General features: G+C 56.6%; 58 protein-coding genes (2 of these 58 only partly in view). 37 read left to right on the top strand and 21 right to left on the bottom strand.

Going from position 1 to position 56269, the window contains the following annotated elements; genetic code table 11:
* Both mreC and WC600_00540 read right to left on the bottom strand, forming a co-directional pair.
* On the bottom strand, nt 1-593 hold the 5' portion of the coding sequence (gene mreC, locus WC600_00545) for a rod shape-determining protein MreC (protein MFA4901211.1). Its footprint begins 241 nt before the window's first position; only the first 593 of its 834 coding nucleotides appear in the window; it begins with the start codon at nt 591-593; its stop codon lies beyond the left edge, outside the window.
* A gap of 11 nt (nt 594-604) precedes the next feature.
* Entirely contained in the window at nt 605-1642 is a 1038-nt protein-coding gene (locus WC600_00540; GenBank protein MFA4901210.1) for a rod shape-determining protein, read from the bottom strand.
* 417 nt (nt 1643-2059) lie between these two features.
* Here WC600_00540 and rpmH point away from each other — a divergent pair, with 417 nt between their 5' ends.
* The 10 genes from rpmH to WC600_00490 all read left to right on the top strand — a co-directional run bounded on the left by rpmH (nt 2060) and on the right by WC600_00490 (nt 11675).
* Nucleotides 2060-2197 (top strand): 50S ribosomal protein L34, encoded by a 138-nt coding sequence (gene rpmH, locus WC600_00535; GenBank protein ID MFA4901209.1) that lies wholly within the window; start codon nt 2060-2062, stop codon nt 2195-2197.
* Nucleotides 2198-2239: 42 nt separating this feature from the next.
* Nucleotides 2240-2623: a ribonuclease P protein component gene (gene rnpA, locus WC600_00530; GenBank protein ID MFA4901208.1), complete on the top strand. Its 384-nt coding sequence runs from the start codon at nt 2240-2242 to the stop codon at nt 2621-2623.
* Nucleotides 2620-2829 carry a membrane protein insertion efficiency factor YidD gene (gene yidD / locus WC600_00525; GenBank protein ID MFA4901207.1) on the top strand — a complete coding sequence of 70 codons (210 nt, stop codon included), beginning with the start codon at nt 2620-2622 and terminating at the stop codon, nt 2827-2829. Before rnpA ends, yidD begins: the two co-directional genes overlap by 4 nt.
* A gap of 10 nt (nt 2830-2839) precedes the next feature.
* Nucleotides 2840-4531 (top strand): membrane protein insertase YidC, encoded by a 1692-nt coding sequence (gene yidC, locus WC600_00520; protein ID MFA4901206.1) that lies wholly within the window; start codon nt 2840-2842, stop codon nt 4529-4531.
* Between the two features lie 18 nt (nt 4532-4549).
* Nucleotides 4550-5215, top strand: coding sequence for an RNA-binding cell elongation regulator Jag/EloR (jag, locus tag WC600_00515; GenBank protein MFA4901205.1), 666 nt, complete (start codon nt 4550-4552; stop codon nt 5213-5215).
* On the top strand, nt 5212-6606 hold the full coding sequence (mnmE, locus tag WC600_00510) for a tRNA uridine-5-carboxymethylaminomethyl(34) synthesis GTPase MnmE (protein MFA4901204.1): 1395 nt from the start codon (nt 5212-5214) through the stop codon (nt 6604-6606). The genes jag and mnmE overlap by 4 nt, the downstream gene beginning before the upstream one ends.
* Nucleotides 6607-6877: 271 nt before the next feature.
* The gene (gene rsmG / locus WC600_00505) at nt 6878-7582 is read left to right on the top strand and encodes a 16S rRNA (guanine(527)-N(7))-methyltransferase RsmG (GenBank protein ID MFA4901203.1); all 705 of its coding nucleotides are present in this window, start codon (nt 6878-6880) and stop codon (nt 7580-7582) included.
* A gap of 198 nt (nt 7583-7780) precedes the next feature.
* Nucleotides 7781-9370 carry an MBOAT family O-acyltransferase gene (locus WC600_00500; protein ID MFA4901202.1) on the top strand — a complete coding sequence of 530 codons (1590 nt, stop codon included), beginning with the start codon at nt 7781-7783 and terminating at the stop codon, nt 9368-9370.
* The gene (locus WC600_00495) at nt 9370-10446 is read left to right on the top strand and encodes a hypothetical protein (GenBank protein ID MFA4901201.1); all 1077 of its coding nucleotides are present in this window, start codon (nt 9370-9372) and stop codon (nt 10444-10446) included. Before WC600_00500 ends, WC600_00495 begins: the two co-directional genes overlap by 1 nt.
* Nucleotides 10447-10757: 311 nt before the next feature.
* The gene (locus WC600_00490) at nt 10758-11675 is read left to right on the top strand and encodes an ADP-ribosylglycohydrolase family protein (protein MFA4901200.1); all 918 of its coding nucleotides are present in this window, start codon (nt 10758-10760) and stop codon (nt 11673-11675) included.
* A 41-nt stretch (nt 11676-11716) separates the two neighbouring features.
* Here WC600_00490 and WC600_00485 read toward each other — a convergent pair whose 3' ends face one another.
* Nucleotides 11717-12592 carry a PAS domain-containing protein gene (locus tag WC600_00485; GenBank protein ID MFA4901199.1) on the bottom strand — a complete coding sequence of 292 codons (876 nt, stop codon included), beginning with the start codon at nt 12590-12592 and terminating at the stop codon, nt 11717-11719.
* Between the two features lie 229 nt (nt 12593-12821).
* Here WC600_00485 and WC600_00480 point away from each other — a divergent pair, with 229 nt between their 5' ends.
* The 3 genes from WC600_00480 to WC600_00470 all read left to right on the top strand — a co-directional run bounded on the left by WC600_00480 (nt 12822) and on the right by WC600_00470 (nt 15880).
* Nucleotides 12822-13613 carry a protein-L-isoaspartate(D-aspartate) O-methyltransferase gene (locus WC600_00480; GenBank protein MFA4901198.1) on the top strand — a complete coding sequence of 264 codons (792 nt, stop codon included), beginning with the start codon at nt 12822-12824 and terminating at the stop codon, nt 13611-13613.
* 492 nt (nt 13614-14105) lie between these two features.
* A complete protein-coding gene (locus tag WC600_00475) occupies nt 14106-15335 on the top strand; it encodes a DEAD/DEAH box helicase (protein ID MFA4901197.1) in 1230 nt (409 codons plus the stop codon).
* 65 nt (nt 15336-15400) lie between these two features.
* Complete coding sequence (locus tag WC600_00470; protein MFA4901196.1) at nt 15401-15880, top strand: quercetin 2,3-dioxygenase; 480 nt, start codon at nt 15401-15403, stop codon at nt 15878-15880.
* Nucleotides 15881-16077: 197 nt separating this feature from the next.
* On the opposite strand, the gene WC600_00465 is transcribed toward WC600_00470, so the two are convergent.
* On the bottom strand, nt 16078-17010 hold the full coding sequence (locus WC600_00465; protein ID MFA4901195.1) for a 2-dehydropantoate 2-reductase: 933 nt from the start codon (nt 17008-17010) through the stop codon (nt 16078-16080).
* Nucleotides 17011-17123: 113 nt separating this feature from the next.
* Here WC600_00465 and phoU point away from each other — a divergent pair, with 113 nt between their 5' ends.
* Nucleotides 17124-17813, top strand: coding sequence for a phosphate signaling complex protein PhoU (phoU, locus tag WC600_00460; protein ID MFA4901194.1), 690 nt, complete (start codon nt 17124-17126; stop codon nt 17811-17813).
* On the opposite strand, the gene dnaA is transcribed toward phoU, so the two are convergent.
* Nucleotides 17779-19152, bottom strand: coding sequence for a chromosomal replication initiator protein DnaA (gene dnaA, locus WC600_00455; protein ID MFA4901193.1), 1374 nt, complete (start codon nt 19150-19152; stop codon nt 17779-17781). The two genes, phoU and dnaA, sit on opposite strands and share 35 nt — an antisense overlap.
* A 499-nt stretch (nt 19153-19651) precedes the next feature.
* Here dnaA and WC600_00450 point away from each other — a divergent pair, with 499 nt between their 5' ends.
* Together WC600_00450 and WC600_00445 are read left to right on the top strand one after the other, a co-directional pair.
* A complete protein-coding gene (locus WC600_00450) occupies nt 19652-20221 on the top strand; it encodes a GNAT family N-acetyltransferase (protein MFA4901192.1) in 570 nt (189 codons plus the stop codon).
* An 82-nt stretch (nt 20222-20303) separates the two neighbouring features.
* A complete protein-coding gene (locus WC600_00445; protein MFA4901191.1) occupies nt 20304-21485 on the top strand; it encodes a DUF1343 domain-containing protein in 1182 nt (393 codons plus the stop codon).
* A gap of 28 nt (nt 21486-21513) precedes the next feature.
* Here WC600_00445 and WC600_00440 read toward each other — a convergent pair whose 3' ends face one another.
* The 5 genes from WC600_00440 to radA all read right to left on the bottom strand — a co-directional run bounded on the left by WC600_00440 (nt 21514) and on the right by radA (nt 24336).
* A complete protein-coding gene (locus WC600_00440; GenBank protein MFA4901190.1) occupies nt 21514-21846 on the bottom strand; it encodes a BrnA antitoxin family protein in 333 nt (110 codons plus the stop codon).
* A 23-nt stretch (nt 21847-21869) separates the two neighbouring features.
* The gene (locus tag WC600_00435) at nt 21870-22175 is read right to left on the bottom strand and encodes a HigA family addiction module antitoxin (GenBank protein ID MFA4901189.1); all 306 of its coding nucleotides are present in this window, start codon (nt 22173-22175) and stop codon (nt 21870-21872) included.
* 15 nt (nt 22176-22190) lie between these two features.
* Nucleotides 22191-22481 carry a HigA family addiction module antitoxin gene (locus tag WC600_00430; protein MFA4901188.1) on the bottom strand — a complete coding sequence of 97 codons (291 nt, stop codon included), beginning with the start codon at nt 22479-22481 and terminating at the stop codon, nt 22191-22193.
* Between the two features lie 14 nt (nt 22482-22495).
* Nucleotides 22496-22774: a type II toxin-antitoxin system RelE/ParE family toxin gene (locus tag WC600_00425; protein MFA4901187.1), complete on the bottom strand. Its 279-nt coding sequence runs from the start codon at nt 22772-22774 to the stop codon at nt 22496-22498.
* Nucleotides 22775-22968: 194 nt separating this feature from the next.
* Nucleotides 22969-24336: a DNA repair protein RadA gene (gene radA / locus WC600_00420; protein ID MFA4901186.1), complete on the bottom strand. Its 1368-nt coding sequence runs from the start codon at nt 24334-24336 to the stop codon at nt 22969-22971.
* 370 nt (nt 24337-24706) lie between these two features.
* On the opposite strand from radA, the gene WC600_00415 reads away from it, so the two are divergent.
* The 7 genes from WC600_00415 (at nt 24707) to WC600_00385 (ending at nt 29813) form a co-directional block, all read left to right on the top strand.
* The gene (locus WC600_00415) at nt 24707-26164 is read left to right on the top strand and encodes an HD domain-containing protein (protein ID MFA4901185.1); all 1458 of its coding nucleotides are present in this window, start codon (nt 24707-24709) and stop codon (nt 26162-26164) included.
* A gap of 134 nt (nt 26165-26298) precedes the next feature.
* Nucleotides 26299-27183, top strand: a complete 885-nt coding sequence (locus WC600_00410; protein MFA4901184.1) for a MurR/RpiR family transcriptional regulator — start codon at nt 26299-26301, stop codon at nt 27181-27183.
* A 78-nt stretch (nt 27184-27261) separates the two neighbouring features.
* Nucleotides 27262-27906 (top strand): class II aldolase/adducin family protein, encoded by a 645-nt coding sequence (locus WC600_00405; protein MFA4901183.1) that lies wholly within the window; start codon nt 27262-27264, stop codon nt 27904-27906.
* Nucleotides 27907-28087: 181 nt separating this feature from the next.
* Nucleotides 28088-29041 (top strand): hypothetical protein, encoded by a 954-nt coding sequence (locus WC600_00400; GenBank protein ID MFA4901182.1) that lies wholly within the window; start codon nt 28088-28090, stop codon nt 29039-29041.
* 18 nt (nt 29042-29059) lie between these two features.
* Nucleotides 29060-29308: a helix-turn-helix transcriptional regulator gene (locus WC600_00395; protein MFA4901181.1), complete on the top strand. Its 249-nt coding sequence runs from the start codon at nt 29060-29062 to the stop codon at nt 29306-29308.
* 53 nt (nt 29309-29361) lie between these two features.
* Nucleotides 29362-29589: a hypothetical protein gene (locus tag WC600_00390; protein MFA4901180.1), complete on the top strand. Its 228-nt coding sequence runs from the start codon at nt 29362-29364 to the stop codon at nt 29587-29589.
* Nucleotides 29586-29813, top strand: coding sequence for a DUF2283 domain-containing protein (locus tag WC600_00385; GenBank protein MFA4901179.1), 228 nt, complete (start codon nt 29586-29588; stop codon nt 29811-29813). Before WC600_00390 ends, WC600_00385 begins: the two co-directional genes overlap by 4 nt.
* A 3-nt stretch (nt 29814-29816) precedes the next feature.
* Here WC600_00385 and WC600_00380 read toward each other — a convergent pair whose 3' ends face one another.
* From WC600_00380 to WC600_00350, 7 genes are all read right to left on the bottom strand, one after another.
* Complete coding sequence (locus WC600_00380) at nt 29817-30797, bottom strand: alcohol dehydrogenase catalytic domain-containing protein (GenBank protein MFA4901178.1); 981 nt, start codon at nt 30795-30797, stop codon at nt 29817-29819.
* A 102-nt stretch (nt 30798-30899) separates the two neighbouring features.
* Entirely contained in the window at nt 30900-31691 is a 792-nt protein-coding gene (gene lsrF / locus WC600_00375; GenBank protein ID MFA4901177.1) for a 3-hydroxy-5-phosphonooxypentane-2,4-dione thiolase, read from the bottom strand.
* Between the two features lie 278 nt (nt 31692-31969).
* On the bottom strand, nt 31970-32284 hold the full coding sequence (locus tag WC600_00370) for a hypothetical protein (GenBank protein ID MFA4901176.1): 315 nt from the start codon (nt 32282-32284) through the stop codon (nt 31970-31972).
* Between the two features lie 429 nt (nt 32285-32713).
* Nucleotides 32714-32902 (bottom strand): hypothetical protein, encoded by a 189-nt coding sequence (locus WC600_00365; protein MFA4901175.1) that lies wholly within the window; start codon nt 32900-32902, stop codon nt 32714-32716.
* A gap of 38 nt (nt 32903-32940) precedes the next feature.
* On the bottom strand, nt 32941-33354 hold the full coding sequence (locus WC600_00360) for a hypothetical protein (GenBank protein ID MFA4901174.1): 414 nt from the start codon (nt 33352-33354) through the stop codon (nt 32941-32943).
* Nucleotides 33355-33430: 76 nt separating this feature from the next.
* Nucleotides 33431-34792: a CoA transferase gene (locus WC600_00355; GenBank protein MFA4901173.1), complete on the bottom strand. Its 1362-nt coding sequence runs from the start codon at nt 34790-34792 to the stop codon at nt 33431-33433.
* 18 nt (nt 34793-34810) lie between these two features.
* Nucleotides 34811-36241, bottom strand: a complete 1431-nt coding sequence (locus WC600_00350) for a CoA transferase (protein MFA4901172.1) — start codon at nt 36239-36241, stop codon at nt 34811-34813.
* Nucleotides 36242-36753: 512 nt separating this feature from the next.
* Here WC600_00350 and WC600_00345 point away from each other — a divergent pair.
* Nucleotides 36754-37932 carry an SGNH/GDSL hydrolase family protein gene (locus tag WC600_00345; GenBank protein ID MFA4901171.1) on the top strand — a complete coding sequence of 393 codons (1179 nt, stop codon included), beginning with the start codon at nt 36754-36756 and terminating at the stop codon, nt 37930-37932.
* Nucleotides 37933-38017: 85 nt separating this feature from the next.
* Nucleotides 38018-39160, top strand: a complete 1143-nt coding sequence (locus tag WC600_00340; protein MFA4901170.1) for a glycosyltransferase — start codon at nt 38018-38020, stop codon at nt 39158-39160.
* A gap of 503 nt (nt 39161-39663) precedes the next feature.
* Here the strand turns inward: WC600_00340 and WC600_00335 are convergent.
* Both WC600_00335 and WC600_00330 read right to left on the bottom strand, forming a co-directional pair.
* On the bottom strand, nt 39664-40017 hold the full coding sequence (locus WC600_00335) for a cupin domain-containing protein (protein MFA4901169.1): 354 nt from the start codon (nt 40015-40017) through the stop codon (nt 39664-39666).
* Between the two features lie 18 nt (nt 40018-40035).
* The gene (locus WC600_00330) at nt 40036-41151 is read right to left on the bottom strand and encodes a glycosyltransferase family 9 protein (protein MFA4901168.1); all 1116 of its coding nucleotides are present in this window, start codon (nt 41149-41151) and stop codon (nt 40036-40038) included.
* Nucleotides 41152-41289: 138 nt separating this feature from the next.
* Here WC600_00330 and WC600_00325 point away from each other — a divergent pair, with 138 nt between their 5' ends.
* Nucleotides 41290-41520 (top strand): hypothetical protein, encoded by a 231-nt coding sequence (locus WC600_00325; GenBank protein ID MFA4901167.1) that lies wholly within the window; start codon nt 41290-41292, stop codon nt 41518-41520.
* Nucleotides 41521-41687: 167 nt separating this feature from the next.
* Here WC600_00325 and WC600_00320 read toward each other — a convergent pair whose 3' ends face one another.
* On the bottom strand, nt 41688-42893 hold the full coding sequence (locus WC600_00320; GenBank protein ID MFA4901166.1) for a glycosyltransferase family 4 protein: 1206 nt from the start codon (nt 42891-42893) through the stop codon (nt 41688-41690).
* 312 nt (nt 42894-43205) lie between these two features.
* Here WC600_00320 and WC600_00315 point away from each other — a divergent pair, with 312 nt between their 5' ends.
* From WC600_00315 to WC600_00265, 11 genes are all read left to right on the top strand, one after another.
* The gene (locus WC600_00315) at nt 43206-44882 is read left to right on the top strand and encodes a class I adenylate-forming enzyme family protein (protein ID MFA4901165.1); all 1677 of its coding nucleotides are present in this window, start codon (nt 43206-43208) and stop codon (nt 44880-44882) included.
* Between the two features lie 163 nt (nt 44883-45045).
* The gene (locus WC600_00310) at nt 45046-46338 is read left to right on the top strand and encodes an adenylosuccinate synthase (GenBank protein MFA4901164.1); all 1293 of its coding nucleotides are present in this window, start codon (nt 45046-45048) and stop codon (nt 46336-46338) included.
* Nucleotides 46339-46494: 156 nt separating this feature from the next.
* A complete protein-coding gene (locus WC600_00305; protein ID MFA4901163.1) occupies nt 46495-47013 on the top strand; it encodes a transposase in 519 nt (172 codons plus the stop codon).
* Nucleotides 47014-47373: 360 nt separating this feature from the next.
* Nucleotides 47374-47931, top strand: coding sequence for a 2-oxoacid:acceptor oxidoreductase family protein (locus WC600_00300; GenBank protein MFA4901162.1), 558 nt, complete (start codon nt 47374-47376; stop codon nt 47929-47931).
* Nucleotides 47928-48218 (top strand): 4Fe-4S binding protein, encoded by a 291-nt coding sequence (locus WC600_00295; protein ID MFA4901161.1) that lies wholly within the window; start codon nt 47928-47930, stop codon nt 48216-48218. Before WC600_00300 ends, WC600_00295 begins: the two co-directional genes overlap by 4 nt.
* Nucleotides 48218-49402: a pyruvate ferredoxin oxidoreductase gene (gene porA / locus WC600_00290; GenBank protein ID MFA4901160.1), complete on the top strand. Its 1185-nt coding sequence runs from the start codon at nt 48218-48220 to the stop codon at nt 49400-49402. The genes WC600_00295 and porA overlap by 1 nt, the downstream gene beginning before the upstream one ends.
* Nucleotides 49402-50397 carry a thiamine pyrophosphate-dependent enzyme gene (locus WC600_00285; protein MFA4901159.1) on the top strand — a complete coding sequence of 332 codons (996 nt, stop codon included), beginning with the start codon at nt 49402-49404 and terminating at the stop codon, nt 50395-50397. Before porA ends, WC600_00285 begins: the two co-directional genes overlap by 1 nt.
* Complete coding sequence (locus WC600_00280) at nt 50397-50849, top strand: NAD(P)H-dependent oxidoreductase subunit E (protein ID MFA4901158.1); 453 nt, start codon at nt 50397-50399, stop codon at nt 50847-50849. Before WC600_00285 ends, WC600_00280 begins: the two co-directional genes overlap by 1 nt.
* 18 nt (nt 50850-50867) lie before the next feature.
* On the top strand, nt 50868-52721 hold the full coding sequence (locus tag WC600_00275; protein MFA4901157.1) for an NADH-quinone oxidoreductase subunit NuoF: 1854 nt from the start codon (nt 50868-50870) through the stop codon (nt 52719-52721).
* A gap of 5 nt (nt 52722-52726) precedes the next feature.
* Nucleotides 52727-53482, top strand: coding sequence for a 2Fe-2S iron-sulfur cluster-binding protein (locus WC600_00270; GenBank protein MFA4901156.1), 756 nt, complete (start codon nt 52727-52729; stop codon nt 53480-53482).
* A 1321-nt stretch (nt 53483-54803) separates the two neighbouring features.
* Nucleotides 54804-55109 (top strand): HigA family addiction module antitoxin, encoded by a 306-nt coding sequence (locus WC600_00265; protein MFA4901155.1) that lies wholly within the window; start codon nt 54804-54806, stop codon nt 55107-55109.
* A 713-nt stretch (nt 55110-55822) separates the two neighbouring features.
* Here the strand turns inward: WC600_00265 and pdxA are convergent.
* On the bottom strand, nt 55823-56269 hold the 3' end of the coding sequence (gene pdxA / locus WC600_00260; GenBank protein ID MFA4901154.1) for a 4-hydroxythreonine-4-phosphate dehydrogenase PdxA. It continues 585 nt past the right edge of the window; the window shows 447 of its 1032 coding nt (coding positions 586-1032); its start codon lies off the right edge, out of view; the stop codon is at nt 55823-55825.

Raw genomic sequence — 56269 nt, 5'->3', positions numbered from 1 at the left:
CCGCCCTTACCTTTGAGCACGCCCCGGGCCCGGGTGCGCTGCACCATGGCGTCGGCGCCGCTTTTGCGGTCCACGATCAGCATGACTTTGGAGTATTGGGGATAAACCTCTACAATACGGCCGGCGATACCCTGGGGGGCCAGGACCGGCAGGCCCTCCTTGACCCCCTGGGCCTTGCCCTGATCAATGATGGCGGACCGGGACCACAAGGAGGGGTCATAAGCAATGACCCGGGCCCCAATGACGGGGAGGGCCACTTGCCGTTTCAGATCCAGTAAGCCCTCGAGGCGGGTCAAGCCCTCCTGGGCCTCCTGGAAGCGGACCTGGCGCTGCTTATACTCCTCCAATTGCCGCTTCAGTTCGGTGTTTTGCCGTTCAACGCCCACCAGATAGAAATAGCCCAGCCAGAGTTGTTTGACCGGGCGGACGACATACTCCATCCCCGCCAAAGGGGGGGCGGTTACGGAGACGATGACCCCTTGCACCTTTTGTATAACCGGCGAGCGTTTGAGGCTCAGGGAGAGTACGGCAAAGACCAGCAGCAGGACCAGGGCTATGAGAAGCGGAGTTCGGTAGCGACCTTGGGGGTGCACATCTAACCGCCTCAATCCACCATTACTTCCTTGAGGATGTTGAGATTATCCAGGGCCCGGCCCGACCCCATGACCACCGTGGACAGGGGATCGTCGGCGATCTTGATAGGCAGCCCGGTTTCCTGATGGAGCAAGATGTCCAGGTTCTTCAGCAAAGCGCCGCCGCCGGTGAGATAGATGCCCCGGTCGACGATGTCCGCGGCCAACTCTGGCGGCGTCTGCTCCAGCGCGGTTTTGACCGCGGCCACGATGGTGTCGATCTGTTCCTGGATGGCCTGGCGCACCTCATCGGAGTTGACGTTGATGATTTTAGGGATGCCAGTGACCAGGTCCCGGCCTTTGACGTCCATGGTTTCCACCTCGGTGCCGGGATAGGCGTTGCCAATGGTGGTTTTGATAATTTCGGAGGTGCGCTCCCCGATGAGGAGGTTATAGGTCCGCTTGACATACTGCAAAATGGCCTCGTCCATCTTGTCGCCGCCCACCCGGACGGACTTGGCATAGACGATGCCCGCCAGGGAAATGACCGCCACTTCCGAGGTCCCGCCGCCGATATCCACCACCATATTACAGATGGGCTCGGTGATAGGCAGGCCGGCGCCGATGGCCGCGGCCATGGGTTCTTCAATGAGATAGACTTCCCGGGCTCCCGCGGATTCAGCCGATTCCCGCACCGCCCGTTTTTCCACCGGGGTAATGCCCGACGGCACGCAGATGATGATACGCGGCCGGATCAAGGAGCCGCGGTTGTGGACCTTGCGGATGAAGTGGCGCAGCATGGCCTCGGTGATTTCAAAGTCGGCGATGACCCCGTCTTTCATGGGGCGGATAGCCACGATATTCCCTGGCGTGCGGCCCAGCATCATCTTGGCGTCGCGACCCACGGCCAGCACCCGGTTGCGGTGGTCCCGGTCGTTCTTACGCACCGCCACCACGGAAGGCTCGCTCAAGACGATGCCCTTGCCTTTGACATAGACCAGGGTGTTGGCGGTCCCTAGGTCGATGGCCAGATCATTGGAGAACCATCCTAATATGGGATCAAGAAACATGTGCCTGACTCCTTAGCATATCGTGGAACACACCGCATCCTGCGGATTTTTATATTTTTATAATTTTTATGCGGGAAACACCATCGTAATTGCGTTGGGGCAGGCTCTGCCCTAGAGTGAAAAACGCCAGAGGGCAAAATAAGCACCCGGTTCCCGAGCGCCGGCGCGACCAGAAAGCCCCTTGTTTATCTATTGTGCCTACTTAGTGAAAAAATTCAACTTAAAAATCCATATTACCCTACTCCCGGGGAGCCGATTTCCTTAAATTTCGCAGGGATTGGTGAGCTTCACGTACTCACCTATACTGAGAAAAGTTTATGTGAGGACAGGGCGATTAATTGGCACAAGACCTTGACAAAAAGCAGCATAAATGGTTTATACAATGTTTGGAATAAGTTCTGGGATAAGGAAAACGAAATGTCAAAACGCACCTATCAACCTCATAATGTGCGCCGGGCTCGTACCCACGGGTTTTTGGAGCGGATGAGCACTCGTGCCGGGCGCCAGGTAATCAAGCGCCGGCGGGCCAAAGGCCGGAAACGTCTTTCAGTCTGAAGATGAGGAGTTCCTAAGCCTCATCCCTGATGCCAACCGCCGGTGCTCCGCCACTGTCCTGACCCCAACCCCAAAGGGACCGCCCGGTTCACTAAGGCAGAGCGGGTCCGCCATCGCCGAGACTACCTTCGGGCCCAGGCCCAGGGCAAGCGGTTATACACGCGCCATTTCGGCGTGACCCTGGCGCCCCCGGCCGCAGAAGGTCCCCGGCTGGGGCTGGTCGTGACCAAACGTCTGGGGAAAGCCGTGCAGCGGAATCGGGTAAAACGCCTGCTCCGGGAGTTTTTTCGCCGTCATCGCTTGCAATTGCCTGCCGTAGACCTGGTCATTATGGCCAAGAAAGGGGCGGCAGAGTTGGGGTACCATCAGGTCGAAGAGGAGTTGGGCCGGCTGCTCTTGGCCCGGGCCAGAAATATAACACCATGACTAAAGTGGCCCTTTTTATAATCCGTGTATATCAGGTATTGATCTCACCCCTGTTTCCCAGCTGCTGCCGGTTTGTGCCCACGTGTTCCCAGTATGCCGCTGAGGCGCTGTGCCGCCATGGCGTCGGGCGCGGCCTCGGGTTGACTATCCGGCGTCTATGTCGTTGCCACCCCTTCCATCCTGGAGGGTGGGACCCGGTACCTTAGGAGTCTCTCTATGGAAAAACGGGCCTTGATTGCCCTGGCCTTAAGTTTCGTGGTGTTCATGGCCTTCATCTATTTTGGGGATAAGCTGAAAAGCCCTGTGCCGCCTTCGTCCCAAACCCAGACCGCAGCCAAACCTGCGGCCCCGGCCCCGGCGCCCCCTCCGGTGGCGGCGCGACCCGCGCCTTCGGCGCCTCTGCCAGTGCGCCCGCCGACGGCCCAGCCCGCCAAGGACGTGGTGGTGGACACCCCCTTGTACCGGGCGGTATTCACCGAACTGGGTGGACGGCTCAAGAGCTTCCAGTTAAAAAAATATAAGAATCGCATGCCCTTTGAGCCCCTCTACCATTTTAAACTGGGGCCAGTGGGGTTCGAGGTGGATCGCTATTTGAACCCGGAAACGGCCAAGATCGGACCCAAGGATCTGGTCCGGGAGGGCGGCGCCAACGAATTGCCCCTGACCGTGAGTTGGGAAAGCAAGACCTTGAACGTGGCCGGGATGGCTCTGTGTGAGGCCTCCACCTCCGGCTTGACCCTCAAAGACGGCGACAAGAGTACCCTGAAATTCACCTGCGTCAGTCCCGAGGGCCTGACCTTCGTCAAAACCTTCACCTTCAAGGCTGACAGCTACGGCTTCGACCTGGCAGTCCAACTCACCAATCATACGAAACAACCCCTGGAGGGGCAGATCAATCTGGACCTGAGCGAAAATTTCGCCGGGGAGGAAGCCAGTACCTCCCATTTTCTCGGGTTCAACGGCTCTATCAACAACAAGTTGCATGACCTCAAAAGCGGCGACCTCAAAGAGCCCCAGACTTTTACCGGCAAAGTGGAGTGGGCCGGGCTTGACGAAGGGTATTTTTTAACGGCCATGATCCCCGAGTCCGCCAAGGCTTGGGTTACCCTGTCCGAACCGCCAAAAGCGCCCATGGTGGCCAGCCTCAGGACTCCGGTGGAGTCCCTGGCTCCGGGGCAGGCAGCCCGGTTTTCCTATCTCCTCTACTTCGGCCCGAAAAACTTGGACGATCTCAAGCCACTAGGGCTGGACCGGGCGGTCAACTTCGGCTGGTTTGACTTCGTGGGCAAACCCTTTCTGACCTTTTTGAACTGGCTGAACAGCTACACCCACAATTATGGCTGGACCATTGTCATTTTTACCATCCTGCTCCGGATTGTCTTCTGGTATCCCAACCACAAGAGCTACAAGTCCATGAAGGACATGCAGAAGCTCCAGCCTAAGGTGGCCAAGATCCGGGAAAAATATAAAGATGACAAGGAAGCCATGAATAAGGAGCTCATGGGCTTGTACCGCACCTTCAAAGTCAACCCCATGGCTGGCTGCCTGCCCATGGTGCTGCAATTGCCGGTGTTCATCGCCTTGTATAATGTGCTGGGTTATGCCATCGAGTTGCGCCATGCTCCATTTATTCCCACGCTGCCGTTTACCAATATCGTCTGGCTAGCCGACCTGTCCGCCAAAGATCCTTTGCTCATCACCCCCCTGATCATGGGGGCCACCATGTTTATTCAGCAAAAAATGACGCCATCCGCCGGAGACCCCACCCAGGCCAAGATGATGATGTTTCTGCCCTTGATTTTTACGTTCATGTTTCTTAATTTCGCCTCAGGACTGGTGATCTATTGGCTGATGAACAACGTTTTGTCCATCGCTCAGCAGCACTATACCAATAAGTACCTTACGTAGGTCTCAGGGGAAGAGTTGATGGAGTTTTTGGAGTTTGAAGGCAAAACCACTGAAGAGGCCATCGAAAGTGCCTGCGCCCATTTTCAAGTTCCTTCGGAGGAGTTGGAGATAGAGATTCTGTCGGTGGGGTCTCCCGGGATTTTTGGTCTGGGGGGCAAGAAGGCCAGGATTCGCGCTGCTTTGCAGGTCGAGCCGGAGGAAGACCTGCTGCCCCGGGCCCGGGAAATCCTGGAGCAGGTGTTGGAGAAGATGGAGGAATCGGCTACGGTGAGCGCCACTCAGGAAGAAGACCGGATTAGCCTGCTCATAGCCACCGGCGACGCTGGTTTGCTCATTGGCAAACAGGGCCAGACCCTGGACGCCCTGCAATATCTCGTCACCAAAATGCTGGCCAAGCAGACCAAAAAAAAGGTCAGGATCGCCATTGATGTGGAGGCTTACCGGGCTCGTCATAACGAAGCCCTGGCCCTGCTGGCCCAGAAATACGGGGAGAAGGTTAAACGCACCGGCAAATCCGTTACCTTAAATCCGATGAATCCTTATGATCGCCGCATCGTGCATATGGCCCTGCAGGGCGATAAAGACTTGAAGACCATCAGCCGGGGCGAAGGTCTCTATAAGAAGGTGGTTATTTCGCCGGTCAAAAGGAAAGAAAGTCAGGAGGATGCCGGCGGCCCGGCATGACCCCACCTGACGCGGCCGATACCATTGCGGCTATCTCCACCCCCCCGGGCGAGGCGGGGATCGGTATAGTCCGGCTCAGCGGCCCGCGAGCCTATGCTATCGCCCGCCGCCTCTTCCGTCCCCATAAGCCCCGCCAACCGTGGCGGTCCCATCGGCTCTCTCTGGGCCACATCGTCGACCCCACAGGAGCGATTATTGATGAGGTGCTCCTGGCCTTCATGCGGGCTCCTCATACCTATACCCGGGAAGACGTGGTGGAAATCAACTGCCATTCGGGCTATGGGGTCTTGCGGCGCATTCTGGACCTGACCCTGACCCACGGGGCGCGGCTGGCCCGGCCGGGCGAATTTACCTTACGGGCTTTTCTGTCCGGGCGTCTTGATCTGACCCAGGCGGAAGCGGTCCTGGAGGTCATCTCCGCCCGGACCGAAGCCCACGTCCAGGTGGCCGCGGAGCACCTGCACGGCCGCTTGGGGCGAAGGCTGCGCCAGGTGCGGCAGGATCTTCTGGATCTTGCCGCCCGGGTGGAGGCCGCTCTGGACTTCCCCGAAGAAGCCGGAGAGTTACCCGCTGCCGCCATCCAGGAAAATCTTGAGGCACAGGCAAGTTTCTTGAAGTCCCTGGCAGACACCTATGAAGCCGGACGCCTGCTCAGGGAAGGGCTGCTGGTGGTCATCGCCGGGCGGCCCAACGTGGGTAAATCCAGTCTGCTGAACCGCCTTTTGGACATGGAGCGGGCTATCGTCACCGAAATCCCCGGCACTACCCGGGATTTGGTGGAGGAGTGCATTACGCTGGGAGGCGTGGTGGTGCGGTTCAGCGATACTGCGGGCCTGCGCCCGGCCCAGGACCGGGTAGAGGAACTGGGGATCGAACGCACCCGGGCGCGATTGCGGCAGGCAGACCTGGTCCTGTATCTGGTGGACCATGGCGCTCCGCTGGCCTCCGAGGATGAGGCGGCTTTGGCCGAACTGGCAGAGCGTCGCGGACTTCTCGTGATCAACAAGGTTGACCTGGCTCCGGAGTTTTCAGAGGTTGGGTTGATGAACCTCACGGCCTGGCCCTTGATCAAAATTTCGGCCCGCACCGGGGAAGGTATCCCGGCTTTGAAGAACGAGATTGTGGGCCTGGCCCTGGGCGGCGGTCTCAAGGTGCAGGGGCAGATGATCACGCAGGCCCGCCATCATCAACATCTTGGGCAGTGCCTGGGCTACCTCGGCCAGGCCAAGGAATTACTTGTCGCTGATGAAAATAACGACAATGAGCCTTCCTGGGAACTGGTGGCCCTGGAACTCGCGGCCGCCATTCGGGAATTGGGAGAGATCACCGGGGAGGAAGTGGGGGAGGCGATCTTAGATCGTATCTTCGGCCAGTTTTGCTTGGGGAAATGAGTTATAGCGTTTGCCAAAAATTTTTTCCTTTAAGGTACATTGTCTAAGAAGCTAAATCCCCCCTAACCCCCCTTTTCCAAAGGGGGGAACTTAGCGGAATTGCTTTAAAAGTCCCCCTTTGAAAAAGGGGGATTTAGGGGGATTTAGAAATCCAGCAATCAGAAAGAATTTTTGGCAACTGCTATAAAAGGAAAAAGTTCAAGGTTCAAGGTTCAAAGTTAAGAGTTTGCCATCGGAAACTTTTCATGCCTTGTGGGAAAGTCAGAGGCTCATGAACAATCGTTCAAAGACTGGAAAAAGTATCGTGCAAGCCCCCCCGGAGATAGATCCCCTGGCGCTCCTGACGGAAGGCGTTGTAGCCCTGGGCCTGGAACTGCCTCCCGCCACGTTGGAGCAGCTGCGGATCTATCTGGAAGAGCTGCAAGTTTGGAACGCCAAGACCAATTTAACCGGGCTGAAAAACCCCCGGGACATGATCATCAAGCATTTCCTGGACTCTCTGGCGGTATCGCCGTTTTTGGGCCGGGCTGTGTCCTTGATTGACCTGGGCAGTGGCGCCGGCTTTCCCGGCTTGGTGCTAAAACTGGCTCGCCCCGAACTTAACCTGACCCTGGTGGAGGCCCGTCAGAAAAAAACAGCGTTTCTGGAATACCTGGTCTCCCGCCTCAGGCTGACCGGCGTCGAAGTTGTTCAGACCCATCTCACCCCCTCTCTGGCCCGGAAAAGGGAGCCGAAGGTGGACGCAGTGGTCTCCCGGGCCACCTTCTTACTCCCCCGCCTGCTGGAGCTGGCCGAGCCATTACTGGCCACGGGGGGCTTGGTTCTGGCCCTCAAAAGTGTGCATCTGACAGGCCTTGAGCTGGAAACGGCCAGTTCTGCCTGTCCACTCCTGGGTCTGGAACCGCTGGAACATCATATATATCACCTACCCATCAGCGGCGAGCCTCGGCTTCTGGTGATGTGCCGCAAAGTCTAAGATTCCCCTAACAGGAAGATTGTCTTCCTGAAGATGGCCCTTTACCCTGCGATAGAGTATAATAAAGGCCAGCTAAAATTACAGCCGCGTCCATCCCAGAAAGGGGAGATGGTTTCGTCCATCGCAACCAATAAGCATCAGTTAGGGTTGTTCCAGCAATCTTTAGCGTAACTGGAACGGATTTCTTACCGAAACGCTATGTCCTTCATTTCCTGGCAATATTTCATCTTTCTGCCTCTCGTCATCATCTGTTACTGGCTCCTGCCGGTCAGGCGGCGATTACTCTTGTTGTTGGCCGGCAGCTATTTCTTCTATGGCTGCTGGGATGTCCGGTTTCTGGCCCTGGTGCTGGCCACCACGGTCATCGATTACAACTGCGGCCTGAGCATCGCCGGACAGAAAAAAGCCGGATGGCAGGTTTTGGGCTTCTCCCTCTTGCCGGCCGCCTGGCTGCTAGGGTGTTTCCTCTGGCTCCCCGCCTCACAGATCTCCCTGTCCCTCTTAGTGATCAGCGCCGCTATGGGCCTGGCTTTTTTCGGGGCCCATGAAGCCATCGGGCTCTTCGCTGGGGACAGGCGACCCAAGTATTACCTGATTCTCAGCATAGTGTTTTGTCTGGCCATCCTGGGATTCTTCAAGTACTTCAACTTCTTTACGGATTCCTTCAAGTCGCTCGTGGGCGTCATCGGCTTTACCGCCGACCTGCCTCTGCTGAAAATCATCCTGCCCGTGGGCATCTCCTTTTATACCTTCCAATCCCTGGGCTACGTCATCGATATCTACCGCGGCCAAAGTCCGGCGTGTGCGGATCTGCTCACCTTTGCCACCTTCGACGCTTTTTTCCCTCAAATGGTGTCGGGACCCATCGAACGGGGCAAAAATCTCATTCCTCAGCTGGAACAGGGGGCCAGTTTTCGGAATTCCCACCTCCAGGATGGTTTGTGCCTGATGCTGGTGGGGTTTTTTAAGAAGATTTTTGTGGCCGATAACTGCGCCATTCTGGCCAACTATGCCTTTGATCCCAAGACCAGCCTCAACGGCTACTGGGCGGTTATCGGGGTGGTGGCCTTCGCCTTCCAGATTTACAGTGATTTCGCCGGTTACACCGATATCGCCCGGGGGTCCGCCAAGCTGCTGGGGATCGACCTCATGGAGAACTTCCGGTTTCCTTATTTTTCCCGCACGCCCTCGGAATTTTGGGGTCGGTGGCACATCTCCCTGTCTACCTGGTTCCGGGATTACCTGTACATCCCTTTAGGCGGCAATCGGGGCGCGAAGTGGGACACCCTGCGGAATCTGGCCATCGTCATGCTTCTGGCCGGCCTCTGGCATGGCGCGAGCTGGGTCTTCGTCCTCTGGGGGGCGTATCATGGCGCCCTGCTCATCCTCTACCGGGTGGTGCCGCCGTTTGATCGCATCATGGACAAAAAAGCCAAAAACGGGGCCTGGACCGGGCGGGACGCCGCCGCAATGCTCCTGATGTTTGTCTTGACCCTGGTGGGCTGGGCCATTTTCCGCAGCCCCAGCGTGGCCTATTTGGGGACCTGGTTCGGCGCCCTGGGCAACTGGAACGCCGCAGCCGGGCTGTCCTGGGAATCCTCCGCCATCTGGCTTATGATCCACATCCTGCCCCTGATTCTGCTCCAGGTCCTTACCTGGAAATACCGGGATGAGGCCTCGCTGTCGCAGGTCCCCTGGCTGGCCCGGGGTCTGGTATACGCCGTGATGATCTTATTGATCGTCTCTTCCGGGGAGCAGGATAAAGAATTTATCTACTTTCAATTCTGATGAAACGACTGATCACTCCCGCCTGCCTTGTGGTTATCTGCCTGTTGGTTCTGGCAGAGGCGGGGGCGCGCCTCTTTTTTGGCCAGGATTTCTCGGGGCGGTTTGACTACGGCTACAATCCCCAAGCCGGATTCGACGAGCACGGGGACGGCACGGTGGAACTCTTCCGGGCCGGAGGACGCCGTTTTTATTCCCAAACATTTCAACGCCAGCGGCCCCCGGGAGTGTTTCGCATCTTTACGGTGGGCGATTCCGTGCCCCGGGGCCCCAGTCTTAAAGGAGCCTATCCCGGGCTTTTGGGTCAGGAATTGCGCCGGCATGACATCCAGGCCGAATCCATCAACCTGGCGGTGCCGGGTTACGGGGCCAGGCGCTGCCACATAGTGCTGACGAAGGCCCTTTCGTATGACCCCAGCCTCGTGATCCTGCACTTCGATGACTATAACAAGTGGGAGGATGAGCGGGAATGGCGGCGCAGCCAGGAATTCAAGGGCTGGCACCCCCGCCACTGGCTGATGAAGGTCTTTATTTTCCGGCGGCTCTATGAAGCCAAAATAGAGAAGGTTTTTTGGTCCCTGGTGCCTGAAGAGGTTCGCCTCCGCTACGCCCTCAATGACGCCGACGCTCAGGTGGCAGCAGGGCAAGACCCCAAGGAAGTTGCGGCCCGCATCAAGTTGGCTTATGACACCGCGGTGAAAAATGTGGCCATGGTGCGGGCCCGGGGTATTCCGGTTATTCTGGTCACACAGTGCCGGCTGGAGGAAGACGCCCAGCACCGCCTGTATCTCACCGACCACGGCCTGGATGCCCTGGGGGAATCCCTGGCGGGTCCGGGAGTCTATCATATCTCCATGAAGGACGTCTTATCCGGCAAGGATATCAAGCAGATCTTCGCCAACTTCAGCGGCCATCTGCACAAGGACGGGCATCAACTGCTGGCGCAGGCTATCTTCGAGAAGATCGAACAGGAACGGGCGGCTTTGGGGTTGCCGGACCCTGCCGTCGCCATGGCGGGCAAGCATCCGGACGCCAAGACTCCCGGGCCTGTGGCTCAACCAGCCCCCCTCAAGCCATAATCGATTGCCGGTTTTGCGGCTCTCAGGTAGTGATATATAGTGTTTGCCAAAAGAGCCTCTTGCAAAAGTCTCTTTTCGGTCAATATCTTATTTGGGCGTTTATGAGTTTGCCGGTAGCACAGGCTTTCCAGCCTGTGCTCATATAGGCTAAAGCCTGCGACTACATCATGTCCGGCAATTTTGCAAGAGGCTCAAAAGTTTTTTCCTTTTATCCCCCCTCCCCTCTGAGGGGAGAGGGCTAGGGTGAGGGGTGAGTTAGGAAAAAACTTTTGGCAATGAGTATAAAAAAACTGGACCCTTAGAGGAAACGCATGGAACAGGTCTTGGGCATGATCTACGGACTGGCATTGGGAGATGCCCTGGGCGCTCCAGTGGAGTTCTGGGACCTGAAGGGGATTCAGGAACGCTACGGTGTCAATGGCATTCAGGAGCTTCCGGCGCCGGCCTTATTCACCGATGACACCCAGATGACCCTGGCGGTGGCCGAGGCCCTGATCGCGGCAGGCCATGAGGATCTGGGGTCCATCATGGCGGTGCTGTCCCAGGAGTTTGTCACCTGGCTGCGCTCTCCGGAGAATGACCGGTCTCCTGGCGGTTCCTGCCTTTATGGGGCGCGTCAGCTCGAGGCCGGGGTGCCCTGGTGGCGGAGCGGCAAGCCCAATTCCAAGGGTTGCGGCGCGGCCATGCGGGTGGCGCCCATCGGTTTTCTCTATCAGCATGACCTGCCCAAGTTGCGTCGGGTGGCCGCGGCTAGCGCCATGGCCACCCACCATCATCCTACGGCCCAGTTGGCAGCCGTGGCCGCGGCCTTTCTGGTGAAACTTGCCCTGGATCGTCTCTCGCCCGAGGATATGCTGCCGGCCCTGGAGTTGGAGACCCATAGCCAGGCCCAGGACTTTGACCAGGCCCTGGCGCGCCTGGAAGAGGCCCTGGAGATGACCTCCCAGGATGCGGCTTTGAATCATATCGGTGAAGGGTGGGTGGCGGAGGAAGCGGTGCTGATGGCTTTTTATTGCTTTCTGAAAAATCCGGATGACTTTCTGGGCACGATCCGCCTGGGGGCGAACACCGAAGGGGATTCGGATTCCATTGCTTCTATCGCTGGCGGCCTCAGCGGGGCCTACCTGGGTATCAGAGCCCTGCCGCCGGCCTGGGTAAATCGCCTGGAAAAATCAGAATATTTATCGGACGTCGCTCAACGTTTGGCCGCAGTGAAGCGCCACAGTTGACGCTGCAGCCGCGCCTTGACAAAACTTGGTAGGCAAAGGCCTCAGCAGGTGCCAGTCCGGTGGGTAATCAGGCCCCGCCTCTGCCTGACCGCCGGAGCAGGACAGGCTCTGACCAAGCGAGCCCGGGGCAGACTCTCCAAAAGGTTGGGCCCGGAAAGGTGTTGACCCACCAGCATGATCCCGGCCGGTTGGCCAAGTTTATCGGAAACCAGATTGCAGTACCAGCGATAGGAGAGCGTTACGCCCTGGCGCACTTTAAGGGGGAGATCAATGCCTTCCGCGGATTTGCCCGACAATACCCGGTTCAGGTGTGCGGTGGCCGACGTCCGGTGAGTTCCAGGAAAGAATAACTCTATACCGTCTTGCCCCAGGATTTCATGTCGGCGCCAGCCGGTGAGGCGCTCGGCCCCTTGGTTAAATTCCAGGATGCGGCCATCCGGGGAGAGAAAGGCGATAATGACGCCGGTGACTTGCAAGAGCGGTTGCAGAGTATCCTGGGTCTTGAAAGGAACCTCCGGCCTATCCCAGACCAGGGAGGTCATGCCGGTGGACGCAAAAAAGCTGGCGATCGAGGTCTCCAAGGGGATGTTCTGAACACTGTGATCAGCGCCGTCAACCTGGTTCTCCTGACCTCCCGCGACCCTCTTCTGGCGGCCGGGGGGGCTGATCAAGAAACAGGGGGTTCCCGGGCAGAACTCTTGAGCCAGAGCAAAGGCGGTCAAGCCCCCGACTTCGGTCTGTCCGGTAGTGATCAGAATGAGACTGGGTGAAGTTTCCTGCAAAGCCTGGAGGAAGGCCTCCCGGGAGGTGACACGCAACGCGATGCACCGTAGACTGGACTTGTTCAGCTCGTACTCGATAAGCTCCTCAGGACTTTCCTCGTCTCCGAGAACCAGAATTTTTAAATCATCATCCATGGCTTTGTACCTGCTGGCTATCAGAAACAATTTGCTGCACACACCAGAAGATAATACCATCTGCAAAATAATCAATACGAGGATGAAGATTGTTAGAAGATTGTTAAAGGAATTTTAACTTAACATACTATTGAATAAAAATCATTATAAAAAAATATTGAATTAAATTATCTCTTCCCCTCTTAAATTTGGAGCATCGGTCTCCTGGGAAATTTTGGTGAGGCGCATTATGAAGATTATAGCTGTGATGCTTCTGAGTGGGATTATCCTGATCGCCGGTTTTGCCGGCCTGGTCCAAGGTGCCCGGTCAGACGATGGTTTCCGGGAAATCCGGCAGACGATGGTGGCCCGGCAACTACAGCGCCGGGATATCAACGACCCCCGGGTATTGATCGCCATGGGCACGGTGCCCCGCCATCGCTTCGTCCCCGAGGCCCTGGCTTCCCAGGCTTACGGAGATCATCCCCTGCCCATCGGATCGGGGCAAACTATTTCCCAGCCTTATATCGTAGCCCTGATGACCCAGTGGGCCGAAGTGCATCCGGGCGATCGGGTGTTGGAGGTGGGTACGGGTTCGGGATATCAGGCCGCGGTCCTGGCCGAACTTACGGACCGGGTCTTTACCATCGAGCTCGTTCCGGAACTGGCCCGCCAGGCCGCGGCTCGCCTAAAAAACCTGGGTTACGGGCGGGTCAAAACAAAAAGCGGCGATGGCTACCAGGGCTGGCCGGAGGAGGCCCCCTTTGACGCCATTGTCGTCACCGCGGCTGCTCCCCGGGTGCCGCAGGCTCTGGAGGCGCAACTCAAAGAGGGTGGCCGCCTGGTGATTCCCGTGGAGTCGGCTTATGGGGACCAAACCCTGGTGAGGTTCCGTAAGGTGCAGGGAAAACTGGTGGAGGAAGCTTCGCTGCCGGTGAGATTTGTGCCCCTGGTGCACCCCCCGACGCTAAAAACAGTTCCCGGGAGCAAATCGCCGGATGCGGTTGGAACGAGTCCAAGTCCAGGCGCTCCGAAACCCTGATGTTTGCTTTCCTCAACCTTGACATTACATGGACTTTTGTTTAATATATAAAATTCAAAGCTGATCCAGGCATTACTGCAGAAAAAGCTTACCCAAGACCTTGTCGCTGGCAATCCCAAACCCGTCATGAGGCAGGGGTAAGGCTGCTCAGTGCCCTCATTCACCGCAAGAGGGCTGCTGCCAGGCTAACCCCGAATATTCCTGGGATGCATTTATCCGGTCATAACGCTTTGAACACTGGTGGCGTCCAGGATTCGTCTGTCTGAATTCCACTCAAAATGGCCATTTTTAGTGGAGGCACGGCGAAACAGGGCGGCAAATTCCAAGTGTGACGAGCGCCGCGACACATCCACTCCGAGAGCACTCACGCTCATCTCCAAAGCTTGGGGTCAGCTTACATTGACATACAAGGGCGGGCTTCCTTACCCCAGAACCAATGTCCCTCTTAATACACCGGGGATTTTTTTACCCGGACAGGATAAAAAGGAATTTATGGAATTTAGCACATTTGATTTTCACCACAAGGTCACGGCCGGCGTTACCGCGGCGCACTATGTAACCCCAACGCCGATACAGACGCAGGCAATCCCGCTGGTCATGCAAGGGCGCGACATCGTGGGCCTGGCCCAGACCGGCACCGGGAAGACCGCGGCCTTTGTGCTGCCCATCCTCCATCGCCTGTTGCAAGGCGGGCGCAAGCGCGTCAGGGCTCTGGTTATTGCCCCCACCCGCGAACTGGCCGAGCAGACCCATGAGGCCTTTGGCGCACTGGGATGCCGGACCGGACTCAAGAGCGTTACGGTTTATGGAGGAGTTGGGTTCAATCCTCAGGTGGATAAACTGAAGCGCGGCGTCGAGATTGTCGTTGCCTGTCCCGGCCGCCTGCTTGACCATATCAATCAAGGCACGGTCGACCTGTCGCATCTGGAGGTGCTCGTACTGGACGAGTCAGACCGGATGTTCGACATGGGATTTCTGCCTGATATAAGAAAGATCATCAAGCACATACCGGCAAAACACCAGACGCTTTTGTTCTCGGCAACCATGCCCGATGATATTCTGCATCTGGCTCAAGAAGTATTGAAAGCACCGGTGACGGTGCAGGTTGATACCACTGGACCGGCAAGCAGTGTCTCTCATATGCTCTACCCGGTCGAGCAGCACCTCAAAACCCCGCTCCTCCTCGAGTTGTTGCGCCATACCGATACTGAGTCGGTTCTGATCTTTGCGCGCACCAAACACCGGGCCAAGCGTCTGGGGGAACAACTGGAGAAGGCCGGCTATCAGGCTGCATCACTGCAGGGAAATCTCTCGCAAGCGCGGCGGCAGGCCGTGATGAACGGGTTCCGCGACGGCACGTTCCAGATACTGGTGGCGACTGATGTTGCAGCACGCGGGATCGACGTGACCCAGATTTCCCATGTTATCAATTACGACATGCCGGATACTGTTGATGCCTATACGCACAGGATCGGGCGTACCGGCCGCAATGCTAAGACCGGTGATGCCTTCACGTTTATTACCTCTGACGATGAGGATATGGTGCGCAGCATCGAGCGTGTCCTGCGCGCCAAGGTAAAGCGTTGCACAGTCACCGGTTTTGATTATAAAAAAGCGGCGCCGTCGCGTGACACCGAGTTCTCACGTCCGCCGCGCCAACCTCAGCGCCGCAGTGAACAGAAAAGCCGAAGCCGCAGCCGAACCATGCACAGCGCCTTGTAGAGGTCCATTTAAAGGGTAAATCAGTATGCTTGCTTGAGGTGGAGATGAACCAGGAAAAGAAAAAAGTGTCAGACGTAGTTGAACCCAGGTTAATCCAACCGGCGGAGGGCCATCGCCTCACGGTGGCCGGCGGTATTTATACTATCAAGGCTACCGGGAAAGATACCGGTGGCGCTTATGCTATAGTAGAGATGCTGGTCCCCCCTCAAACCGGTCCGCCGCCTCACACGCACTCTCGGGAAATGGAATCTTTTTATATTATGGAAGGCTCTCTGTCGTTTTGGCTGGGCAACCAGAAGTTCACCGCTGAGGCTGGCTCTCTGATTATTGCTCCGCCGGGACTCCCCCATGGGTTCAAAAATGAAGGGGAAACGCCTGCCCGGGCTTTGGCGCTGATCACCCCCGCAGGACTGGAAAAGTTTTTCGAAGAAATAGGCTCCCCGCTCAAAGAAGGTTCAGGTGCCCCCAAGGAGGTTACTTCCAAGGACCTGGAACGGGTAGTCGCAACCGCTGCCAATTACGGGGTTGAAATAAAATTGCCTTGACTCTAGATCTTATGATACCGAGTTGCGCTCATAAAGGTAATTTCAAAGAAGTTAGGCGTTGGCTGAACCTTCGTGTCCGAAACCGGATAGCCTTAAGGGAGGGGGAAAGTCCCCCTTTGAAAAAGGGGGATTTAGGGGGATTTGGATTTTCACGGTAAAATCTGCTGCTACTATATTACCTGTTTGAACGCATTTCCTTATGAGACCCGGAACGGCGCCGACTGCTCGGAGGCGCGCACGAGGCGGGTGAGCAGGTCGTTGACCGGGGTGGCCAGACCCAGGGTCCTCCCCCGGCTGGCCACCTGAGCGTTCAAAGCCTCGATTTCCGTACGCCGGCCCGCCAGGATATCCTGGAGCATGGAAGAGCGATTGGCGGCAGTATCGGTGCAGACCTGGGTGAGACGCGCTTCAGGGTCGCCGCTGAGGTTGAGCCCGGCGGCTACCGCCACCCTCTGGGCTTCGGCCGACGCGGCCACCGCCACTTCCCAGGCGTCGGGCAACTTCAGCAGCGCCCCGTTGGGCACCCGCAGCAGAGCGGTCAGGGGATTGATGCCCACGTTAATGACCAGCTTTTCCCACAAGACTGCGACGATATCTTCCCGGGCTTGACCCTCAAAACCGGCCCGCCGGAAAAGGTCTACCACTGCGGCTACTTCGGCCCCGGAGACCCGGGACCCCGCCGGCACCCCGACATAAATTGCCCCCCGCCCGGCATAGAGGATGCGGCCCTCATCCTGCCGCGTCACCCCCAGCAAACCAACCCCCGCCATCAGGCGCTCGGGTCCAACGATCCGCGCCATTTCTTCCAGATTGCCCAGGCCGTTTTGCAACGTGAGGGCCAGGCCTCCCTGGGACATGAGGGTTGGGAGGGCCTGGGCCGCGGTTTTGGTCTGATAAGCCTTGACCGCCACGATGGTCAAATCGCATGGCCCCAGCTCCGGTGCCAGGGCAACGGGCACCTTGATGAGGCGCTGCGGCCCCTCCAGATAGAGCACCTGAATACCGCTCTGGCGCAGCCGGTCGGCCCGATTTTCTTGGTAGTCCACCAGAGTGACATCCTCACCGGCCTCCCAAAAGAGGGCGGCCATGAGACACCCCAAGGCCCCCGGCCCCACTATGGCCAGTTTCATTATTTTTCTCGGATAAAATGTGGTAATAGCCACCGAAATTGCTTAAGGATTCTTTATCTTTTAGCCGATATAGAATAAAATTCCTATAAGTTTAAGCAAGGAAGGTGGCAAGAATGGCAACGCCCGGGGAATTACTGAGACAGTTCGACCAGGAATTGGGTAACCTGAAGCAGGATCTCCTCCGGATGGCGGCGCTGGCCGAGACCGCGGTGGGCAAGAGCCTGTTGTCGGTCACACACCGGGATTCTGATCTGGCTCGGGAAGTGATCACTGATGATATCTCCCTCAACCGCATGGAGCTGGCAATTGAAGAACAGGCCTTTAAGTTGCTGGCCCTGCGCCAGCCCGTGGCCACCGACCTCCGCCTGACCGTGGCGGCCATGCGCATTGCCACAGAGTTGGAGCGCATCGGGGATCAGGCCGTCAATATCGCCGAACGGGCCCTGGAACTGAACAGCAGCCCCCCTCTGGCGCTTTCCATCGATATCAAGGTCATGGCGGATATCGCCCTGGGGATGGTCCGTACCAGCATTGACGCCTTTGTCAACCAGGACCCGCAACTCGCCCTGCAAGTCTGCCAGCGGGACGTGGAAGTGGATATTCTGGACGATGAATATATCCAGATTATCCTGGGTCAGATGATTCAAGAATCCCGCTGGGTGATCCGGCTGCATCACTTCTTGATCATCGTCCGAAACCTGGAACGCATAGCCGACCTGGCCACCAACATCGCCGAAGATATAGTCTTTATCGTGGAAGGCCGGGTCATCAAGCATCGGTGCGAAGACATGATGCTCGCTTAACCCCCGATTTGACCTTGGCCTGAGCCAGTTTCTCCTCCAAGAGGTGTAATTCCTGGGCCACCCGGGGTTGAGTCTTGCGATCCCGGTCCAGGGTCTGGAGGGCGTGCACCACCGAGGCGTGGGACCGCTGGAACAGGCGCCCCAACTCTACCATGGTTTTTTCCGTATAGATGCGGCAAAAATAGAGGGCCATCTGCCTGGCCCGCACCAAACGCTTTTGGCGCGACCGCCCCAGCAGATCCGGCAGGCTCACCCCATAGTAATCACCCACGATTTTCTGAATATCCGGGGTGTTCAAACGGGTATCGACGGCCTTCAAATCCTGGAGGACTTCCTGAGCCATGCGGAGACTGAGAGGTTCGTCCAGCAGGTTCGCCCGAGCCATCAGGCAGTCCAGGGCACTTTCCAAACGCCGCACGTCTTCGTCAACGTATTCGGCCAGGCATTCCAAAATCTTTACCGGGACTTGCACACCCCGGTTCTTGGCCTTGGTGTCGAGAATATTGACCCGGGTGGAGAAATCCGGTGGACCGATGGGCGTAATGAGGCCGCCGGTGAGCCGGGAGCGCAGTTCCTGGGAGATGTGGCCGATTTCCGACGGGAGATAGCAACTGGTAAATACCAGCCGCTTATTTTGGCCGATGAGCGTATCCAGGGTGTAGCAGACCTCCGCCTGAATTTTCTCTTTGCCGCTCAAAAACTGCACTTCTTCCAACAGCAAAATGTCGCAGTCTTGCCGGAAGCGCTCTTTGAACGTGGACATGCGCCCGTTCTTAAGGGCATGCACCATCTCGTTGGCGAAATTTTCCGCGGTGATATACCGCACCTTCCTCCCGGCAGCCGACTTGGAGATGAAATTGCCCACTGCCTGGGACAGGTGACTCTTGCCCAGACCCGGTCCGGAGGTGAGAAACAAAATGCGGTTATAAAAGGTATCGTTGCGGGCCAGGGCTCGGGAGGCCTGGTAAGCCAGGCGGTTAGAAGCTCCGACCACAAACTGGTCAAAGGTAAAGGCCCGGTTTAATCCGCGGCTCCGGGGTTTTTCCGGCAGCGGCAGGGAGGGCTGACATATCTGAACCGGGGCCGCCGGGCGCACCGGCGCAGTGAGCAACTTCAGGTGTACCGGCAGGCTCTGGTTTAAGGCTGTTTCCATGATCCGGCGGATCTGCTTGAGGTAATTCGCTTGGATCCACCTGAGGGCAAAAGGATTGGGACAGGAAAGGACCAGTTCTCCTCCGGAGCCGAACTCCGCTTGGAGAGGCTCGATCCACAGGTCGAAGGTAGCGGAGGGCAACTCGTTTTTGATGATGTCTTTGGCATCCTGCCAGATAGCTTCCATATTCCCCCTTGGCTCGGCGCTGCTTGTGAGGGGGATAGTAACCTCGACCGGAGTCTGGGTCAAAGGGATTAGAGCGAAATAAACCTTAGGCCTCTTCGTTGCGAGAAGGTTAGGAATACGTTACAGAACACAACATTGGCGCGGCTCTGGCCAAGCTAAAAAATACACCAATTAATCTAATAAGTTATAAGTCATGAAAGGCGGGGTTAAGAGCGTTTTCGGACCTGTTGACAAATTCCTGAATTTTTTAAAAACTCGCGCTTTCTGGTTTTTTCAGGGTTTTTCATAGGGAGGAAGAATTATCCTGGACAGAAATCGCTAACCCCTTGGTTCTATTAAAAAACGGTTAAGAAGTCATTGATCGGGTTTTTTCTGGGAGAAAGTGAAGCATCCAACTGAGTCCCAGGTTAGGCCTCCTCGGCCACCGTTGCCTTGACAAATCTTATGGAGGGGGTATCATGGGCTCAGATTTTTCTGAAATTCTTTCTTGAGGTCCGTAATGATCAATTATGTCGCTTACCGCAAGTTCGCCACCCTGAAAAACGGCAAACGGGTAATGTTCCGGTTCCTCAATGATCAAGACCGGGACGGCCTGGTACAGATGTTCCAGGAGGCCCCGGAGGAAGATACCCGGTTCCTGAAGCAAGACGTCAAGGATCTCGCCCTCGTCAACGCCTGGGTTGACCGGCTCAATTACCGGAAGGTATTGCCCCTGTTAGCAATTGACCTGGAAAACAACCGTATCATTGCGGACGCCACTCTGCACCGGGGCAAGCATGCCGCCAAGCATATCGGCGAGATTCGCATCTTCGTATGCCGCGCCTTTCGGAACCTGGGGTTAGGGTCACTGATGCTCGAAGAGATCCTCAATCTGGCCTTGCAAGAAAACCTCATGTGGATGAGAGCCGAGATTCTGGCGGAGCACAAAAAGGTGGTCAAGGCCTTTAGAGCCAAGGGGTTCGAGCAAAAGGCCATCCTGGACGATTATTTTCTACGCAAAGACGGGGTGACTCACGATGTGGTCTTGATGATGCGTCCGGTGGTGAAGCGAGACGACGCGGAATTCTAGCTGCAACGGCGCGACAGGGGAGGGCAGGGGAGAGGTGCAACTACTCTCCTGCCCTCCTGGCATTTTCTGGGGAGGCGGGATTATGGGCGAAGGAGCATCAGGGTTAACCATCTTTCTTCAGGAACCGCCCGCCTGGGCGGCAAGCGCCCGGCTGGGGTTCTTGAATCATTCGGCCAGCGTCGGTCTTGACCTGACCAGCGCCCGGGAACTGGTGGCCCGCCGTTTTCCCGGCCGGCTCAAAGTCTTATTCAGCCCGCAGCATGGCCTCCTGGGGGAAAAGCAGGACAACATGATTGCGTCCGCCGATTTTGCCGACCCGGTCCTCCAACTACCCGTGGTAAGTCTTTATGGGCCTCGCATGGAGCCGCCGGCCGATGCCCTGGCGCTGGTGGACGTGATCCTGGTGGACCTTGTGGACGTGGGCACCCGGGTGTACACCTTTGCCGCCACCCTGGCCAAGGTGATGGATACCGCGGCGCCCCTCGGCAAAAAAGTGGTAGTGCTGGACCGGCCCAACCCCATCGGCGGGGTCCAGGTGGAGGGCAATCTGCTGCGGCCCGAGTGGGCCTCTTTCGTGGGGCCATACCCTCTGCCCATGCGCCACGGGTTCAGTCTGGGGGAATTGGCCCGCTTCTATAATGTCACCCAGAAAATCGGCTGCGATCTGGAGGTGATCCCCGCCAGGGGCTGGCGTCGGAACGATTACTATGATGCCACGGGGCTGCCCTGGGTGCTGCCCTCTCCCAATCTGCCCACCCTGGATGGGGCCATCGTCTACCCCGGCCAGGTGCTGCTGGAAGGCACCAATCTCTCGGAAGGCCGGGGCACCACCCGGCCGTTTGAACTGTTCGGCGCGCCTTTTCTGGAACCCGGGCGCATCCTGGCTCATCTACAGGGCATTGAGTTACCTGGGGTGATCCTCCGGACGGCCTGTTTTGAGCCCACCTTCCATAAATGGGCCGGGGAACTCTGCCGGGGGTTTCAGCTCCACGTCACCGACCGGAGGACCTTCAAGCCCTACTATACCACCCTGGTTTTGCTGGCCGCGATCCGGCAACTCTACCCCGAGCAGTTCGCCTGGCGTCAGCCACCCTACGAATACGAAACGGTGCGCCTGCCTTTCGACCTGCTCACCGGGGATAGCGCCATCCGGATCGGGATGGAAAATGGCCTAAGTGTGGCGGACCTGGAGACCGCCTGGCAGGATGACCTGGATCAGTTTATGGAGGTGCGGCGGGAGTTTTTGCTTTACGAGGACTTATAGGGCGGCCCGTGGCCGCCGTTAACGGCGGCTACTTAGCCCTTCTGGCCTGCGACCTGTGGGCCTCCACGTAAGCCTTGAGAACCGCTTGCATCCGCGAAATGTGGCCTTTGCCCTGTGATTTGAAAAAGGAGATGATCTCTTGTTCAAGACGAAGGTGGACGGATTGCTTGGCTTGCGGCAACACCAGTTTTGCCTGGGTCCAGTCGGGTGAAATGCCGCGCTCGTCCTCATCCTCGGCAACGAGCCGTTCCAATTCTGCATCCGTTATGGCATCGACCCGACTCAAATCGGTGCGGCTTTCCGCCCGCTTGACCTTAAGCTCTGTTGCCGTATAGCTCTTGATATTTTTGTCTTTCTTCATGACGCGCCCTCCGAAAGGAATTTTTATCCAGGTTGCGGCCCGGTAGGGGCATAAAGCGGTTTGAGGTTGATCTCCTTGGCCGATTTCCTGACCTGGGCAAGGTCATACTGCACCTGAAGCTGCAACCAACTCTCAGGACTGCGGCCAAATACCTGCGACAACCTCACGGCCATTTCCGGGGAAATGCCCGCGTGACCGTTCAACAGCATTGAGAGGGTCTTGCGGCTCACCCCAAGTCCTTGCGCGGCCCGGGTAATGGTCAAGCCCAGGGGCTCGAGGCACAAGTCCCGGATAATCTCGCCCGGATGTGGTGGGGTCTTCATAGCCATGACTTGTCACTCCTGCTAAGCCACCTTTGGTGTCAGCCGCTCAACCACAATTTCGGTGGCGCGCTGGCGCACCTGAGCCAGATCATAATTCATTTGCATCCGTAGCCAGGTGTCCGCGGTGCTGCCGAACGCCTTTTCAAAACGGATCGCCATTTCCGGCGTAACCCCACTGCGCCCGGCGACGATGTTATGTAGCTGTTGCCGCGTGATATGGAGAGCCGCCGCGGCTTCCGCAACCGTCAAGCCCAGATCGTCAAGACATTCCTTAACCAGAAGGCCGGGATGAACCGGATTCTTCATCTCCATGGCGTTATCCTTTCTTAATGGTAATCGACAAAATCAATGTCGAAAGCTTCGCCGCCTTCAAACCGGAAAATAATTCGCCAATTGGCGCGGACGGTAATTGAGAGACACCCTTGCAATTCCCCTTTAAGGGGGTGCAAACGAAAAGTCGGAATATCCAAGGCTTGAATTTCTTGCGCAGCGTGCAGGGTGGAAAGAATTAGCCTTATCCTCGCCACCATATCCGGTGGCAACTTGCTACCGTCGTCACGCTGAAACAGTCTTTGCAAGCCTTTGTGTCGGAAGCTCCGAACCATTGAGGTATATTGTAAAATGACAATTTACATTTTACAAGGGCTTTTTTCATATCGAGCGAGGTATCGTTTTGTCTATTGATACTGGTGAGAGTTCGGAGGATGAGTCTGAATGATATCGTTGATTTTTCCCTTGCAGGGGGTTGGGAGGGGAGTTTGAGGGGAGGGCGGGGGACTCTCGTCCCCCGGTCTTCCCCTCAAGGAAACAAACTCCGAATAGCCGCGGCCAGGGTTTCGACGCCGATGAGTTCCAGGCCGGGGAGGTCGCCCAAGTGTTCCTGCTGGCGGCGGGCTAAGAGGGCCCGGGAGAAGCCCAGTTTTTGGCCCTCTTTGAGGCGCAATTCGGGGGCGCTGACGGCCCGGATTTCGCCGGTGAGGCCCACTTCGCCGAAGATGACGGTGTCGGCGGGGACCGGGCGGTCCAGGAAGGAGGAGGCCAGAGCCAGGGCCACCCCCAGGTCCAGGGCGGGCTCGGACAGGCGTACGCCTCCGGCCACGTTGACGAACAGATCCTGGCCGCCCATGGCCAGGCCCACCCGCTTTTCCAGGATGGCCACCAAGAGCGACACCCGGCCCGGGTCCACCCCCATGGTTTGCCGCCGGGGCACGGCCAAAGACGACGGTGAGACCAAGGCCTGGACCTCCACCAGGATGGGGCGGGACCCCTCCAGGCTGGGGACCACCACCGCGCCGGGGACCTCTAAGGAGCGCTCCGCCATAAACAATCCCGAAGGGTTGGTTACTTCCATAAGGCCTGCTTCCTGCATCTCGAAGACCCCCAGTTCGTGGGTGGGGCCGAAGCGGTTTTTAACGGTGCGTAGCAACCGGAAGGGGTGACTCCGGTCCCCCTCGAGGTAGAGCACCGTGTCCACCATATGTTCCAAGACCATGGGGCCGGCGATGGCGCCTTCTTTGGTGACGTGGCCGATGAGAAAGGTGGCGATGCCGTGGAGCTTGGCCTGCTGCACCAGGCGAAAGGCGGTTTCCCGGACCTGGGTTAAGGAGCCAGGGGCTGCGGGCAGGGTGGCGGTGTACAAGGTTTGAACGGAATCCAGGGCCAGAAAGGCGGGCCGAAGCTCTTCCACGATCTTGATGATGTTTTCCAGGCAGGTTTCCGTGGCGACCAGGAGCCCCGGAGATGAGACTCCCAGACGGTCGGCGCGGAGCTTGAGCTGGGTTTCGGACTCTTCCCCGGAGATGTAAAGTCCCTGAAGACCCCCGCGGCAGAGACGATCCAGCACCTGGAGGATCAGAGTGGATTTGCCAATGCCGGGGTCCCCGCCCAAGAGGACCACGGAGCCGTGTACCACGCTGCCCCCTAAAGTGCGGTCGAATTCGGTCAGGCCGCTCACCTGGCGGGTCTCGCGAGGGGCTTTGAGCTTGATCAACGGCTGGGGGGCGCCGCGCCGGGGCGGTAGGTTCACCTCAGAGACGGGGCCGGTGGGGGTCACCTCTTCGGCCATGGAACTCCAGGTCCCGCAATCGGGACAGCGGCCCAGCCATTTGGGGGCCTGGTATCCACAGTTCTGACAGATAAACACGGATTTGCCGATTCGAGCTGTCATAGACTCCTGCTCTAACCCTTAGGGAAGCTGGCAATGTGGCGCAGTTCCCGAAGCATGAGATAGCCAACGGAGCTTCAGGCTTGAAGGATAATGGTCAAGATACGAGAATTTGTGAATAAAAATAATTTTGGTTAAAATTATAAGCGCTAATTCACCGTGATTCCGTCCGGTGAGGATCCAGGGCCGTCTGTAGCCCTATAGCGCTTGCCATAAGTTTTTTCCTCTAATTCTCCTCTCCCCTTGTGGGAGAGGGTAGGGTGAGGGGTGAATAAGAAAAAACTTTTGGCAATGAGTATAACCCCTTTTTCCAGGAGATTATCTCATCGACACCATCGGCTTTCCTAACCAGTTTACCTCAGCCGAGCTTCCCATGGCAACCAGGATTCTCCGGGAGAACTTGACTGAAGGGCTAGCCTCCCTTTCAGGCAAGCGGTCTCTGATGGTCTTGGGACAGTTAGCCGCGGCCCGGTCGCTTAAGGTCTACCTGGTGGGGGGCTCGGTGCGGGAGCTGGCCTTGGGGCGGGCCGTTCAAGACCTGGATATGGCGGTCTCGGCTCAGACTTTGGAGTTGGCCCAGGACCTGGCCGCGGCACTGGGCGGCACCTATGTCCTATTGGATGAAGGCGAGCACACCGCCCGGGTAGTGTGGGAAGGGGACATCCTGGATCTGGCCGAATTTCGGGCCCCTACCCTTACAGGTGATCTTAAAGGCCGGGATTTTACCCTCAATGCCCTGGCCGTGTCCCTGGACGACATTTTGGGGCAGAGTCCTTTAGAACTCATCGATCCCTGGGGCGGTCTGGAAGACCTGGCCCGGGGCTGGTTGCGCGTGGTGGCCCCGGGAAATTTTCATGACGACCCGCTGCGGCTGCTGCGGGCCTACCGGTTTGCCGCCACCCACGGCTTTCAAATTACCCCGGAGACCACGGACGCCATCCGCCAGTGGGTGCGAGAATTTCCCAGGGTGGCGGGAGAGCGGGTCCACCAAGAATTATTTTCCCTCTTGCAAGCCCCAAAGGCCGTGCCGGTCCTTAAGGCCATGGAGACGGTGGGGCTTTTGGCGCAGGTGTTTCCGGAGCTTTCGGCCATGAAAGGGGTGGAACAGAACGGCTACCATCACCTGGACGTCTACGGCCACTCTTTAGCGACCGCGGCCGGTATGGAGGAGGTGTTGGCGGCCCCGGAGGCCTACTTTGGGGATCTCGCCGGGGAGGTGGTCCGTTATGCCCGGACTCGCCCCAAGGCAGTGCTCTTGAAACTGGCGGCCCTGTTCCATGATGTGGGCAAGCCCGAGGTGCAGGAGCGCCGCGAAAATCCTGACCGTTACACTTTCTATTATCATGAAAAAGTGGGGATAGAGATTTTTGGCCGGGTGGCGGCAAGGTTACGGTGCAGTCAGGCCGAGGTTAAAACGGTGACCACTCTCATCCGGTTGCACATGCGCCCTTTTCTATTGTTACCGGCCTTTCGGGAGCGGGAACTGAGCTTTAGGGCCCTGGGCCGGCTGGTGCGGGCGGCCCGGCCGGAGTTTGCTGGGCTCTTTGCCTTGGCCATGGCTGACAGCCTGGCAGGCCAGGGTCCGCTGAAACCCGCCGATTCCGAGGCGGTGCTGGCTGATCTGGCGGAGGCGGCCTACCAGTTTTTGAAAGAACGCCTGGAACCCCAAGAACTCCTCCCTAAATTGGTCAACGGCCATGATTTGATTAAGTTGGGACTGACGCCGGGCCCCCAGTTCCGGCGACTGCTCACGGCTGTGGAGGAAGCCCAATGGGAAGGGGTAGTCCGGACCCGGGAGGAAGCCTTGGGGCTGATCCAGCGGTTGCTGTGAACCATGATATAATGATTTCAGAAATTATTTTGGATATTTTTTAAAAAAATTATTAGATAATGCTTTATTTTTATATAAAGTTGTATTAACTTTGGTTAGAATTATTATAAATTGAGAGAAATGGAGATTAGATTATGGAGACCATATCTCCGGACTCAGTCAATCGTGAGGGTCAAACCGGCACCCTGATCCGGCTGCGGGGACTTTACCCCTCCCTGAAAACCGCTTTGCGGAAGGTGGCTGACGTGATTCTCAGGCAACCGGAGATGGCCATCTACGCTTCGGTCAACGAGGTGGCGGCGGCCGCGGCGGTCAGCGAAGCTACGGTCATGCGGTTCTGTCGCATCCTGGGCTTTAAAGGTTTTCAGGATTTTAAAATCGCCTTGGCCCGGGAGATGGTCATCCCCTCAACGCGCCATCGTGAAGTGGTGAGTGTTGAAGACGATGCCGCGATCGTGCGCACGGTATTCCAAACCAATGGCGCCGCCTTGCAGGATACCCTGGAGATTCTGGAGATCGAGGCCGTAAACGAAGCGGTCCAACTGCTCCGCAATGCCCGGCAGATCATGGTGATCGGGGTGGGCGGTTCCGGCCCGGCCGTGGCCTACACCGGCAACCGCCTCTTGCTGTTGGGTCTCAAAGCCTATATGTACACCGACTTTTACCTGATGTTGATGGCGGCTTCGCTCCTTACCCGGCAGGATGTGGTGCTGGCGATCTCCAACCTGGGGACCACCCGGGAAATATTAGAGACGGCGGGCATAGCCCTGGAAAGAGAAGCCAGGGTAATTTGTATTACCAACAATTCTCTGGCGCCGCTGGCCCGAATTAGCAACCCGACCCTGATCACGGCCTCTCGGGAAATGACCATACCTGAGGAAGCCGTTGCCTCTCTGGTTTGTCAAATCTCGATCCTTGACGCCCTCTTCGCTTTGATTGCCCAGGCCCAGGGAACCCAATCCCGGCAGACCCTGGACGGCATGGAAAAAGCGATGGTCAAGGTCGGAGTAATGCGCTGAACCTCCAAATAGCCCTTGCTGCTGGCGGTCCCAAAAGTTAAAGTCCTGTAAAAAGGTTAGGCCTTTTCAGGACCAGTCATGTCAACTCAACAACAATTAAAGCAAGACATCGTCTGCATCTGTAGGATGCTGCACCGCAAAAATTACCTCGCCGCTACCGACGGCAATGTCAGTGTTCGTTTAGGAGACCGGCTGCTCACCACCCCCAGCGGGGTCCACAAGGGGCTCATGGAGGCGGATCAGGTGATCACCGTGGATTTTTCGGGCCGGGTGCTGGAAGGGGAGGGAAAGCCCACCTCTGAAATCCGGATGCACTTTTTGGCCTATGAGTTGCGCCCGGATGTTGCAGCCGTGGTGCATGCCCATCTGCCTTACGCCACGGCCTGCACCCTGGCGGGCATCGACCTGCTGGAACCCATCCTCCCTGAGGTGGTGATCACCCTGGGGGGGATTCCCACCGCGCCCTACGCTACGCCCGGCACCGACGAAGTTCCAAACTCCATCCGGGAGTTCATCCCGGACTATGACGCCATCCTTTTATCAAGGCACGGCGCCATGACGGTAGGACGGGACGTGCGAGACGCATACAACAAAATGGAGAAGCTGGAACACACCGCCCGGGTGGTCCTGGCAGCCCGACTTCAAGGACAGTTGCGACCTATACCCGAGGCGGAGGCGGAGAAACTGCGGAAGCTGGGAGAGAAGTATAGGGCAGGGGGGTGAGTTTGTGGAAGTGGTCTACAATTTATAAATATTCAGAACACATTATTTAAAATATGATCAATGATATCAATATATTGATTATCATCCGAGGTTCCCATATAATTCAACTATATTATTGAGTTTTGGGGGGAAGAAGAGGATTTGACTTTTATATTAAGATGGGATTGGCTCGGGTTTCAATATGAATGATGTGCCTGAAATTACAGAACTATTTATTAACGAAATGTTCCAAGCGAATGTTGAGCCCTTATTTCGCCGGAACGTCGATTACACTGATTTGGAAAGATTTTCCTTCACAAAAAAGCAGAATAAACAGGTTGAAGAGATACTTAATAAAAAATTCTCTGTCTTAGGTTTTGATATATACAAATATAGTAAATTTCCTCAAGAAAAACAAATATATATCCCATTAGTTCTACAAAAAGTGTACGAGTATGCCGTGCGGTTGTTGAAAGACAACTTCACTTTTCTTTTCCAAAAGGTGGAAAAGACATACTTTCTGAATGGACTTATTAGTACTGGAGACGGTGGCTTCTTGATTCTGGAAACACCTCTCCACTCTATTATCTTCGGGCTTGTCTTTGAGACAGTATTTAGAATGTTCAATTCATATCGTTTTCTACCGCGGCTTAGGCAGACAGTTGAAGGTGTTACCGTTCGATATGCTATCACATACGATAATGTTTACAGATTTAAAAACAAATACTTTGGATCAGCAATCATCAATAATTCACGTTTGCTCAGCAAAGATAAGCTTAATCGACTATTAATCGATTCTGCCACTTATGAATGGTTTATGAAATCAATTGCTGGTGTAGAAAATTTGCAGACTACAACGCTAAAAGAACTGAAGGGATTATCAAATTTCAAGGATTATGACGATAAATTTTTTGATGAACAAAATGCATTGATACCAGCAGAACATCTACAAAATATTGGATTAAAAAATGAGGGAATAAAATCGGTTGATATTCAAAAAATAGGGGTTACTAAATCGAAAGACACTGACTTGGATGTCTACAACTTGCATATACAGGCTATCATTGAATTTCAGAAAGTGTTTCAGGAAGCCATGATTTTTACGGTAAGTCTTGGAAATCTAAATGCTTCGGGGATTAGTGTTAGTGAAGTGTAATGATCAATTCAGGAAGCTGTGTCCGCCATCCTGAGGGCTGAGGCCGAGTCCCTCCCTCTGGAAGAGGTTTTGCCTGACCTGAACCAGGGGAGCGCCATTCGCGGCTTGCGCTTTAGGGAGGGCCTAACCCAGGAGCAACTTGCCCACTTGCTGGAGGTCAAGCGCACTAATCTCTCCGAGATGGAAAACGGTAAGCGCCCCATCGGCAAAAACATGGCCAAACGCCTGGCTCAGGTCTTGAAGACAGATTACAAGATTTTTCTCTAACCTTTCGGAACTGTAATTGCGAGAAGCAGAACCATTGGTATAGGATCACTTTCATGGAAATAAGATTTTCTCGTCATGCAACAAGAAGAGCAAATTTATATGGAATTTCCAAATCAACCATTATCACTCTTTTGAAGGAAACAGAACTTCGCTCTGGAACTCATGAAATCATTCAAAACGTGAAAGGTTTTAAACATCCGCTCAAAATAGTGGTTTTCGTAGAAAATGATATAATAACGGTAATCACTAGCTATCCTTTGAAGAAAGGACTTGAATCATGAAAATATTCTACGACAACGAGGTTGATGCCTTGTATATGAGGCTCGGAGATGAGACGCCAGAGGGAGTTATAGAAATCGCCGAAGGTGTTAGCATCGATACGACTTCTAACAATAGAATAGTGGGTATAGAAATCCTCAATGCCTCCAAGAAGATCGACCTCAAGACCATACTATCTTACACGCTGGAACTCGATAAGGATTTGCTTACTCAGAAGACCGCATAACTTTTAATTAACCTCCAATACCACCTTTAAAGATTCCTTAGCCTCAGCCACAATCTTAAAGCCCGCCTGGATCTGCTCCAGCGGCAAGGTCTGCGTGATAGTGTCTTTGACGTTGATTTTTTGGGTGGCAATGAGGTTTAGGGCGGTTGCTAAATCCGCGGGCGCGGCGCCGTAGGAGGAGGTTACGGTGAGTTCATTGCGCCAAAAGTCCGGGATGGGGATGGCAATATCCCGATTGGGGATGGCGAAGAGGAGGATAATGCCTTTCTTATCGATGCAACGGAAGGCTTGCTCCACCGCGGCGTAAGCGCCGGTGCAGACGATGACTCTATCCGCTTTCATGTTGATATCTTGAGCGGCATGGATCACCTCATCGGCTCCGAACTCTGCCGCCTTTTTCAGACGATACTCATTGATATCTGTGGCAATGACCCGGGCACCGGTTAACTTGGCCAACTGAATATTCAGGATGCCGGAGATGCCGCAGCCCAGGATCAAAACGGTGTGGTGGGCCCGGATATCAATCAGCCCCAGGCCCCTGACCCCGCAGGCCAGGGGTTCGATCATGGTGCCTTCAAGATAGGAAACCTGATCCGGTAAGATATAGACCCCGTAATCCACATTGATCTTGGGCACCCGGACAAATTCGCTGTAGCCGCCGGGATCATAATTGCCCTGATGCAAGGTATCGCAAGCCGTCTGATTGTCTTCCCGGCAATATTTGCAGTCCTGACAGGGCACGTGATGGCTGACAAAGACGCGCTGGCCGACGCGGTATTTGTCAGATTGGGACAGGGCGATGTCGCCGGCAATCTCGTGGCCGAGAATCCGGGGCGCCTTTTTAATCCGGTACCATTCCATCACATCGGTGCCGCAGATACCGCTGGCGCGGACTTTGACCAAAATCTCCCCGGGGCCGATCTTGGGGATGGGAAGCTGCTCCAGACGAATATCGTTATTGTTGTAGTACTTTGCGACTATCATTTTTGGTTTTCTGCTTTCGGGTAAACAACCTATAATTATCGATAAGGGAACAGGGTACTTTTAACGGTGGGCAGTGGCCACCCTACATTTAAAAATTAGCTTTTATTTATTTTCTTTGGCTTCTTTGAAAATCTCGTGAGCCTGCTTGGGGGAAGCATTGTCATGCACAACGGCCCTTAAGGCCTTGGCCATGGCCGCGGGATGAGCGCTCTGCCAGACATTTCTGCCCAGATTGATCCCCACCGCCCCTTTTTGGATGCCGTCAGAAACGAATTCCAGGACCTCCAAATCGGTCTCACACTTGGGCCCGCCGGCCATAATGACCGGAACCGGACAGCCTTCCACGACCTTATCGAAATGTTCATCACACCAATAGGTCTTTACCACTTTGGCGCCCAGTTCCGCGGCGATGCGGCAGCTCAAAGCCAGATAACGGTATTCCCGTTTATCCAGCTCCCGACCCACGGCGGTTACCGCCATCACCGGGATGCCGTAGCCCTCACACGCATTGACCAGAGTGGCCAGATTTTTGAGGGTTTCCCTTTCGTATTCGCTGCCGATAAAGATGGAGATGCCCACGGCCGCGGCGTTCAAACGGATGATTTCTTCAATGGAGGTGGTGAGTTCCTCATTGGCCAAATCCTTGCCTACCATGCTCGTACATCCGGAGACCCGCAGCACAATAGGTTTGCTGCCTGCAGGAGCTATGGCAGAACGCAAAACCCCGCGGGTGCAGAAGATCGCATCCACATAAGGGAGAAGAGGTTTTATGGTCTCCCCCGGCTTCTCCAGACGCCGGGTCGGCCCTTGAAAATAACCATGGTCAATGGGCATAAAAAAACATTTGCCATTGGGCATCAGTTGGCCTAAACGATTCTCCATTCCCCAATCCATACGTAGATCTCCTATGCCTTGAGCATCATTCCTATCATTTTAAGCCGGTCGAACAATTAAATACCCTTGATTGATCAACCAATGGTGGAATTGGTACGTGGTATAGCGACAGTTGGTCTTGCAGGTCTGTCTGATCTGTTCATAACCTTCGGAATCCGGTGCTTGACCGTCTAAATCCACCTGCACCGGACAGCGCACATCCTTACAAAATTCCCGGCGTTGATAATCAATATAACCCGCCATTGACATCTGTTCCCCCGTTCCCCCTGACGCTGCTCTTATCTGCCCCCCCGCGGCAGGTTGCGGATGCGGTCGATTTCAACCTGTTCCAGTTCGAGGAATTCATCCCGGGGGTAGTCATTGCGGATGGCCCGGGTGACCCGGTGGATTGAGATCATCAGGGGCGCCGAATACATGTTTTCCCAGGTGATGTGCACGGTATCGGTTTCCGGTTCAAGGTGGACACCTCGCCAGGTTCCGAAGACCGCGTCGAACTCCAGTTCGTAGAGTTCATCCCAGGCCAGCTTCAGGAGTTCTGCCACCTCGGCTTCTTCAAGCCGGCAATCGCAATAATAGAGGGAGTAGTCTTTCATTTAGGTTCCTGCTTTGAACAGTTCAAGGTTTATAGCGCTTGCCAAAAGTTCCTTCCTTTTATCCCCTCTCCCCTCTGAGGGGAGAGGGTTAGGGTGAGGGGTGTGGAGGAAAAAACTTTTGGCAATGAGTATAAGGTTCAAGGTTCGGTTAAAAAAGAATACGGACCACACACCATGATAAAAAGCCATCGACTTCTCATAACTTAAGAATGGGCCGAAGGCCCATGAGTGACCGCTTCAAAAGGATTGTCATATAGGCCCCGGCACTAGGCGGCGGCCCCGAAAACCGGTGGCTCACCGGTTTCCTCGGCTAATTTTCAGACTCAAGGTTGACCTCAGTTTATAAATCTTGGGCAGGGGAAGCAAGAGGCCAGCCCGAAAAAAACCGGGGCGCCGCCAGGCGACGCCCCGGGATAGGGTTATGTTAGCCTATTTCTTCTTCTTTTCTTGGAAATACTTGCAATCGGTGGGTGCGACAAAGGCGCCCGGGCGGGCTTCCTTGAAAACACCCAGCAGGAAAGGATATTCAATGGCCCGGCAGTGACCGTATAACACCTTGGACATCTGCGGGTCGTAAGTGTATTTGATGTTCTTGCAATCGTCACAGAGAATCGCCATATTGAGGATTCCTCCTATCTTCCGTAGTTGCGCAGCAACTACCAGGATTTCCCGAATTTGCGCTGGGCCGTGATGCGTTTCCAGCAACTACCTTCCAGGTCTTCCGGGGTGAGCTGGGTGCAGGCGACGAGCTTGCCCCGAGCCGATACAGTAAGATTCTTGGGCTTGCCCAAGAAGGTGACATTGGCAAAGGGCGGGGCCGAGGTCTTGCCTTCCCCGGACAGGGGCTTCAGGTCTTCGGTCTCGACGTAGCCCGGCAGAATATACTCCGTGCCCTTCGCCTTTTCCGGATCCACGACCCGTTGGCCGTTTTCCCACTCGGCATAATAGAGTTCATCACAGCCGCCGCATTTGAAGTTGCCTTTGTATTCCCAGTAGCTGTAGGGATCCAGGAAATTCCGGGACTTGCATTTCGGACAATCATACATCAACGATATTTTGAATTCAGTCATATCGAGTCAATCCTCCCGTTATGGATAAAGGTGCGGCGTTCGGGGGCACGGATTACTGCCCCCTACCGTCCCTAGGTTAGATGACTTCCTTGGCTTCCATCTCCCGGATCTGGTCCAGGCTGAGGCCGATAACCCGCTGGTAGATTTCCTCGTTATCGGAGCCCACCGGGCGGTGCACGTGTTTCAAGCGCGGCGGGGACTCGCTCATCTTGTACATGACCTTCTGGGTGAAGACGTCGCCGTAGAAGGGATCATCGTACCAGCCCAGGGCGCCCCGCTCCAGGAAGTGGTCGCAATTGGCCGCTTCCAGAACGGTGAGCAAGGGCTGAGAGATGATGCCTTTGCTGCTGAAGACGCGGTTGGCTTCTTCCTTGGTCTTATCCTTCAGGAACTCCTCGATGGCCGGGTAGATCTCTTCCTGGGCCCGAGCCTCGACGCGATCGTCGTGGCTGGCGTACTTTTTGCCCAGGTCGGGCCGGCCGATGAGGTTCATCAGTTTGCCGAAATCTTCGTCGGTGTAGGCCTGGACGCAGATGTAGCCTTCTTCCTTCTCCGCCGGATGGTCCGAATGGGGGTGGGAGGAGAGGCCGCAGGCGCAGATGCCGTTGACGCAGATTTCCGTGTCCCAGTTGCCCCAGCGCATCCGGACGACGCCGCTACGGCCCCACAGGGGCAGGGCGTATTCGGTGTAGCGGGTGGAGCCTTGCACCTGGGAGCACTCGAAGAAGTTGCCCAGGTTGGAGACCGTGTCCCGCCAGTAGAGGCCGGCCAGCATGCCGGTGGAGACCAGCATGCCCACGGAGTAGTCCATGATCCAGGTGGTGTGTTTGCTGGGGAAGCCAGCAGACGCCCGGCCGGCCCGGTGGCCGGTGAAGGAGAAGACACCGCCCTTGGCCTGTCCTAGGATGTCGTAGGAGGCCCAGTTCCGGCCGGGGCCGAAGCCGCCGAAGCCGCCGCACCAGGCGAGAACGATCCGAGGATTGACCTCTTTGCAGGCGCCGTAGCCGATCTTCCAGCGGTCGAAGGTGCCGGGCCGGTAGTTCCACACCATGGCATCCGACTTCTGCACCATGTTGTAGAAGATTTCCTTGGCCTCCGGTTTGCGGTAGTCCATGGTAACGAAGTATTCGTTGTGGTTGGCGCCCTGGAAGGCCGGCGACGTGCCGCGGCCCGGGTTCCACCGGGATACCGGGTAGAACCAGGACTCGTTGTAGGGCGAGCAGTGGCGCATGGGCTCACCCAGGCGGGGCACCTCGATCTTGATAACCTCGGCTCCCAACTCGCCCAGGTAGGCGGCCGCGGCGGGACCCAGGATGTACTGGGTGCAGGACAGCACCCGGTACCCACTTAGGGCCTCGGGTTTATCAAACAGCGCGTCCTTATTGAAGATAGTCTTGCAATAATCCTCAAAGGGTAGTTTGTCCAGATGTTCGGTCATATTTCCTAACCCCCTCTATTAGATGAGCCCTTTGCCGTACAGCTCATTCAGCTTGGCGGTGTCGAAGTTGCAGAACTTGCGATAGACATCGCTGTTGTCATAGCCCACGGGACGGCCCAGGTCTTTGACCCGGCCCGGAGTCCGGTGGCCATAGAACAGGGAGCCGCAGAACAGGACTTTCCCGTAGTGGGCCGTCTCGATGGCCCGTACCATGCCCCGGTATTTGTAGTGGGGCTCTTCCGCCACTTCGTCGATGAAGGAGACGCCGCCCGCGGCTACTTCTTCCGCCAGCAACTTGGCCCGGCACTCTTCCCGGGTATAGTCCTTCATCCAGTCGGTGAGGATGGTGCAGGTCTTGACCTGCTGGTCATGGCCGACCCGGTCGATGACCACCCGCAAGGTGGGTTCGTCCAGGATCATGTCTTCCAGCTCGGGGCGGTCTTTGCCCACGGTCTTCCAGATGCGGTACCACAGCCGGTCATGGCCGCCGCCGACCATCATGTAGCCGTCTTTGCAGGGGTTGACCGAGTAGATGTTGATGGCCAGGTCCCAGTTGCCGTAACGGGGCTTACTGGAGCCGTCCATGCCGTACCAGCCCCAGGCATAATCATGGATGCGGGCGTGGGCTTCCGACGAGGTCACCTCGATGAACTGGCCTTTGCCGGATTTTTCCCGGAAGATCAGAGCGGCGATGGTGCCGTGGGCCGTGAGGTTGCCGCAGAGGATGTCGTCGGACTTTTCGCCGGACCGGATGGGGGTGCCGCCGAAGCTCTTGGGCAGCCCGGTGGCATGGCACCAGCCGGAGGCACAGGGCGAGGAGGGATAGAGCTCGCCCGGCTGGTCCTTCAAGGGGCCCCACTGGCCTTTCTGGCCATTCCAGACATAGATCAGGCGGGGATTGATCTTGGAGAGCTGGCGGTAGCCGATGCCCCAGTCGTCGAACTGCCCGGGGGCATAGTTCTCGATGAGCACGTCGGCATGGACTACCAGCTTCTTCAGGATTTCCCGGCCGGCCGCTTGAGTCAGATCCAGGGTGATGGACTGCTTATTACGGCACTCGTGCAGGAAACCGCCGCCGCACAGGTCGCCGTTGACGTTGTCTTTGAACATGTAGCGCTTGCGGCCGAAGGCCGCCAGCTTGCGGATGGGGGAGCCGCCGGGCGGTTCCACCATAATGACGTTGGCCCCCAGTTCGCCCATGTAGGCGCCGCCGAACATGGCGTTGGCCTGGAGCCCGCCGTGGCCGCATTCCAGGACCCGGATCTGGCCCAAGGCCTCGGGTTTGGCCATCTCATGCTTGGGATGGAGCCAGCCCTCGAAGATCGTGGAGATTTCCCGAGACGCCTCGGTGCAGATTTTGGGGTCATAGACTTCTTCAAAAGTCGGGATCGGGGTTAGAGGCCACAGTAACGGTGCTTCTTGAACCTCTTTTTTCAGATCATCGGACATTCAGAATCCTCCTTACATTGCAGTTGATTCGGAATTCTACTTTAGGAAAACTTGAGTCCGCTCAAGTCAAGCCATCCTCGTTTTCAGGCAGTCACCCCCTCTCGCTAAAGTTCTGGCTCACCCTCAAAGGGACCAGGCATGGAGACTCCTCAATTTTATCCATCCATTCAATAAGCTAAATTTGTGCCAAATAGTTCAAACGAACTGGATTTTTCTGGTTTTGTTGTAACATCTTTGATTAATTACACTATTTAACTTTTTAGATCTGCCCCGCTATGACCGCAAAAGGGCGAGCCGATCCTTGTCCCGCTTAAACTGGGGGAATCGGTATCAGATGGGGGGGTGTTTTACCCCGAAGGGGTGAGGGGCAGGTCTGGGACGATGAAAAATCTGATACGATGCCGAGCAAATATTTTGTATAATGAACTTAGGAGTAAGCCTCTGGGACCACGCAGAAAATTGACGCGCCCTCCCTGGCAGCAAATCCGCACCCTTTAAATGAGCCTGAAACCATGGCAGATCAATCTGCACCAGCCTCGCAGAACTGGTTTGAACGCCACCCCAAGAAGACCATCGTCTTAGGTCTCTTCATATTTCTCCTGGCCGCCACCTATGGCGTCGAGAAGTTTCTGGCCTACATCAATCATGCCCATAATTTGGTGCTTTTTACGGATCGGCGCTACATCAATTTAAGGGAGATTCTGCCCCACGTCGACGCCGTGGATGTCCCTCCGGACAAGGCGGTGCGGACCTCCGATGGCCTGCTGCAAAAGCCCTACCGGGTCAGAACCGACGACCAGGGCTTTATGCTGCCCTATAACCGCTATGACAAGCCTGACTTTTCCTTGTTTTTTCTGGGCGGTTCCACGGTCGCTTGCATTTACGTCGATGAAGACCAGCGCTACCCCTACCTGGCAGGCCAACTCCTGGAGCAAAAGACCGGAAAAAAGATCACCTCGATTAATTCAGGGGTCGGCGGCAACAACTCCTTGCATTCCATAGATATTCTCTTGAATAAAATTATCCCGATGAAGCCCGACGTGGTCGTCATGATGCATAACATCAACGACCTGGTAGCCCTGATATATGACAAGACGTATTGGGGGAAAAATCCCACCCGGCAGCCCATCGTCAATTTTTATTTTTATAAGAATCTCACGGGGCTTAAGGCCCTCTCCACTCTGGCCCGGGACATGTATATTCCCAACCTGCATGCCGCCACACGCATATTGAGCCATAAGATTTTCGGGAAGAAGGTGAAGGACGCCGACGACGAATTTGCCTATATCCGGGGCAAAAAGATCAGCATCGATGAAGCCGCCATCACAGATGAGTTCAAGATGAACCTGCAAACCTTCATCAATATCTGCCGGGCCCGCCGGATCACCCCGGTCCTTATGACCCAATTCAACCGGTATAAACCCAACCCCGACCCCAAGGTCATGGCTGCCATGCAGGGCTTTGAGTCCGATTCCGGGATTTCCGTGAGCGAGTTTACGGCTCTCTATGCCAAATTTAACGAGGCCATCCGGGAAGTGGGAAAGCAAAACGGCGTGCAGGTTATTGACCTGGCCCATCTGATCCCCCAGGACTCCAAATACATTTACGACGTGGTGCATCTTAACACTAAGGGGTCGCAACTGGCCGCGCAGTTGATCAGCGACCAGCTTCAACCCATGGTGCCGCAATAATTGCCGATGGCCTGCCGGAGTCTCAGGAGGGGCGGGTTTAAAATCCGCCCCTACATCACCAGGGCGTGAACTCGTTGAAGTCATTATGGACCAAGATCGAAAAATCACTGTCCTGTTCATCATCAAGCCGGAGCGAGGCGCAGGCGCGGAAATGGTGTTGGTGGATGCGGCCAAACGCCTTAATCCGGACCGCTTCCGGGTGATCTGCGGCCTGCTGACCCCTGATACGGAACAGATTATCCCGGCCCGGCTGAGAACGGTGGATTTCAGGATGCCGGGGTTAAACGGGTGGGTGTGGCTGCGCTTTTTCTTTCACCTTTGCTGGGTCATCTACTGGCACGGCGTCGACGCCATCCACGTCAACAGCTATGTGCCAGGGAATTACACCCGCCTGGCCGCGGCACTGATGCAGGTTCCCATCGTCATCGACCACTGGCACGGCTTCACGCGCATTACCCGCAAGCGCCGCTTCATCTGCCGCGCGCTATCGCGCTTTACCGACCTCAGTCTGGCGGTCTCCCAGGGGGTTAAAGACTATCTCGTCAAAGAAATCGGCCTGGACCCGGACAAAGTCAGGGTGGTGCCGAACGGGGTGGATATCGCTGCCATTGACGCGGCCCGGCCCGGCCCGGGGGTGCGCCGGGAATTGGGGCTGCCGGAAGGGGCGCCGGTGATCGGTTTGGTGGGCCGCCTGGATCATTGGGGTAAGGGCCATAAGGAATTGTTTAGCGCCATGACCCAACTTAAAGAGCGCTATGCCGTACACGCCCTGATCGTGGGCGGCGGCCGCCGGGAAGCAGAGGTTAAACAGATGGCGGCAAGCCTGGACCTGGCTGGCCAGGTGCATTTTCTCGGGTCGCGCCGGGATGTGCCCGATCTGCTTCAGGCCATGGATATTTTCGTCCTGCCCAGCTACAGCGAGGGGTTGTCCCTGGCCCTCTTGGAGGCCATGGCTGCAGGCCTGCCGGTGATCGTAAGCCGCGTGGGGGGCAACCCGGAAGTGGTGACCGACGGCGCGACCGGCCTCATCATTCCGCCACGGGACGCCGAGGCCCTGGCGCAGTCCTTGGAGCGATTCCTGGCTGATCCGGCCGGGGCCAAAGAATTGGGGAAAAACGCCCGCCGCCACGTGGAGGCGAATTATTCGTTGGAGCGCTTGGGAAAGGGAATTAACGAGATATACGAAGAATTAGCGGAAAAGAAGTTTGGGCAAACATCTCAAGTTTGAAGAAGATCTTGACTAAATATCTCAATAATTGGCATATTAAGTATGACTTGGGGCGTCTTATTAGCGGTGAACGTTCGCAAAAAACTCAAGCGGTGATAGGTAACTTATGTCGGAAGCCATGAAAAAGCCCGCTACGGGCGGCTATGTTGAGGTTAGGTTCCGGATTCCGGTAACCAAGGTGATGGAGGCGAAACAGGCCTTGGCCTCCTATGGCGCCATTGCCGAAGACCCAGGGTCCATTCCCTGGGAAGAGGTCTATCCCGACTTTAACGGCAGTGTGGCCCTCCGGGGAGCCAGAAAGAGGGAGGCCCTGACCCAAAAGGCATTGGCGCACCTGGTGGGTATCAGCCAAACCCATATCTCGGAATGGAGCATGGCAAGAGGCCCATCGGCAAGGACATGGCCAAGCGGCTGGCCAAGGTCCTCAAGGTCAATTATCGGGTGTTCTTATGATCATAGGGCGGCCCGCGGCCGCCGAACTTTAACTAATTCCCTTAGAGCCATTATTCCGCAATTTCTCTTTCGGCCCGCTTTCCTCCAAAAGCATGTATGGTTCTGGTGCCGGCAATATATTCACCTGCATGGGCTAACCCTTTGGGGATAAAATATTCTTCACCGGCACCTATGGGTATTTTATGGCCGCCAATCATTATGGTGTATTTTCCTTGAATCACCACAAAATATTCATCAAAGTCATGAACATGTTCCTTTGATATTCCATCCACTGCACAGGTCCAAAATGCCATCTGGCTACCCTCCGCGCCATCGAAGACGTATCCTTCAATACCGGCGGCATATTGAGAACTCGAAGAGATTTTGTTGCGGGGAGCTTTCATAAATTCCGGAAAATCATTCATTAGGACTCCTCCAAAGCATTACTGTCTGGTCGGCTTCCACCAATTTTTGATTAATGCCACCGCCTCATCCACTTTAATCGCCGTCAGGCACCGGTTCTCGGGGCATTTTTTCAGGAGACACGGCTGTAAATCGCACACTTCTTCCCGTTTATGAAGCGCCACGCCCCATTCTACCACATAAGGCCCCACCCGCCGGGGGTCGTCGGCTCCAAGGAGGCCGATGGTGGGCACACCCAGGGCCAGGCCCATGTGCAGGGGACCGCTATCGTTAGCCACCAGGAGGCGACAATGGCTTAAGAGCGCGGCCACGGTGAGCAAGGAATAGCGGCCGCCGGTGACCAGCGTGGGGCCGGCAATGTGCGCAGCGATGGCTTCGGCCTGGGGACGGTCATTTGCACCGCTGATAATGAGAAGCGGGGCGTGATAGGACTCGTACAAAAAATTGCCCAGCTCGATGAACGACGCTTCCGGCCACCACTTGTAGGGATCGGAGCCGGTGGGGTGCAAGGCCAGAAGCAGGGGGGGGATTTCACCGAAATGTTCTATAAGGATGGCCCTTGCTCGCTCCTGTATTTCAGGGGGCAAAAAGAGGTCCATGCGCTTGTCGGTGGTGTCCGCGTCCAGGAGGCGCACGTAGTCGAGGCGCCGCTCGATAGCGTGCTCATCGGGGTCGGTGAAGGCCACCGCAGCCGAATAAACGCAAGCTAAGGGGCTGCGGGCCGAGCCGATGATATAGGGAGCTCTCGAGAAATAGGCCAGCAGGGTGGCTTCGGGGTCATTGCCGTGGAGGATGATCACCAGGTCATATGATCTGTGGCGCAACTCCCTCGCCAGGGTCAGGAGGCGACGGTTGCGGCCTGGATAGGTCCAGATTTTCGCCACGTGGGGATTATGCGTCAGGAGGTCCCCGAAGACCCGGTGGGCCAGGACCTCCAATTCCCAGGCGGGATAGCGCTCCTTTAAGGCCCGGATGGCCGGGGTGGAAAACAGGGTATCCCCCAGGGCGGTGTTGCTGATCATCAGGACGCGCCGCACCTTTGCCGGAGACAGGGCCGACAAAGGCGCCGGTGGATGACGGCGGACCTGCCGCTTAAGATATCGGCGGGAGATGCCGATGAGAAGTTTGTGCCACATAATTAAAGTTGATCTGCGCCGGAGGCGTCATACCCTTCCGAAAGCGCTGACCGGTGGATTTTTTCTCCAAAAATGGGGTATAGTGGCCGCAACTCCGTTACCGATCCTCTGATGATTCTGATGATAAGGATAATGCCTATGATAGCACACACTCACCCCCATGAGCATGGCAGAGACAAGAAGAAACACTCCCACCGCACCGGACCTCTCATGGGGTTGCACAAAGACTGGCGCACCTGGGCGGTTATCGGCTTGATGTTGGCGGCTATATGCACCTATGTGTTGACCCTGGATGATTCGATCCAGCCGGGAAGCGCCTCCATAAACGCCGGACCAGCTGCGGTGATACCGGCAAACCCCTCAAAATAAGGCCTTCCGGCTGCCAAGGTCAGTTGTGGACGAGAACCAAAAAACCAACCGCGGATAAACGCCGATGCACGCAAATTATTTTGCTGATCTGCGTAAAATCGGCGTACATTTGCGGTTTCTTTTTGAGATTCTTGGTCGCTGCGCCCCTAATCCCTAATCCCTAATCCCTAATCCCTAATCCCTGAGCTCTGCTCCCTGACCTCATCGTAAAATGTTTCCAGGGTTCCGGCAATCTTTTGCCAGGAAAAGTCGGCCTCAACCCGCGCCCGGCCCTGCTGTCCCAAGCGTTGTCGCAGGGGAACGTCGTCTAAAAGCCTGATGATTTTAGCGGCCAGTTCGGCGTCGTCGTCTGGCCTGGAAAGGAGCAGCCCCGTTTCTCCGTCCCGTACCACCTCCGGGATGCCGCCCCTGCGGGTAGCGATAACGGAGAGGCCGGCTGCGGCCGCTTCCAGAAAAACCAGCCCCAGGCCTTCCTCGATCTGGGACGGACCCACAAAGACGTCGCCCAAAAGATAGGCGCGGGGCATGGCGTCTGGCGGGATAAACCCGGTGAGCACCACTTTTCCCTGAGCCTGCGCCAGGTCTCGGCGCAATTGCGCCATGAACGGCGTCTCCCGCATGGTGCGGTTAAGCCCGTATTCGGTGCCGCCCACCAGCACCAGCACCGCTTGGGGCGCAATTTCCCAGACCCGGGTCATGGCCTTAACCAGGATATGGACGCCTTTAGCCTCCCTGAGCTTCCCGGCGAAGAGCACCGTGGGTTCAGCTTCCAGGCCGTAGGCGCGGCGCACCTCTTGGACTCCGGCCGCCGGGTCCCAGCGGGAGGCATAGGCGGCAGTTTCCACCCCGTTATAAATGACTCGATACAGACTCGCCCCCGACCCCAGCCGTTGTCGTTCCCGGTCCAACACGAACTGGCTGCACGCGGCAAAGCCGGCCATGGGGATAACGGTGGCGGGGCGGGGCCGCTCCCGTTTTCCTAAGGATGCAGAGAGATTGTGCATGTGCAGAATGATGGGAATCGGATGCCTCAGGCGGCGCTCAAGATATAAGGCCAAGAGCGGCCGGTTATGGACGTGAATGAGGTCCGGCTGCACCCGGTTGATGATCCGGGCCACCTGCCGGTCATAGAGGGGAAAATATTCCCGGTAGCGGCAGTAGAGCCGCTTGCGCCAGCCCGAGAGAGGCACGCGAAAATATTCTGCCTGGCCGCGCCATTCATGCTGGGGCAGCTCCGGGTCGGACACCCCGATGACCACCGGACGCCAGCCGGTGAGGCGGGATGCCACCTTCTCGATGAACAACTCCGCGGCCCCGCCCCGGATGGGCGGGATGGGAAAGAGTTCAGGTCCGATCAGGGCGATGGTGGGCATTTTGGGGACTTCAGATTTTTATTTTGTGCCAGTATAACAAAATCTTGGGTAATTTTAGGCCATGATTCCGAAAAATCGGTCAATTTATGGGTCATTAGCTTATGAGTTACAGGGTCGTACTAATCGATTAATTTATTGAAAATATATGGAAAAATAATTAGATATTCGGATGCCGCCCGAAAACCGTCAACCGAAAACTATAAATTTCTTGACACTTGCCATAGACTTTGTAATATGCTTCACATGGTTATTGCTCCCTGCGAAGGCCAAAAGACCGTTAGAATTACAAATATCTGAAGGAGGAAGCAGTTTATGGGTAAAATTCCGGCTGATTATTTGCCCCCCAAAGAACTCTGGGCCGAATATACCGCGCCCGAAGAGTTCAAGCATTATGCGTCTGGAAAGTGGAATATTGCGGAAGAATTTCTGGACAAGCATGTGAAGGGCGACAACGTCGCTATCCTCTTCGGTGATCTGAAGATCACCTACAAAGAACTGCTGGGCATGGCCAACAAGTTCGCCAACGTCCTCAAAAAGCTCGGGGTCGAGGCTCAGGACCGGGTGGGCCTGCGCATGACCAATATGCCGGAAGCCGTTGCCGCCAACTTCGGCATCCAGAAGATTGGCGCCATCCCGGTGCCCGTCTCCCCCCTATGGGCCAAGGAAGAAGTGGCCTTTGTAGTGAACAACGCCGAATTCAAAGCCTTTGTGGTAAGCGCTCCCCTGATGGCCGCGGTGGAAGCAGCCAAGCCCGAATTCGAGTTCCCCACCAAACTCATCGTAGTAGGCGGCAAACCCGAAGACGCCGAAGCCAAGGGCTTCGTCTCCTTCGGTAAAGAGATGGCCGCGGCTTCCGATAAATTTGAAAATGTCAAGCTGGAAGTCAATGACATCGGCGTCATCCTCTTCACCTCCGGCACCACCGGCCAGCCCAAGGGCTGCGTCCACTTCGTCAAAGAGGTGTTGATCGAGTCCAACCTGGTCAACAAGTACGTTTACAAGATGGGCCCCGGCGACGTCCTGGGCGGCTCCGCCCCGGTGACCTTTGCGGCGGGCTACGGCACCTTCTGCAACATCCCCTTTGCCGGCGGCTCGGCCATTTCGCTGCTGCCCAAGTTCACCCCGGACGAGATGATGTCCACCATCCAGAAGCATAAGATCACCGTGATCACCGGTCTGCCCACCGCCTACCGGAAGCTCCTGGAAATGCCCAATTTCAACGATTACGACTCCTCCAGCGTCCGCATGTACACCACCGGCGGCGACGCTTTGACCGGCAAGACCCTGGCCCTGTGGCAGGCCAAGACCGGCAAGCCCATCTGGGAAGGCCTGGGCGGCACCGAGATGATGCACCTGGTAACCAGCAACACCGTCAGCGACGTCCCCATGCCCGATTCCATCGGCAAGGCCCTGCCCGGCTTTGAGATCAAGGTGGTCCGGGAAGACGGCACCACCGCAGGCCCCGGCGAAGCGGGCAGCATGATGATCAAGGGCCCCACCGCCACCCTGTACTGGAAGCCCTACATCCAGGATAACAAGCTGATGAAATCCATGAAGAAGGGCATCAAAGACGGCTTCAATATGATGGGTGACGCCGTTATCATGGACAAAGACGGCTTCATCTTCTTCCAGGCTCGGGAAGACGACATGATCAAGTCTTCCGGCTTCCGTCTGGCCCCCAGCGAGATCGAAGACGCCATGCTCCGCCATCCGGCGGTGCGGGATGACGCGGTCGTGGGTGTGCCCGACGAGGTTATGGGCCAGAAAGTGGTGGCCATGCTGGAGCTGGAACCCGGCTTCACTGCGTCCCAGGAACTGGCTAACGAGGTCATCAAATCCACCATGGACCTGCTGGCCATGTACAAACTGCCCCGGGAAGTGGTCTTCCTGAATTCCATTCCCCGGACCCCCACCGGCAAGATCATCAAAAAGGATCTGCGGAAGAATTATCCGGAGTATCCCGGCAAGTTTGTACCCAAGGTAAAGTAGCGTCGGCGCCCTCGCCGGCGATCCATAAACTCTCCGGGGGCGGGTTGCCGCCCTCGGGACGTTATTCGCCTCAATGCCCGGCCTCTGGCCGGGCATTTTTCGTTTTGCATTTGCCCGCCGCTGTGATCTAATATACCGGGTTTGTGAAAAGGAGGGCAAAGCATTGCCAAACGTAGTGGTGGTGGGTACCCAATGGGGTGATGAGGGCAAGGGGAAGATCGTCGACCTCTTGACCGAGCAGGCTGCAATCGTGGCGCGTTACCAGGGTGGCAACAACGCCGGCCATACCCTGGTGGTGGGCGGAGCGAAATTCATCTTCCATCTGATCCCTTCGGGGATCCTGCATCCCGGCACCGTCTGCCTCATCGGCAACGGCGTGGTCCTGGACCCTGAGGTCCTCCTGACGGAAATAGATAACCTGAAGGCCCGGGGGATTACGGTGGGTCCGGACAACCTCCGCATCAGCGAACGCACCCAGGTCATCATGCCCTACCATAAGCGCACCGATATCGCCCGGGAGGCCGCCAAGGGTGAGGCAAAGATCGGCACCACTGGCCGGGGTATCGGCCCCTGTTATGAAGACAAGGTAGCCCGGCGGGGCATCCGGGTAGCCGACCTGCTCAATCCCGAGATCCTCACGGCCAAACTGGCCGACGTGCTGCCGGAAAAGAATTTTTACCTGGAAAAGTTCCTGGAAGACCGCCCTTTTACCCAGGAGGAGATTCTGGGACCCTATCTGGAGATGGGCAAACGCCTGGCGCCCCTGGTGGCCAACGTCTCGGTCATGATCCAGACTTCGGTGCGGCAAGGCCACAACATCCTTTTTGAAGGGGCCCAGGGCACCCATTTGGACATCGACCACGGCACTTATCCTTATGTGACCTCCTCCAACCCTATAGCCGGAGGCGCCTGCACCGGCACCGGGGTCGGCCCCAATCAACTGCATCAGGTCCTGGGCATCGTCAAGGCCTACACCACCCGGGTGGGAAGCGGGCCTTTCCCCACGGAATGTCTGGACGAGGTCGGCGATCATCTGGTGGAAGTCGGGGTGGAATTCGGCTCAACCACCGGGCGCCGGCGGCGCTGCGGCTGGCTGGACGCGGTGGTGCTCAAGGACGCGGCCCGGCTCAACGGCCTCACCGGCCTGGCCATCACCAAGCTGGACGTGTTGACCGGCATCAACCCGGTGAAAATTTGCGTGGGCTATGAAGAAAATGGCAGTCGACGGGAGACCACCCCCGCCACCATCCAGGAGTTGGAGCGCTGCCGGCCTATTTTTGAGGAACTGCCGGGCTGGAGCGAAGATATCCGGAAAGTGCGGCGTATGGAGGATTTCCCTCAGGCCACCCGGAACTATCTGAAGCGCATGGAAGAGCTGGTGGGGGTGCCTATCCAGATCGTTTCCGTGGGTCCGGACCGGGAAGAGACCATTGTGCTGCAGAACCCGTTTGGTTAAACAAGGCATTAATGAGCACCGCCGAGGGCGGCGGTGCATAAGGGTGGCGGTGCTACATCTTCTGGTAGGGTAACTTATTGACAAAGAGCAAGGTTATGACCCAGGACAGATTTGAATGTAGCGCCGCCGCCCTCGGCGGGTCCCCGCGCTATCCCGATGGCAAAGCCTGCCAAGTCCGAATATCGGCGTTTTTTGCCCCATCTTCAAGGAGAGGACAAACCTCTTTTCGTCACCTTTGTTTCCTATAATCGCTGGATCTTGCCAGAGTCGGTGAGGAACCTGGTTCTTAAGCATTGCCTGCATGATCATGGCATCAAATATAAGATGCATGGAGTTGTAGTGATGCCGGACCATGTTCACGTGATATTTACTGCCTTAACTGATGACAAAGGAAACCCATTCGGGCTGGCTGAGATCATGAATGGCATCAAGGGAGCATCTGCCCACACTATCAATAAAATTCTGGGACGCCGCGGGCATGTTTGGCAAAGAGAATTTTTCGATCATGTCCTTCGCTCCGACGAGAGCATTCACAGCAAGGTGCAATATCTTTGCGAGAATCCAGTGCGAAAAGGCTTGGTTACAGGGGTAGACGATTATCCTTGGCTGTGGCGGGAATGGGTTGAGGGCGAAGTATGTAGCACCGCCGCCCTCGGCGGTGCTACATACCCCTAGCGGCTTGTGTGTCGGGAAAACCCTCCCTTTCTGAACTCGACATTTTCTCTCCCCAACTTTGATAAGGGTGGACATCCACCGCGGCGGTCTTATATTCTTCATAAATATGTGAAAATAATCCCGAGGGAAAAGGTTTTGAAGTGTAGGAAAATTTCTGACAAAGGAATCGGGAATTTCCCGGCTTTCCCGAACGGTTTGCTAATGCTATATAATCAAGTAGTTTTGCCAACGGGACGCAGGGGCTTGGCCTCTTAGGAAAGTGCTTGAGGCAATGCGGGAGATAAGGCCCATTCAGGTTTTGTGGAAGCAGGAACAAGCAACGTTCCTTATAATAACTTCTCGCTGACATAGGAAAAAACCATGATAGAAATCCGCTTTCATGGCCGCGGCGGCCAGGGCGCGGTAACTTCGGTGGAACTGCTGGCCCTGGCGGCCATTGGGGAAGGGAAGTTCGCCCAGGGTTTCCCCAGCTTCGGCCCGGAGCGCCGGGGCGCCCCAGTGCTGGCCTTCTGCCGGGTGGACGACAAACCCCTCAAGCTGCGCTGCAAGATCCTCAAGCCCGATGTGGTAGTGGTCCTGGATCCCTCCCTGCTGCGGATCCAGAACCCTCCGGCGGACCTGAAAGACCAAGGCATCATTGTCTTGAACACCGCCAAGACCGCAGCGGAGATTCGTCAGGAGTACGGCTACAAGCACACCCTGGTCTTGGTGGACGCCAATAAGATCGCCCGGGAAGTCTTGGGGGTGCCCATCGTCAACACCACCATGATCGGGGCGCTGCTCAAGGCCACCGGGGTGGTGGCCGTGGAGGCCATTGAGCAACCCCTTAAGGAGCGCTTCGGCCCCCTGGCGGTCAAAAATTTCAATGCCCTGAAAGTGGCTTATGAACAGACCACCATTGAGGAGCGACGGCCGTGAGCAAAGCATGGGATCAGGTCACCTGGCAAGAGATCGAGGTCGGCGGTGTACTGACCGAGCCGGGCTCGGCCCGGAACTATAACACCGGCGACTGGCGCTCCCAGCACCCGGTGTGGACCAAAACACGCTGCATCAAGTGCGGCATCTGTTGGACCGTATGTCCCGAAGCCGGCATCTCCGAGGAACCGGATGGTTACTTCGATATGAATAAATACTGTAAGGGTTGCGGCATCTGCGCCAAAGAGTGTGTTACCGGCTGTATCAGCATGGTCCCGGAGGAAGAATAATGGTAGTCAAGGGCCATCGAGTAGGCATGGAAGTCTCCATTGCCGTCAGTCATGCGGTGCAACTGGCCCGGGCCGAGGCCATCGCCGCCTATCCCATCACGCCCCAGACCCACATCGTGGAGCACCTGTCCTCCATGGTGGCCAACGGCGACTTGGAGGCGGAATTCGTCAACGTGGAGTCGGAGCACTCGGCCATGAGCGCCTGCATCGGCATGTCCGCGGCCGGAGCCCGCACCTATACCGCCACTAGTTCCCAGGGGCTGGCTCTGATGAACGAAATCCTGTTCATCGCTTCGGCCATGCGCCTGCCCATTGTCATGACTGTGGCCAACCGGGCCCTGTCCGGCCCGCTGTCCATCTGGAACGACCACGGCGACATCATGGCAGCCCGGGATATCGGCTGGATCCAGGTGTTCGTGGAGAACGGCCAGGAAGCCTTTGACCACAGCGTCATGGCCTTCAAGATTGCCGAAGACCATCGGGTGATCCTGCCCACCATCATTAACATGGACGGCTTCATCCTCACCCACGTGGTGGAGGCCCTGGAGATGCTGGACCAGGAGACGGTGGATAAGTTCCTGCCGGATTATCATCCCCGCTTCTTCCTGGACCCCAAGCACCCGGTGACCATGGGCGCCTTTGCCATGCCGGAGCTCTATACCGAGGTGAAGATGGCGCACCAGCAAGCCCTGGTGAACTCCTACGAACACATCCTCAAGGTCTGGGACGAATGGAGCAAGATTACCGGCCGGACCTACCGGCCCGTGGAACAATACCGCACTGAGGGGGCCAAAACGCTTCTGTTGATGATGGGTTCCCTGGCGCAGGTGGCGGAAGTGGCGGTGGACGAAATGCGGGAAGCCGGAGAATCCGTGGGCTTGGTGAAGCCCAGGTTATGGCGTCCCTTCCCCTTTAATGATCTCAGGGAGGCGCTGGCCGATGCCGAGCTGGTTATTGTCTGCGACCGGGCCTTGTCCCTGGGCGGGGCCGCGGGGCCGGTGCTGGCCGAAGTGCGCAGCGCCCTCTATCCCCTGGCGAAGAAGCCCGCGGTAATCGGGTATACCGTGGGACTGGGGGGTCGGGATGTCCAACCCGAAGCCTTTAGAGAGATCGTGCGCCTGGCCCAGGCGGAAGCCGCCACCGGCCCGAGTGAAGAATACTTCCTGTTTGGGGTGCGAAGCTAATGGAAAAATTCGGATACGCCCAGAGCCAGAAATTCGATACCTATGCCTCCAGGCTGATGCCCCGGAAGGAGTTTTTCACCTCGGGCCACCGGTCCTGTCAGGGTTGCGGCGAAGCGTTGGCGGTGCGATGGGTTTGCAAAGCCATCGGTGAAGAAGCGATCATCGCTCATGCCACCGGCTGCATGGAAATCGTCTCCTCGGGCATGCCCCAGACCGCCTGGATGCATCCCTGGATCCACGTGGCCTTTGAAAACACCTCGGCGGTGGCTTCGGGCATCGAAGCCGCATTAAAAGTCCTGAACCGCAAGGGTAAACTCAAAGGCAAGATGCCGGCGGTGGTGGCCATGGGAGGGGACGGCGGCACCACTGACATCGGTCTTCAGTCCCTCTCCGGCGCCCTGGAGCGGGGCCACAACTTCACTTATGTCTGCTGGGACAACGAAGCCTATATGAACACCGGCATCCAGCGCTCCAGTTCCACCCCCTATGGGGCCATGACCACCACCTCTCCTCCGGGGAAGTTGAGCATCGGTCAGCACACCCAGAAGAAGAACATGGTGGCCATCGCCGTGGCCCACGGCATTCCCTATGTGGCCACAGCCAACCCGAGCTACCTCTTCGACCTCTACTTCAAGATCCGCAAAGCCATCGAGACGCCGGGCCCGGCCTACGTCCACGTGCTCTCCGTCTGCCCCACGGGCTGGCGCTCCGCCACGGACCTCAGCGTCCGCCTGGGACGCCTGGCGGTGGAGACCGGGGTTTTTCCCCTCTTTGAAGTGGAAAACGGCCGTTATCGCCAGACCGTGGAGGTCCCCAAGCTCCGGCCGGTTATCGACTACATGAAGCCCCAGGGGCGCTTCCGGCACCTCAGGGGCAAAGAACTGGATTTTATCCAGAGGTACACCCAGGCTCAGTATAATCTGCTGCTGGACAAATGCGGCGCCGCCTATCCTGAGTTTCCGGTGATTTCTCCTCCTGAAGAAGGTCAAGAATAATGGACGCCCAACGCCTCGACTCCATACTAACCCGTTACGATTGCGACCCCTGGGACCTGATCCCCGTTCTGCAGGACATCCAGGATTCTTACAGCTATCTGCCCAAGGACGAGTTGCAGGAAGTCTCCAGCAGGCTGAACGTGCCTCTGACGCAGATCTTCAGCGTGGCCACCTTTTTCAAGATGTTCTCCTTGGTTCCCAAAGGGCGCCACCAGGTTAAGGTCTGCCTGGGCACCACCTGTCACCTGAGGGGCGGCGCCCGCTTGGTGGAATCTCTGAGCAACAAGCTGGGAATCGAGCCGGGCTACACCACTAAGGACATGCAGTTCTCCCTGGAGACGGTGGGTTGTCTGGGTTCCTGCGCCCAGGCCCCGGTCATGATGGTTGACGACAAGTATTTTGGGCGGTCCTCGGTGGACAAGGTGCCCAAGATCTTGAAACTTTATAAATAAGATGACAGAGATAAAGCCATGCCTAGATTTGAATCCGTAGACCATCTGCGGGAATATCGCCGCCAGTTGATGGCCCGCCTGGACCCCAAGCAGCCCCAGGTGCTGGTCTGCGCCGGCCCCGGCTGCCTGCCCATGGGCAGCGATGAGGTGGCCGCAGCCTTTCGGGAAGAACTCCAGAAAAACGGTTTGGAAGGCAAGGTAGCCTTGAAAGAATGCGGCTGCCAGGGGCTCTGCGCCCGGGCTGTAAAGGTGTTGCTGCGACCCCAGGAGATCGCCTATCAGCACGTAACTCCCGAGGACGTGCCGGAGATCGTGGAGGCCACCCTGAAAAACGGCCAGGTAGTGGAGCGCCTGGTCTATGAAGACCCGGAGACCCACAACCGGTTGGCCTGCAAGGCCGATATCCCCTTTTATAAGGGCCAGCAGCCCGTAGTCTTGCGGAAGCTGGACATTATAGATCCCGAGAGCCTGGACGACTACCTGGCCCTGGGGGGGTACCGGGGCCTGCGAAAGGTTCTGGGTGAGATGTCTCCGGACGATGTCATCGATGCGGTTACCAAATCCGGCTTGCGGGGCCGGGGCGGCGGCGGCTTCCCCACCGGCCGCAAATGGCGCATCTGCGCTGACGAGCTGGAAGAGGTGAAGTTCATCATCTGCAACGGCGACGAAGGCGACCCCGGGGCTTTCATGGACCGGGCGGTGATGGAGGGCGACCCCCATGCCATCCTGGAAGGGATGATCATCGGCGGCTACGCCATCGGGGCTAGTAAGGGCTACATCTACGTGCGCCATGAATATCCCCTGGCGGTGAAACGCCTGGCCCGGGCCATCGATCAGGCCCGGGAGGTAGGATTCTTGGGGCCCAATATCTTCCGCTCCGGCTTCGGCTTCGACATCAAAATCAGCCGGGGCGCCGGGGCCTTTGTCTGCGGCGAAGAGACCGCCTTGATCGCCTCCATGGGAGGCTTCATCGGCGAGCCCTCTCCCCGGCCGCCTTACCCGGCCCAGCACGGCCTCTTCGGCCAGCCTACGATCATCAATAACGTGGAGACCTGGGCCAACATCCCCGAAATCATCAACATGGGGGCTGATTGGTTCGCAGGGATCGGCACTGAAAAGAGCAAGGGCACCAAGGTCTTTTCCCTGGTGGGGGCGGTGAACCAAACCGGCCTGGTGGAAGTGCCCATGGGCACCAGCTTGAAGCATATCATTTATGATCTGGGCGGCGGCTTGCGCCCCGGCCGGGAATTCAAGGCGGTGCAGACCGGCGGCCCCTCCGGCGGCTGCATTCCCTCCCAATTCCTCGACCTGCCCGTGGACTACGACAGTCTACAATCGGTAGGCTCCATCATGGGTTCCGGCGGCATGATCGTCATGGACGACACCTCCTGCATGGTGGACGTGGCCCGCTACTTCATCTCCTTTCTTTATGAAGAGTCCTGCGGCAAGTGCACCCCTTGCCGGGAAGGGTTGAAACACCTGCTCTTCTTCCTGGACGAAATCATTGCCGGCCGGGGGGAGATGGCGCACCTGGATCTCATGGAAGAGTTGTGCGCCACCATGGCCTCGGCCTCCATCTGCGGCCTGGGTCAAAGCGCCGTTAATCCGGTTCGAAGCACCATCAAGTACTTCCGGGAAGAATACGAAGCCCACATCCGGGATAAGAAGTGCCATGCTCTGGTTTGCCGGCCTCTCCTGAAATACACCATCGACCCGGAGACCTGCACCGGCTGTCTGGCCTGTGTCCGGGAATGCCCGGTGGGAGCCATCTCCGGCCTAAAGAAAGAAGCCCAGGAACTCGATCAAGAACTTTGCGTCAAGTGCGGCTTGTGCTATGAGGCCTGCCAGTTTGACGCCGTGAAGGTGGAGTAAAGGTAATGGTCTGGAAAATCACTGATGAAATCTTCGACACCATGGCCGGAGAAGTGCGCCTCACCATTAATGGCTTCAGCGCGCAGGCCCCCCAGGATCAAAGCCTGCTGGTGACGCTCAGGCAGCAGGGCATCGACATCCCCACCCTCTGTCATCACTCCGATCTGCCGTCGGAAGGGCAATGCCGCCTCTGCGTGGTGGAAATCGGCGAGTGGCCCCGCACCCGCATCGTTAATTCCTGCACCTACCCCACTGAGGGCGGCTTGGTGGTCCAGACCCATTCGGAACGGGTGTTGCAGGCCCGGGCCATGGTCCTGGAGCTGCTCTTGGCCCGCTGCCCCAACGCCAAGGTGATCAAGGACCTGGCCGCTGACCACGGGGTGCACGAGTCCCGCTTCAAGACCGATGACCCCGAGGAGCTCTGCATTCTCTGCGGCTTGTGCGTCAGGGCCTGTCGGGACATCGTGGGGGTGAGCGCCATTAGCATGAAAGGACGTAGCCCCGACAAGCAGGTGGCCACGCCCTTCCTGGAGCAATCCGCCGCCTGTATCGGCTGCGGCTCCTGTGCCTTCATCTGCCCCACCAACGTCATACCTTACACCGAAAAAGACGGCATCCGCACCATCTGGGGTCGAAACTTTGAACTCCAGCCGTGCGCCAAATGCGGCAATTATATCGCACCCAAGGCCCAACTGGAACACTGGGCCAAACTCACCGGCGACCCGGTGGAAAGTTTCTATACGTGCAGGGATTGCCGATAGTCGGGCGCCGACATTCATGATGACTAATCGTAGGGGCGGGTTTATAGCGTTTGCCAAAAGTTTTTTCCTCTAATTCTCCTCTCCCCTTGTGGGAGAGGGTAGGGTGAGAGGTTAATAAGAAAAAACTTTTGGCAATGAGTATAATCGTAGGGGCGGGTTTAAAACCCGCCCCTTCCTTCGTTGATAAAGGGGCGGGCCTCAGTGCCCGCCTTCTTTATCGGGCAGGGCCGGAGGCATTTTTTGTAATACCATTTCGCATTCAAACGGTAGCACAGGCGTCTCGCCTGTGCAGGCGCAGGCTCAAGCCTGCGGCTACCAAACATTGCTCTTTGAATGCAACTCGGTATAAGTGATGCCCCCGGCCTCCCCCAAACCCCCACCCAAACCCCGCTTAAGTCAGGGACATGGCGAGCCGTGCCCCTTTTTGTATGTTTGCCAGTGGTCTGTTTCAGAATTACCTGCACATATAGCATTTGCCAAAAGAGCCTCTCGCAATAATAATCTTCTTACAGTGGAAACCTTATAGGGGTATTTAAAAATCGCCGGTAGCACAGGCTTTCCAGCCTGTGCTCATATAGGCTGAATTCTGCGATTCCATAATGTCCGGCAATTTTGCAAGAAGCTCTTTTGGCAATGAGTATAAATTCAGGTCCGGAACGCTGGACTTGGCTGAGTTAATACCAAGTTGCGCTCATACAGGTAATTTTGTTTTTGTAGGGGCGGACCTATGTGTCCGCCCTCATGGTCGCCGCACATGCAGGTACGATCCTACAAAACCGAAGCTATTTTTACTTCTATGGACGCAACTTGGTATTAGGCAGCAGTGTCCGGTTAGAAAATTGCATGAGGGTGTTCTGCCCCCCTCACCCCAGCCCTCTCCACCCGAAGCGGGTGGAGAGGGCTGGGGTGAGGGGGGCGTTTTAGTAACCATAAGGCATTAAATCGGTTCCACTTTTTCCCCTCTCCCCAATGGGGGAGAGGGTTAGGGTGAGGGGGAAGTAATCTTCTCGGAGCCGGAAGTGCGCAGCGAATTTTTGAGCTGTTGGACTACGCCCAACGAACTTCCTCATTTGCAAAAACCAAACCGGACACTGCTGGGATTTAGGGGGATTTCAAGTGCTTATATAAATCTCCCCGGCCCCCCTTTACGAAAGAAGGGAAAAACTTGCCTTCGAGGATGTAACCTTAATTATGAAACATACCATTAGATTTTATCATGCTTGACATGACATCTTTGACATAATAAATAGGATTTGCTTCATCTGGCATGATAACAACGCCTATAACGTGGAACTAGTGGACTATCACTAAGGAAAAGCTTATGACGAGCCAGAAATTGCCCCCGGTGCACCCCGGCGAAATTCTTTTAGAGGAATACCTGAAGCCCCTGGGGATCAGCCAGAACAAACTGGGACGCGATCTAAATGTCCCAGCCCAGAGAATCAATGAAATTGTCCGGGGCCAGCGGGCCATCACGGTGGATTCCGCCTTGCGCCTGGGCAGGTATTTCCACACCAGCCCCCAGTTTTGGCTCAATCTGCAAGCCCGTTATGATCTGGGAATGGCCGAAGAAACGCGCCTGGTGGAGCGGGTTATCCGGGAAGTGCGGGAACGGGAAGCGGTTTAATGGTCCACAAGTCGCAGGGACGGACTTACTATAAGCTATTTCAAAACCTCAATTCCGCACAAATTTGTGGTATATAGCGTTTGCCAAAAGTTTTTTCCGTAATTAGGAGATACTTTAACACCTCAAATCCCCCCTAACCCCCCTTTGGTAAAGGGGGGAACTATAAGGAATTACTTATAAAGTCCCCCTTTGAAAAAGGGGGATTTAGGGGGATTTAAAAATCTGCCAGCGGCATAAATTTATGGCAAACGCTATAGTTGCAACCCTGATCATGTCCGCACTTGAGAAAAAAAGCCTGTCACCTTTCTCATCATTTCTGGATGCCGTCGCAGTTCTGAGTTTATGCTGTCTCCATGCCTTGCCGGGATAAAAGCGGTTCAATGCTTGCCAGCCTTAGGAAAATCGGCAGACGAAAGCCACCCCACCTGTGCCGTGTCCCGGCACGAGGACGCCAGCCCATCATTAATTTATCGATATTAAAGACTAAATATTACGAAAGCCGGATTTTTACCCCGGGACAGGCGCGGGACAAGCGTGTGACACCCTTGGGACCGCCTCGACCGGAACGCGCTTGCACGCGGGTTTAGACCGGGTATATGGCGAGGGTACCTCGGCAATGTCCCGGCACATGTGCCGGGGTTGCCCCCACAATCGGCCCGCGCCCGGCTATTTTCAGCGATTTTTGGGGTTGTTTTGAGGGACTAAAAGCCATTTTAAAACCGTTTTTCTCTGCCCCCATATCTTCTCTTGGCCATCTCTGCAGCCATGAGGATGGCGGCTTTGAGGGAATCGGGGGAGGCGGAGCCGGTGCCAGCCAGGTTGTAGGCGGTGCCGTGGTCCACGCTGGTGCGGATGATGGGCAGCCCCAGGGTGACGTTGACTCCGTCCATAAAGTGCAGGAGTTTAAGGGGGATAAGCCCTTGGTCGTGGTACATGCAGATGATAGCGGCGAACTCTCCCTGGTAGTGGCGCCAGAACAGGGTGTCCGCGGGGAAGGGGCCTTCCACGGCCAGGCCTGCGGCCTGGGCCTCTTTGACCGCGGGGATGATGATCTCCGTTTCTTCATGGCCGAACATGCCTTCTTCGCTGGCGTGGGGATTGAGGGCCGCCACCCCCAGGGGTACACCCGCGAGCCCAAAGTCACGGTCCAGTGCCCGGGA

This window comes from Desulfobaccales bacterium (genome assembly GCA_041648175.1).
Lineage (GTDB): Bacteria > Desulfobacterota > Desulfobaccia > Desulfobaccales > 0-14-0-80-60-11 > 0-14-0-80-60-11.
The sequence above is the reverse complement of the archived record's forward strand: the minus strand, read 5'-3'. Positions and strand labels throughout refer to the sequence as shown.

Excerpts from the sequence above, each read along its gene's own strand:
- WC600_00380 (MFA4901178.1), bottom strand. The coding sequence starts at position 30,797 with ATGATAGTCGCAAAGTACTACAACAATAACGATATTCGTCTGGAGCAG.
- jag (MFA4901205.1), top strand. The coding sequence starts at position 4,550 with ATGGAGTTTTTGGAGTTTGAAGGCAAAACCACTGAAGAGGCCATCGAA.
- phoU (MFA4901194.1), top strand. The coding sequence starts at position 17,124 with ATGGCAACGCCCGGGGAATTACTGAGACAGTTCGACCAGGAATTGGGT.
- WC600_00340 (MFA4901170.1), top strand. The coding sequence starts at position 38,018 with ATGGACCAAGATCGAAAAATCACTGTCCTGTTCATCATCAAGCCGGAG.
- WC600_00490 (MFA4901200.1), top strand. The coding sequence starts at position 10,758 with ATGGAACAGGTCTTGGGCATGATCTACGGACTGGCATTGGGAGATGCC.
- WC600_00445 (MFA4901191.1), top strand. The coding sequence starts at position 20,304 with ATGGGCGAAGGAGCATCAGGGTTAACCATCTTTCTTCAGGAACCGCCC.
- mnmE (MFA4901204.1), top strand. The coding sequence starts at position 5,212 with ATGACCCCACCTGACGCGGCCGATACCATTGCGGCTATCTCCACCCCC.
- WC600_00275 (MFA4901157.1), top strand. The coding sequence starts at position 50,868 with ATGCCTAGATTTGAATCCGTAGACCATCTGCGGGAATATCGCCGCCAG.
- lsrF (MFA4901177.1), bottom strand. The coding sequence starts at position 31,691 with ATGGATTGGGGAATGGAGAATCGTTTAGGCCAACTGATGCCCAATGGC.
- WC600_00330 (MFA4901168.1), bottom strand. The coding sequence starts at position 41,151 with ATGTGGCACAAACTTCTCATCGGCATCTCCCGCCGATATCTTAAGCGG.
- WC600_00390 (MFA4901180.1), top strand. The coding sequence starts at position 29,362 with ATGGAAATAAGATTTTCTCGTCATGCAACAAGAAGAGCAAATTTATAT.
- WC600_00500 (MFA4901202.1), top strand. The coding sequence starts at position 7,781 with ATGTCCTTCATTTCCTGGCAATATTTCATCTTTCTGCCTCTCGTCATC.
- porA (MFA4901160.1), top strand. The coding sequence starts at position 48,218 with ATGGTAGTCAAGGGCCATCGAGTAGGCATGGAAGTCTCCATTGCCGTC.
- rsmG (MFA4901203.1), top strand. The coding sequence starts at position 6,878 with ATGAACAATCGTTCAAAGACTGGAAAAAGTATCGTGCAAGCCCCCCCG.
- WC600_00355 (MFA4901173.1), bottom strand. The coding sequence starts at position 34,792 with ATGACCGAACATCTGGACAAACTACCCTTTGAGGATTATTGCAAGACT.
- WC600_00425 (MFA4901187.1), bottom strand. The coding sequence starts at position 22,774 with ATGGTTCGGAGCTTCCGACACAAAGGCTTGCAAAGACTGTTTCAGCGT.
- WC600_00465 (MFA4901195.1), bottom strand. The coding sequence starts at position 17,010 with ATGAAACTGGCCATAGTGGGGCCGGGGGCCTTGGGGTGTCTCATGGCC.
- WC600_00370 (MFA4901176.1), bottom strand. The coding sequence starts at position 32,284 with ATGAAAGACTACTCCCTCTATTATTGCGATTGCCGGCTTGAAGAAGCC.
- WC600_00475 (MFA4901197.1), top strand. The coding sequence starts at position 14,106 with ATGGAATTTAGCACATTTGATTTTCACCACAAGGTCACGGCCGGCGTT.
- WC600_00315 (MFA4901165.1), top strand. The coding sequence starts at position 43,206 with ATGGGTAAAATTCCGGCTGATTATTTGCCCCCCAAAGAACTCTGGGCC.
- dnaA (MFA4901193.1), bottom strand. The coding sequence starts at position 19,152 with ATGGAAGCTATCTGGCAGGATGCCAAAGACATCATCAAAAACGAGTTG.
- WC600_00495 (MFA4901201.1), top strand. The coding sequence starts at position 9,370 with ATGAAACGACTGATCACTCCCGCCTGCCTTGTGGTTATCTGCCTGTTG.
- WC600_00415 (MFA4901185.1), top strand. The coding sequence starts at position 24,707 with ATGGCAACCAGGATTCTCCGGGAGAACTTGACTGAAGGGCTAGCCTCC.
- WC600_00480 (MFA4901198.1), top strand. The coding sequence starts at position 12,822 with ATGAAGATTATAGCTGTGATGCTTCTGAGTGGGATTATCCTGATCGCC.
- WC600_00430 (MFA4901188.1), bottom strand. The coding sequence starts at position 22,481 with ATGGAGATGAAGAATCCGGTTCATCCCGGCCTTCTGGTTAAGGAATGT.
- WC600_00410 (MFA4901184.1), top strand. The coding sequence starts at position 26,299 with ATGGAGACCATATCTCCGGACTCAGTCAATCGTGAGGGTCAAACCGGC.
- yidC (MFA4901206.1), top strand. The coding sequence starts at position 2,840 with ATGGAAAAACGGGCCTTGATTGCCCTGGCCTTAAGTTTCGTGGTGTTC.
- WC600_00485 (MFA4901199.1), bottom strand. The coding sequence starts at position 12,592 with ATGGATGATGATTTAAAAATTCTGGTTCTCGGAGACGAGGAAAGTCCT.
- WC600_00400 (MFA4901182.1), top strand. The coding sequence starts at position 28,088 with ATGAATGATGTGCCTGAAATTACAGAACTATTTATTAACGAAATGTTC.
- WC600_00280 (MFA4901158.1), top strand. The coding sequence starts at position 50,397 with ATGGACGCCCAACGCCTCGACTCCATACTAACCCGTTACGATTGCGAC.
- WC600_00265 (MFA4901155.1), top strand. The coding sequence starts at position 54,804 with ATGACGAGCCAGAAATTGCCCCCGGTGCACCCCGGCGAAATTCTTTTA.
- WC600_00405 (MFA4901183.1), top strand. The coding sequence starts at position 27,262 with ATGTCAACTCAACAACAATTAAAGCAAGACATCGTCTGCATCTGTAGG.
- yidD (MFA4901207.1), top strand. The coding sequence starts at position 2,620 with ATGACTAAAGTGGCCCTTTTTATAATCCGTGTATATCAGGTATTGATC.
- WC600_00320 (MFA4901166.1), bottom strand. The coding sequence starts at position 42,893 with ATGCCCACCATCGCCCTGATCGGACCTGAACTCTTTCCCATCCCGCCC.
- WC600_00325 (MFA4901167.1), top strand. The coding sequence starts at position 41,290 with ATGATAGCACACACTCACCCCCATGAGCATGGCAGAGACAAGAAGAAA.
- radA (MFA4901186.1), bottom strand. The coding sequence starts at position 24,336 with ATGACAGCTCGAATCGGCAAATCCGTGTTTATCTGTCAGAACTGTGGA.
- WC600_00540 (MFA4901210.1), bottom strand. The coding sequence starts at position 1,642 with ATGTTTCTTGATCCCATATTAGGATGGTTCTCCAATGATCTGGCCATC.
- WC600_00350 (MFA4901172.1), bottom strand. The coding sequence starts at position 36,241 with ATGTCCGATGATCTGAAAAAAGAGGTTCAAGAAGCACCGTTACTGTGG.
- WC600_00440 (MFA4901190.1), bottom strand. The coding sequence starts at position 21,846 with ATGAAGAAAGACAAAAATATCAAGAGCTATACGGCAACAGAGCTTAAG.
- WC600_00385 (MFA4901179.1), top strand. The coding sequence starts at position 29,586 with ATGAAAATATTCTACGACAACGAGGTTGATGCCTTGTATATGAGGCTC.
- rpmH (MFA4901209.1), top strand. The coding sequence starts at position 2,060 with ATGTCAAAACGCACCTATCAACCTCATAATGTGCGCCGGGCTCGTACC.
- WC600_00305 (MFA4901163.1), top strand. The coding sequence starts at position 46,495 with ATGGCAAAGCCTGCCAAGTCCGAATATCGGCGTTTTTTGCCCCATCTT.
- WC600_00360 (MFA4901174.1), bottom strand. The coding sequence starts at position 33,354 with ATGACTGAATTCAAAATATCGTTGATGTATGATTGTCCGAAATGCAAG.
- WC600_00435 (MFA4901189.1), bottom strand. The coding sequence starts at position 22,175 with ATGGCTATGAAGACCCCACCACATCCGGGCGAGATTATCCGGGACTTG.
- WC600_00450 (MFA4901192.1), top strand. The coding sequence starts at position 19,652 with ATGATCAATTATGTCGCTTACCGCAAGTTCGCCACCCTGAAAAACGGC.
- WC600_00300 (MFA4901162.1), top strand. The coding sequence starts at position 47,374 with ATGATAGAAATCCGCTTTCATGGCCGCGGCGGCCAGGGCGCGGTAACT.
- WC600_00345 (MFA4901171.1), top strand. The coding sequence starts at position 36,754 with ATGGCAGATCAATCTGCACCAGCCTCGCAGAACTGGTTTGAACGCCAC.
- WC600_00335 (MFA4901169.1), bottom strand. The coding sequence starts at position 40,017 with ATGAATGATTTTCCGGAATTTATGAAAGCTCCCCGCAACAAAATCTCT.
- WC600_00270 (MFA4901156.1), top strand. The coding sequence starts at position 52,727 with ATGGTCTGGAAAATCACTGATGAAATCTTCGACACCATGGCCGGAGAA.
- WC600_00365 (MFA4901175.1), bottom strand. The coding sequence starts at position 32,902 with ATGGCGATTCTCTGTGACGATTGCAAGAACATCAAATACACTTACGAC.
- WC600_00285 (MFA4901159.1), top strand. The coding sequence starts at position 49,402 with ATGGAAAAATTCGGATACGCCCAGAGCCAGAAATTCGATACCTATGCC.